General features: G+C 45.1%; 31 protein-coding genes and 1 pseudogene. 23 read left to right on the top strand and 9 right to left on the bottom strand.

What is annotated here, in order from left to right:
• The first annotated feature begins 148 nt into the window (after positions 1-148).
• Positions 149-409, top strand: a complete 261-nt coding sequence (locus AC4II3_RS07435) for a hypothetical protein (RefSeq protein WP_488006648.1) — start codon at positions 149-151, stop codon at positions 407-409.
• Between the two features lie 638 nt (positions 410-1,047).
• Here the strand turns inward: AC4II3_RS07435 and AC4II3_RS07430 are convergent.
• Positions 1,048-1,635, bottom strand: coding sequence for a single-stranded DNA-binding protein (locus AC4II3_RS07430; protein ID WP_488006644.1), 588 nt, complete (start codon positions 1,633-1,635; stop codon positions 1,048-1,050).
• A 309-nt stretch (positions 1,636-1,944) separates the two neighbouring features.
• Positions 1,945-4,479 carry a sugar phosphate nucleotidyltransferase gene (locus AC4II3_RS07425; RefSeq protein ID WP_488006641.1) on the bottom strand — a complete coding sequence of 845 codons (2,535 nt, stop codon included), beginning with the start codon at positions 4,477-4,479 and terminating at the stop codon, positions 1,945-1,947.
• Between the two features lie 669 nt (positions 4,480-5,148).
• Here AC4II3_RS07425 and AC4II3_RS07420 point away from each other — a divergent pair.
• Both AC4II3_RS07420 and AC4II3_RS07415 read left to right on the top strand, forming a co-directional pair.
• Positions 5,149-5,343: a hypothetical protein gene (locus AC4II3_RS07420; protein ID WP_008178699.1), complete on the top strand. Its 195-nt coding sequence runs from the start codon at positions 5,149-5,151 to the stop codon at positions 5,341-5,343.
• Positions 5,344-5,345: 2 nt separating this feature from the next.
• Positions 5,346-6,137, top strand: a complete 792-nt coding sequence (locus tag AC4II3_RS07415) for a cobalt-precorrin-6A reductase (RefSeq protein ID WP_488006639.1) — start codon at positions 5,346-5,348, stop codon at positions 6,135-6,137.
• A 125-nt stretch (positions 6,138-6,262) separates the two neighbouring features.
• Here AC4II3_RS07415 and AC4II3_RS07410 read toward each other — a convergent pair whose 3' ends face one another.
• The 3 genes from AC4II3_RS07410 to AC4II3_RS07400 form a co-directional block, all read right to left on the bottom strand.
• Positions 6,263-6,913, bottom strand: coding sequence for a DUF3386 domain-containing protein (locus AC4II3_RS07410; protein ID WP_488006637.1), 651 nt, complete (start codon positions 6,911-6,913; stop codon positions 6,263-6,265).
• 337 nt (positions 6,914-7,250) lie between these two features.
• Positions 7,251-8,972, bottom strand: a complete 1,722-nt coding sequence (locus AC4II3_RS07405) for an ATP-binding protein (RefSeq protein WP_488006635.1) — start codon at positions 8,970-8,972, stop codon at positions 7,251-7,253.
• Between the two features lie 132 nt (positions 8,973-9,104).
• Positions 9,105-9,389, bottom strand: coding sequence for a hypothetical protein (locus AC4II3_RS07400; RefSeq protein ID WP_488006633.1), 285 nt, complete (start codon positions 9,387-9,389; stop codon positions 9,105-9,107).
• A 175-nt stretch (positions 9,390-9,564) separates the two neighbouring features.
• Between AC4II3_RS07400 and lepA the strand changes: the two genes are divergently transcribed.
• The 9 genes from lepA (at position 9,565) to AC4II3_RS07355 (ending at position 30,057) form a co-directional block, all read left to right on the top strand.
• Positions 9,565-11,376, top strand: a complete 1,812-nt coding sequence (lepA, locus tag AC4II3_RS07395) for a translation elongation factor 4 (RefSeq protein ID WP_488006631.1) — start codon at positions 9,565-9,567, stop codon at positions 11,374-11,376.
• A 276-nt stretch (positions 11,377-11,652) separates the two neighbouring features.
• The gene (locus AC4II3_RS07390; protein ID WP_488006629.1) at positions 11,653-12,588 is read left to right on the top strand and encodes a UDP-glucuronic acid decarboxylase family protein; all 936 of its coding nucleotides are present in this window, start codon (positions 11,653-11,655) and stop codon (positions 12,586-12,588) included.
• A gap of 137 nt (positions 12,589-12,725) precedes the next feature.
• Complete coding sequence (locus tag AC4II3_RS07385; RefSeq protein WP_488006627.1) at positions 12,726-14,117, top strand: UDP-glucose dehydrogenase family protein; 1,392 nt, start codon at positions 12,726-12,728, stop codon at positions 14,115-14,117.
• Positions 14,118-15,072: 955 nt separating this feature from the next.
• Positions 15,073-18,615: an atrophin-1 family protein gene (locus tag AC4II3_RS07380; RefSeq protein ID WP_488006625.1), complete on the top strand. Its 3,543-nt coding sequence runs from the start codon at positions 15,073-15,075 to the stop codon at positions 18,613-18,615.
• Between the two features lie 273 nt (positions 18,616-18,888).
• Positions 18,889-20,160 carry an RNA-guided endonuclease IscB gene (gene iscB, locus AC4II3_RS07375; protein ID WP_488006623.1) on the top strand — a complete coding sequence of 424 codons (1,272 nt, stop codon included), beginning with the start codon at positions 18,889-18,891 and terminating at the stop codon, positions 20,158-20,160.
• 69 nt (positions 20,161-20,229) lie between these two features.
• Positions 20,230-22,665 carry a tetratricopeptide repeat protein gene (locus tag AC4II3_RS07370; RefSeq protein WP_488006621.1) on the top strand — a complete coding sequence of 812 codons (2,436 nt, stop codon included), beginning with the start codon at positions 20,230-20,232 and terminating at the stop codon, positions 22,663-22,665.
• 357 nt (positions 22,666-23,022) lie between these two features.
• Positions 23,023-24,324 carry a family 8 glycosyl hydrolase gene (locus AC4II3_RS07365; RefSeq protein ID WP_488006619.1) on the top strand — a complete coding sequence of 434 codons (1,302 nt, stop codon included), beginning with the start codon at positions 23,023-23,025 and terminating at the stop codon, positions 24,322-24,324.
• A gap of 215 nt (positions 24,325-24,539) precedes the next feature.
• A complete protein-coding gene (locus AC4II3_RS07360; RefSeq protein ID WP_488006617.1) occupies positions 24,540-27,152 on the top strand; it encodes a cellulose biosynthesis cyclic di-GMP-binding regulatory protein BcsB in 2,613 nt (870 codons plus the stop codon).
• A 310-nt stretch (positions 27,153-27,462) separates the two neighbouring features.
• A complete protein-coding gene (locus AC4II3_RS07355) occupies positions 27,463-30,057 on the top strand; it encodes a glycosyltransferase family 2 protein (protein ID WP_488006615.1) in 2,595 nt (864 codons plus the stop codon).
• Positions 30,058-30,277: 220 nt separating this feature from the next.
• Here AC4II3_RS07355 and AC4II3_RS07350 read toward each other — a convergent pair whose 3' ends face one another.
• Entirely contained in the window at positions 30,278-32,476 is a 2,199-nt protein-coding gene (locus tag AC4II3_RS07350) for a cellulase family glycosylhydrolase (RefSeq protein ID WP_488006613.1), read from the bottom strand.
• A gap of 1,138 nt (positions 32,477-33,614) precedes the next feature.
• On the opposite strand from AC4II3_RS07350, the gene AC4II3_RS07345 reads away from it, so the two are divergent.
• Positions 33,615-34,394, top strand: coding sequence for a hypothetical protein (locus tag AC4II3_RS07345; RefSeq protein ID WP_488006611.1), 780 nt, complete (start codon positions 33,615-33,617; stop codon positions 34,392-34,394).
• Positions 34,395-34,712: 318 nt separating this feature from the next.
• On the opposite strand, the gene AC4II3_RS07340 is transcribed toward AC4II3_RS07345, so the two are convergent.
• Positions 34,713-35,084, bottom strand: a complete 372-nt coding sequence (locus tag AC4II3_RS07340; protein WP_488006609.1) for a hypothetical protein — start codon at positions 35,082-35,084, stop codon at positions 34,713-34,715.
• A gap of 1,246 nt (positions 35,085-36,330) precedes the next feature.
• Between AC4II3_RS07340 and AC4II3_RS07335 the strand changes: the two genes are divergently transcribed.
• From AC4II3_RS07335 to AC4II3_RS07320, 4 genes are all read left to right on the top strand, one after another.
• Entirely contained in the window at positions 36,331-37,647 is a 1,317-nt protein-coding gene (locus AC4II3_RS07335; RefSeq protein WP_488006607.1) for a nuclease/transposase family protein, read from the top strand.
• Between the two features lie 466 nt (positions 37,648-38,113).
• Positions 38,114-38,896, top strand: a complete 783-nt coding sequence (locus AC4II3_RS07330; protein WP_488006605.1) for an HAD family hydrolase — start codon at positions 38,114-38,116, stop codon at positions 38,894-38,896.
• Between the two features lie 262 nt (positions 38,897-39,158).
• Positions 39,159-40,922, top strand: coding sequence for an adenylate/guanylate cyclase domain-containing protein (locus AC4II3_RS07325; RefSeq protein WP_488006603.1), 1,764 nt, complete (start codon positions 39,159-39,161; stop codon positions 40,920-40,922).
• A 192-nt stretch (positions 40,923-41,114) separates the two neighbouring features.
• Complete coding sequence (locus tag AC4II3_RS07320) at positions 41,115-42,506, top strand: hypothetical protein (protein ID WP_488006601.1); 1,392 nt, start codon at positions 41,115-41,117, stop codon at positions 42,504-42,506.
• 97 nt (positions 42,507-42,603) lie between these two features.
• Here AC4II3_RS07320 and AC4II3_RS07315 read toward each other — a convergent pair whose 3' ends face one another.
• A complete protein-coding gene (locus tag AC4II3_RS07315) occupies positions 42,604-44,085 on the bottom strand; it encodes a nuclease/transposase family protein (RefSeq protein WP_488006599.1) in 1,482 nt (493 codons plus the stop codon).
• A gap of 74 nt (positions 44,086-44,159) precedes the next feature.
• Between AC4II3_RS07315 and AC4II3_RS07310 the strand changes: the two genes are divergently transcribed.
• The 5 genes from AC4II3_RS07310 (at position 44,160) to AC4II3_RS07290 (ending at position 50,683) form a co-directional block, all read left to right on the top strand.
• The gene (locus AC4II3_RS07310; RefSeq protein ID WP_488006597.1) at positions 44,160-44,369 is read left to right on the top strand and encodes a hypothetical protein; all 210 of its coding nucleotides are present in this window, start codon (positions 44,160-44,162) and stop codon (positions 44,367-44,369) included.
• Between the two features lie 1,157 nt (positions 44,370-45,526).
• Positions 45,527-46,120, top strand: coding sequence for a helix-turn-helix domain-containing protein (locus AC4II3_RS07305; protein ID WP_488006596.1), 594 nt, complete (start codon positions 45,527-45,529; stop codon positions 46,118-46,120).
• Between the two features lie 4 nt (positions 46,121-46,124).
• The gene (locus AC4II3_RS07300; RefSeq protein ID WP_488006650.1) at positions 46,125-48,875 is read left to right on the top strand and encodes a peptidase domain-containing ABC transporter; all 2,751 of its coding nucleotides are present in this window, start codon (positions 46,125-46,127) and stop codon (positions 48,873-48,875) included.
• Between the two features lie 57 nt (positions 48,876-48,932).
• Positions 48,933-49,094 carry a hypothetical protein gene (locus AC4II3_RS07295; RefSeq protein WP_488029176.1) on the top strand — a complete coding sequence of 54 codons (162 nt, stop codon included), beginning with the start codon at positions 48,933-48,935 and terminating at the stop codon, positions 49,092-49,094.
• A gap of 35 nt (positions 49,095-49,129) precedes the next feature.
• Positions 49,130-50,683, top strand: coding sequence for a beta-barrel domain-containing protein (locus AC4II3_RS07290; RefSeq protein ID WP_488029175.1), 1,554 nt, complete (start codon positions 49,130-49,132; stop codon positions 50,681-50,683).
• Between the two features lie 2 nt (positions 50,684-50,685).
• Here the strand turns inward: AC4II3_RS07290 and AC4II3_RS07285 are convergent, their stop codons facing one another.
• A complete protein-coding gene (locus AC4II3_RS07285) occupies positions 50,686-50,826 on the bottom strand; it encodes a hypothetical protein (protein ID WP_488029174.1) in 141 nt (46 codons plus the stop codon).
• 53 nt (positions 50,827-50,879) lie between these two features.
• Between AC4II3_RS07285 and AC4II3_RS07280 the strand changes: the two are divergent.
• Positions 50,880-51,071: pseudogene (locus AC4II3_RS07280) on the top strand (hypothetical protein); the annotation flags it as partial.

The raw sequence follows: 51,071 nt of genomic DNA, 5'->3' as shown, positions 1-51,071 counted from the left end.
GAGAGAATAGCTATAACTAGTAATTTTCACGATAGCGCTGGGAGCAGTAGCTCCTAAAATAGAAAAGGTTTAATGAGCGCGGAGATTGTCACGATAAAATAGAAATTATTGATTTGCTATAATAACCTAAGCTATTAGCTATTAGCTTATGTGCAGGATTGAGAAACAAAAAGAAGCTAACCCTAATATTCGCCAACTTTTGACTGACGGTCTAGGTCAAGCAGATATCATTTCATTGGAAGTTGAATCTGCCAATAATCAACATCCTTGGATGGAATTTGCTGGTATGTATGCCAACAATCCTCTGTTTGATGAGGTGCTAGGAGATATAGCAGCCTATCGTCACGAAATTGATGCAGAAATGGAAGACTATTATCGCCAAGTTGATGCCAAGGAGATAGTGATCTAAGCATATGCGCTACGCGCACATGCTTACGGGCTTCCTCCCCACTAGCAAGGATGAAGCCAATGCCCTTACTGTCGAGTCTTTTAAACCTCAGGGGGTGACAAGCGCTCTTTAAAATCTTACAGGGGTTAGGTTTTAGGGGTTAGGTGTTAGGGAAGAATGTCCGTGCGGGATGGATTGATTAAAACTATCATTGACGAAGTCTTGTAAAAATTGCTTCAATAGAGAGCAATACAAATGACTCCGATGCGCTCATTTTACCCAAAACCTAAAACCTAAAACCTAACACCTATCTAGCTTTGAGCTTTGTTGTCACCCCGTGAGCTTTTAAACTCTTGTCATGTAATTATTTTTTGAACAAAAGTCCATACAATTAATTGCTGCCTCAGAATTAGCAACTGAGGGATGCACGGTACATTTAAGACGATAATCACCAGTAAAAAACTGACAGTTAGAACAGGGAATTTGATGCAGTCGTTTGGCAACAGCAAAACTTTCTCGGACTGCTGACAAAACGCTCCAAGCTAGAATCATCGTTATCCCCCAAGCCAAACAAAAGCAAATCAGGTTTAGATAAGGCTGGAGGGCATAGATCAGTACGTAAAGGAGTTGAAACACAATTTAATCTTTGCTCCTAATAACTAAAAGGGAATATCATCTAAATCGTGTTGATGACTAGGGCTACCAGAGGTTGGGTTTTGAGGAGATGAAGACCCAAAAGAAGACTCAAAACTTTGCTCAGTATTTTGTTCAGTGCTGGTATAAGCAAAATCTTGTTCGGTATTGTTGGGATAAGAAACTGATGACGACATCCGATGTTGATCCATCGATACAACCTTATCATAGGTTTGGGGAGAGGATGGTTCTGGGGTACGCTGGAAAGTTCTATCCGAGGCCATAACTTGTGGCTCGAAGTGATCATCTGTTCCCAATTTGTGAATCCGGGAAACATTCAATTCTGCCCGTTTTTCCTTGAATCCTTCTGGTCGCTCAATCACATTCATCCTTAAGCTACCTTCAATCACCACGCGATCGCCTGTGGAATAGTTTGTTTTAATTTCATTAGCCAAATATTCCCCCCAACCTACCACTTTTAAGGTGGATGGGGATTCCTCAGCCTTGACACCAGCGAATTGTACTAGCATCTGAGTCAGGGGTGTCTGATTCTCTGAGGTGTAACGGAGTTCTGGATCCTGAATAATTTGTGCCATTAAAATGCAGCTGTTCATCTCCTATCTCCCTTGTCCTTTTAATGTTGACTCTTTATTATAGAACAAGCGTACCAATACTCTTGGCTTTTCTTTGAGTGAACTTAACCTACCAACAATTAACTACCAACAAGGGCATAGCGGTGACTTTCCTGAGGTCTACAAAAACTCTTAGAAAAGGCACCGCTATGCCTGTTAACGTAAGCATTCAGCCGTCAGCTAAAGGCCTGTGGCCACGCTACGGGAATGGCTGATAGCTGATAGCTGATAGCTGATAGCTGATAGCTTACCTGTTAACAGCCGATCAATCGGATTTATGACACGGATTTATCACACGGCTGAAGGTTGTGCTTCTACACCTTGTTCTTTTTCAACGAATTCCTGAACATGGTTGCGATAATGCTTGAGATTTTCCTCGACCCAATCCCGGTCATCGCTGTTGGCAAAAATATGGACTAAGGGTTCGCCAGCATCGGGTAAAATCAACACCCAGTTATCATTTTGGGGGTTGATAATTTTAACGCCATCAACAAGTTCGAGCTGCTCACTGGGATGGGTTTCGACCAGATGACGCATCAGGCTACCCTTAACTGTCCAAGGACAGCGCAGAGTAACGTTTTTGTACCATACGCGGGGGAGTTCGGCGCGAATATCAGCAAGCGATCGCTCTTGGACTGTCAGCATTTCGATCAACTTGGCGATTCCAAACATGGCATCAAAGCCTGGATGTAGTTGGGGGAAAATAAAGCCCATATCCCAACTGCCTCCCAAGACCACATTGGGGTTGCTTTGAGAAGCTTCCATCAGTGCTGTGGGGTTAGCTTTGGTGCGGATCACCTTGCCATCATGGCGTCGGGCAATTTGTTCCACCGCACTTGATGTCTGGACTGGAACCACCACAGTTCCCCTGGGATTAGAGGTTAACATAATATTGACCATCAGTGCAGTCAATACCTCACCTCGAATCGACATTCCCGATTCATCCACCAAAATAAACTGTTCCCCATTAGCAGAGACCTGCACGCCAAAATTGGCTTTTAGAGCCTCGACCACCTGACCCAGCTGATTGAGCAAACTCTCTCGTTCTTCTGTGGAGATAGCTGTTTGTTTCAAACTGGCATTGAGGACTACTGCATCAGCGCCAAATTTCGCTAACAGTTGGGGTAAAACCGCACCAGACACGGCATAAGCATAGTCAATAACTACCTTAGCACTACTGTTGCGAATTGCCTCTACATTGAGATGCTTCTCAAAAGCAGTACCGTAGATATCGATTAACTGGATCGGGTAGTTAACATTGCCGATATCATTGATCTGGACTCGTCTTAGGTCTTCTTTAAAGTAAGCCCCCTCAATTTTTTTCTCTTTACCCTTGCTGACATTAATTCCCTTGGCATCAATAACTTCGATCAGAATATGATCTGGTCGGTCAGGATGCACGCGCACATGGATACCTCCCTCAACCCCTAGGGTTGGTACCACGGTGCGAGCTACGGGAATTGCGGTTGCATCTAGGTTCTGGACATCAATACCTACAGACATCAATCCCCCAATCAAAGACCGGGTCACCATGCGACAGATACTACGCTGGTCACGGGAGAGTGATACTTGGGAGCCTAGTTTTAAGGTAGACCCATAAGCGGCTCCCAACTTAACGGCAAATTCGGGAGTAATATCGATGTTGGCTAAGCCTTGGACACCCCGCTGACCAAAAAGATTCCGTTGGGCAGTGTTGCCCCAAATTAAATTGATATTCAATGTTGCACCTGATTCTATAGTTTTATTTGGCCAAACCCTTACAGTGGGACTAATTTGAGCTTCTTCTCCGACTTTAGACAGGGAACCGACAACGGCACCTTCGAAAACTTGAGCACGACGGTCTACCCTGGTTCCCCTGGAAATGGTGCAGGCACTCAGATTAACCTCTTCACCAATCAACGCTCCATTCCAAATAATCGGTCGTTTCAGGTGAGCGTGGGCAGAGACGGTAACATTATCCCCAATTACTGTTCCTGCTTCGATGTGGGCGTTTGGACCAATCCGGCAGTTGCTACCAATTAGTACTGGGGTTTCAATCTTGGCAGTAGGGTCGATATAGGTATTTTGTCCCACCCACATTCCTGAGGATTGTTCTGGGTAAGCAAAGTCTAGTGTGACCTTATTCATTAAGCCGTCATACTGGGCTTCTCGGTAAGCCTCCAGGTGACCGACATCACACCAATATCCCTCAGCTACATAGCCATACATTGGCTCATCGTTCTCGAGCAGTTTTGGAAACAGGTCTTTAGAAAAGTCACATTCCTCATTTGATGGCAGGTACTCTAGAACCGATGGTTCAAGAATGTAAGTGCCAGTGTTAACAGTATCGGAAAAAATTTCTGAGGTCGAAGGTTTTTCCAAAAATCGGCGGATGCGCATTTCCTTATCGGTAATCACCACCCCGAACTCAACGGGATTAGGAACGCGAGTTAGGATTAATGTCGCCTTTGATTTCTTAGCTTTATGAAATTCAATCGCAGCAGTCAAATCAAAGTCGGTGATGCTATCACCACTAATGACTAAAAAGGTTTCATTGAGTAATTCGGAAATATTTTTAACACAACCTGCAGTCCCCAGAGGCTGTTCTTCTTCTACCGCATAGGTCATCTTTACCCCAAAGTCACTGCCGTCTTGGAAGTAGTCCCGCATGACATCTGGGAGATAGTACAGAGTGGCAATGACCTCATTGATATTGTGCCGTTTGAGTAGATTAACGATATGTTCAGCAATGGGTCGATTCAGGATTGGCACCATGGGCTTGGGCAGATCACAGGTCAACGGTCTCAGCCGTGTTCCTGAACCACCAGCCATCAGCACTGCTCGCATAATTCCTCCTCTTTTAACCCGTTAAGGGGTTTGATCATGTTGTCTACGTTCATTTGTCTTGTTATGGGCTTTTTTTAGTGAAGTACTTTCCTCCACAAACAGTGACTTGATCTCAAAACCGTGATTTTGGTATGGCCTAGTCGATAGTGAGTCATAAAAGAGTGCTTTCGACAAAGACTGGTGGAACCATAACTAACGACACTGGTGTCGCCAAGTTTCCTCCGACCTCAGAAGAAAGATCGCGCGTTAACCCGCTGCTTCTTCATTCAGGTAATGATCACTACTGAGTTTGGCTAGTCTGTCACTCCTAAGGGTCACACCACAAATGAAGACTAGAGAAACTGGATCTGGATCAATGCTACTTTGAGCTGTAATCCGAATCAATTCGTAGGTGCGCTTTCAGGTCGCACCGGTTGATTAACCTACACACTTATGGTATTGAGGTCATGGTCTAACACTGGCTTGATAAGGTAAAATTATCATTAATATGAAAATTATCTTATAAAAAGCACCGGAGGTAAAAAAGCATGTAACAATAACCAAATGTCTTCTACCCAGATTCAACAAGGGTAGTTAAAACGTCACCTTGGGCTCGCTTTTCCTCCCTGTCAGGCGAGACGCCTATCTTACTTGAGACGGGGTTTCCAAATATGGCAAGATTTTTGATGAATGGCTAACTTAATTGTCTTCGGGTTACTGGTAGTCTATGGGTATGGCGTGTGGAAATTCTGGAGGGGGTTTGAGCGCACTGACTTCAGCCGCAGCTTAACCAATCGGATAGCGTTGTCACTGTTGTGGCCAGCTTTAATCGTTGCCAATAAGTCCTATCGCAAAAACTTTACTAAAGCCCTTAAGGGCAGATAGGAGTGCTAGATAGCAGTGGCCGTATTTGGCTGATTGGTGGCACCACGGAAAGTGTTACTCTGGCAAATGCGATCGCATCCAGGAGGATTCCCTGTACAGTAACGGTTACCACAACGGCGGCTAAATCCCTCTATCCCCAAACCCCAAATTTAAGGGTTCGAGTCGGACGTTTAGATACAAATGAGCTAGAGCAGTTTTTGGAGAAGCATGGTATTGTAGCGATCCTAGATGCCTCTCACCCCTATGCGGTGGAAATTTCCCAAATAGCGATTTCAGCCGCTTGTGCTCGGCATATACCTTACCTACGTTTTGAACGGCAACAGCTAAATTCTCAGGTAAGTTCTGAACTAGACAATTCACCAATCATTTATCTCAATAGTTTCCAAGAGCTGATTTCTGGTAACTATCTCCATCAGCAGCGGGTATTACTGACCATCGGTTACAAACATTTACCCTTATTCCGTAGCTGGCAAGACCAGTCAACCCTATACGCCAGGATTCTGCCGAGTGTTACTGCCATCGATGTAGCGATCGCGTCTGGATTTAGCCCAAATCGAATTATTGCCCTGCGCCCTCCGATACCAGCTGAGTTGGAAAAGGCACTCTGGCATCATTGGGACATCTCTGTGGTTGTCACCAAGGCCTCTGGGGTTGCTGGGGGAGAAGATATCAAACGAGCCCTAGCTACTGAGTTAGGCATCTCCCTAGTTATCATTACTCGCCCAGTTGTTGATTATCCCCAGCAAACTAGCCATGTATCTGTGGGATTGGAGTTTTGCGATCGTTATGTTTGAACTCTCTCCCCGTAAATAACAGATAAGCATATGCGCTACGCGCACGCTACAGGAACAGGCGTGAGCCTTGGCCAAAGGCCATGCGGGGCGCGTTTGGCTCACGGCTGAATACTTAAAAGCAAAGCTTAAACCATAGCTGGTTCGAGTAATTTGATATTAGAAAAGTTGAATTCAGTAGCTGTGCGCCCTTTTTCCTCGATGGCATAAACCACTTGACGAGTCATAATATAATAATCATCAACTTTTTCAAAGCTGTCTTCAAACTCTCGTTTAGCCATCAAATCACCAGTTTTGGCATTGCGAAAAATGGCATTGTAGCCTGAAGAAATATACCCTTCTCCTGTATCTAGGCTATCGTTGGTATTAATTGTAAAAGCCATCGGACCCATCACCCGACTGACATGACAAATTTCCTGCCCTCGGACTTTATAGTTAGACCCCATAGCATCACCCTTGACAAAAATTTCTACTGCACCAGTAGAATCATTGTCACCAAAGCTAAATTGGTTTTTACCATGGGCTTTTTCAAAGGATGACCGCTTACGGTGGGTCACAATATCCCGCATCTGGTTATAGACACTTTCTTTGACCTTGTCATCATCAAACCCACTGACGTCAACACTGTGATCACCATTAATGCGAACTTGACCAGTGTATACTTCATCACCTTGCTTAATTTCCAAGTCAGCTTTGTAACCAGGAAAATCGTCGTCCCAGGTGTAGCGGTTGTCGTAAGCCGCCTGGAATACTTCACGAGCTGTTGCGTTTTCGATCATAGTCTTGCTAAGTCAACCGATAGTTTATCCAAAGACTACTCATTCACTAATCTCTGACGCTGGTTATTATAGCATTACTACTTTACCTAGAATCTTTAAATTGGGTGAAATACTTTAAGCTAACTTTAATCTAAAAATAATACTAACATTTTTAACCATTACTCCCAAATTTATCATGCTTTGGAAGAAGTATAGGTAAGTTTAGTTGAAATTTTCCACAAAAAGCGTGCCAATCCTACCGTTATATTTTATAAATAATGAACTGTTAACTATTAACAGGTCAGCTGACTTTCTTTTAATTCCATAGTATGGTAATAGTAAGCTAAACAGTGGATGGTTAATCCATATCAGTTGCTTGATTGGAAATCATCACAGGAACTTGATAAAGAGGTACTGTAAAGGTAACTGTTGACCCTAAATTTTCCCCCATACTGAAAAAATTGACCACACCCCCCATAGTTTCAATCAGCTTTTGGGATATGACTAGACCTAAACCCGTGCCGCCATATTGGCGAGTCCGGGAACCATCGACTTGGGTAAATGTTTGAAACAGCCGGTCTTGCTGGTCGAGGGAAACACCGATGCCAGTATCAGCAACTCGAACTTTAACCAATCCTGGGAATTCTGTACCTTTGAAAGTTATCTTCTTTCGGATCACCTCAGCACTAACAGTCACCCCACCTTCATCAGTAAACTTAATGGCATTACCGACTAGGTTTAACATGACCTGTAGCAGCCTTTGATAGTTACCATACATAACAATGCCATCATAGACATCAGGCATTTCAATTCTGAGGCTGAGGTTTTTTAGCTCGGCTTGATTGATCGTAAAGTCCTCAACTTTTCTAAACAGAGACTCTAATTCTACTGGAGCGAGTTCTAGCTCCATTTTACCCGCTTCAATCTTGGCAATATCCAGGATATCATTAATAATATTGAGCAGATGCAATGCAGAATTGTAGGCTTCTTGGATAAAATCCCGTTGCTCCTGTGGATCGTCTGCCATGCCATCAAGAACCAACTTGAGAAACCCAATCATGCCATTGAGAGGGGTGCGTAACTCATGGGAAGTATTAGCCAGAAAATCACTTTTGTGGCGAGACGCTTCTTCAGCCCTTTCGCTAGCTATTTCTAACTCCTTGTAAAGGGTGCCATGAGCGATCGCTGTGCCGACTTGCTCAGCCAATTCTCCCACTAACTTTATTTCTGCAGCACTCCATTGACGGCGATGGTCACACTGCTGTAGGCAAATCAAACCATTAGGTTCATCTTTATAGGAGGTTGAAACCACCAACACAGACAACTGTTCCCATTCACCAGGAACAATGTGTTCTACCAGCAGTGGCTCCTGACTAGTGAGGGCTTGTTCCAGGTAAGGCTCAGAATCTAAGGGTAGCAGTTGTTTGGCCATTGACCGTAAGGGCTGTTGGCAATATTCTGCCTGCACCTTGGTTACCCGTGCGTCTGGTTTGTAATAGCACACGAGGCAACGGCTGACCTGGAGTGCCTCCCCTAGACTTTGGGCAGTTTGTTGCCAAATGGTATCTAGATCGAGGGTACGACGAATCTGCCGGGAAATTTTGGTGAGTAATTGTTGATGGGGGTCTACACTGAGGTTTGTAGGAGATTCCTGCCATTCCAATGTTGATGATTCCGGCAACAAGTGACCCATAACTAGAACGGTTGTTGCAACGCCCTCCGGTGGCAAAATGGGGCTAATGACCAACTCAAAGGCAAAGGATTTGTCCTGGTAACAAAACGATTGAAGACAACGTTCAGGGGAACGCTTGCTCAAAATTCTCTGAAGCCTCTCTTGGTAGGCTTCGGCTTCAGTCGGGCAGAATGCATCTTCTAGGGGAAGTCCCACCACTTGTGTCAAACTCAGACCATATTGCTCAGCAGCTTGCCAGTAAAAAGAAAGGCATTTGCCCGATGCCTCTTGAGTATAAACCAGCTCACACCCTAAACCCTGCAAAAAGTTAGAATCACCTTGTGCACTAGCGGATTGCCTATTTATATATCCAGTTTGAAAACATTGAAAATTCACAGGTGCAGCCATTAAAAGAAACCTGGAAACTACAAGCAACACCGGGAGCCTCAGTTCCCGTTTCAACACGTAAATGCAACCAACCAACCCTAACCCACGAGCCAATGGCAACCTCTCAAAGTAGATGCCTTTACCTCTTGTATATCAATCGTTCCACTCACCTCGGGGTGGCAGGGGCGGATTTCGGTCAAAGGTACGGGCTAATTCCTGATCTGTTGCCCTTTCACCCCTGAGCCATTGACGAATTGCCGTTTCTATTACTTTACTCGGATCATTAGTCAAGTGTTTGATTTGATCCAAGAGTTCCGTATCCAAATGAATAGAAATTTCTTCTTTGTCAGCTGAACGTGATAGATCTACGTTAGTAGCTTTGGTAGACTCAAGGTGGTTTTCAAGCAAACCCTCTTGATGCAAGGCATGATCATTCATAATCAATGGGCTAATAACACTACTAATATAACTTTACGATAACTGACAATTAGCCTGGCTCACTTATAACCATTCCAGGGATAGTACCCTTACCTCTGACGGAAAACATTAAAATACATTAAGTTGATCATGAACTCAATAGACCAGTTATTGACTGGGTTTATACCAATAGCTTATGACTGATGCCCCTGTCTCTCATATTCGTAATTTTTCGATTATCGCCCACATTGATCATGGGAAATCGACCTTAGCTGATCGCCTACTGCAAGCTACTGGTACCGTAAGCGACCGCCAGATGAAAGAACAGTTCCTGGACAATATGGATTTGGAACGGGAGCGGGGAATTACGATTAAGCTGCAAGCGGCTCGGATGAACTATACTGCTAGCGATGGTCACGAGTACGTTCTCAATTTAATTGACACTCCCGGTCATGTGGATTTCTCCTATGAAGTGTCGCGCTCACTAGTGGCTTGTGAAGGAGCACTGTTGGTAGTCGATGCATCCCAGGGTGTAGAGGCTCAAACTCTAGCAAATGTTTACCTAGCCCTTGAACACGATCTAGAGATTATTCCCGTTCTAAATAAAATAGACTTGCCTGGAGCTGAACCGGAAAGGGTAAGTACCGAAATCGAAGATATCATTGGTCTTGATTGTAGCCAAGCAATTCGAGCATCAGCCAAGGAAGGTATCGGTATCGACGAAATCCTGGAATCTATTGTACATCTAATTCCAGCTCCAACCAATACCGTAGAGCAACCCCTAAGGGCGTTGATTTTTGACAGTTACTATGATGCTTATCGTGGCGTAATCGTTTATTTTAGAGTGGTCGATGGCACTCTAAAAAAAGGCGATCGCATTCGCTTGATGGCATCTCGCAAGGAGTACGAAATTGATGAGCTAGGGGTGCTTTCCCCTAACCAAGTCCAAGTGGATGAACTCCATGCGGGTGAAGTTGGTTACCTAGCTGCTGCCATTAAGGCGGTAGCGGATGCCCGTGTGGGTGACACCATTACTTTAGCAAAAGCAGCAGCTATTGACCCTTTACCGGGATACACGGAAGCCAAACCCATGGTTTTTTGTGGCTTGTTTCCCACTGATGCTGACCAGTATAAGGATTTAAAGGAAGCATTAGATAAGCTCAAGCTCAATGATGCTGCCCTGAACTACGAACCAGAAACTTCCTCTGCCATGGGCTTTGGATTCCGCTGTGGCTTCTTAGGCTTGCTGCACATGGAAATTGTCCAAGAGCGCCTGGAAAGGGAATATGATTTGGAGCTAATCACCACTGCCCCTTCAGTGGTGTATCAAGTGACCACCAATCAGGGAGAAGTCCTTGAAATTGATAATCCGAGTACTCTGCCATCCCCCCAAGAACGGGAAAAAATTGCCGAACCCTATGTCCGGGTAGAAATGATTACTCCAGAAACCTATGTTGGGACTCTGATGGAACTCTGTCAAAGCCGCCGTGGGGATTTTAAGGATATGACTTATCTTGCCCAAGGACGGACTACTTTAATTTATGAATTACCCCTAGCAGAAGTGGTTACTGACTTTTTTGATCAAATGAAGTCTCGCTCTCGGGGTTATGCCAGTATGGAGTACCAACTCATTGGTTACCGAGATAATCCCTTAGTCAAGCTGGATCTACTGATTAATGCGGAACCTGTGGACTCCCTGGCCGTAATTGTTCACCGAGACAAAGCTTACTATGTGGGTCGGACCTTGGTGGAGAAACTTAAGGAACTTATTCCCCGCCACCAATTTAAAATTCCTCTTCAAGCGGCTATTGGTAGTCGAGTAATTGCTAGTGAACATATTCCCGCTTTGAGAAAAGATGTATTGGCTAAATGCTACGGTGGTGACATTTCCCGGAAGAAAAAACTTCTCCAAAAGCAGGCAAAAGGGAAAAAGCGGATGAAGGCTGTAGGCACTGTTGATGTTCCCCAGGAAGCGTTTATGGCAGTATTACGTCTTGACCAAGGCTAGAGGGGGGATTCAGTCATTAAACGTCTAGACCTGAAAGCCGAGTACTAATTTCGTAATGCTTACTACCAACTAGGGTAATTCTCAACTAGTCAGCCAATAAAATTTGATCATAACCTTCGGTAATTACTGAATCGGTTTTCAAGGTAGGTGAACAACTATATGGGGAGATATATATCCGGAATTTTTGCCATAAATTAAAAAAAAATTGTCTAACTGGACACTGTTAAACTCAGAGGTTAGTTTAGGATTGATTTCACATCACCAAAGTTCAGTTGCATGAGAATCCTAGTTACTGGTGGGGCTGGTTTTATCGGCTCCCATCTAATTGATCGTTTGATGGCAGAAGGTCATGAAGTTATTTGTCTGGATAACTTCTATACTGGCCACAAACGGAATATCCTCAAATGGCTGGCACACCCCTACTTTGAGTTGGTCCGCCATGACATCACTGAACCGATTCGGTTAGAAGTTGATCAAATATACCACCTTGCTTGTCCAGCATCCCCAGTTCACTACCAGTACAATCCCGTCAAGACTATCAAAACCAATGTCCTGGGTACCCTATACATGCTAGGGTTAGCCAAACGGGTGAAGGCGAGATTCTTATTAGCGTCCACGTCTGAGGTATATGGGGATCCGGATGTTCATCCCCAGTCAGAAGATTATCGGGGTAATGTTAATCCCATTGGGATCCGCAGTTGTTACGATGAAGGGAAGCGAGTGGCAGAAACCCTCGCATTTGACTACCATCGACAAAATGGTGTAGACATTCGTGTAGCCCGCATTTTTAACACCTACGGTCCTCGAATGCTGGAAAACGATGGGCGAGTCGTTAGCAATTTTGTGGTGCAAGCTCTGAAGGGGGAACCCTTAACCGTTTATGGGGATGGTTCACAGACCCGCAGTTTCTGCTATGTCTCCGACTTAGTAGAAGGACTAATTCGACTTATGAATAATGACCATACCGGACCGATTAATCTCGGGAATCCTGGAGAATACACTATATTAGAACTCGCTCAGGCAATTCAGAAAATGGTGAATCCTGATACAGAAATTATCTTTAAGCCTCTACCTCAGGATGACCCCCGACGTCGCCAACCAGACATTAGTAAAGCTAAAACTTTACTAGGTTGGGAACCTACTATTCCTTTATCAGAAGGGTTAGATTTGACAGTATCCGATTTCCGTAAGCGTTTAACTCCTCAAGAGTAAAACCAGAGTCAAACAATCAGATTTAATTAAATCAATGAACCTCAGGTCAGGGTGCCAATACTATCTTTGGCTCCAACCGTGAGACTTCCCTAACCTTTACTAACCATTGAAGTTTATATTAATTGAGGCATAGGTCCATGCGCGTTTGTGTGATTGGTACAGGATATGTGGGCTTAGTAACTGGCGCTTGCTTAGCCCATATCGGTCATCATGTAATCTGTGTAGACAACAACGAAGAAAAAGTTAAGCTGATGAAATCTGGACAGTCCCCCATCTATGAACCGGGACTGTCGGAAATAATGCAGGAGTCAGCTAATGCAGGTAGACTTGAGTTTACCACAGATTTGGCGGCTGGGGTAGACCATGGGGAAATTTTATTTATTGCAGTGGGAACTCCCCCCCTACCTACCGGAGAAAGTGACACTCGTTATGTGGAAGCTGTTGCCAGAGGGATTGGATCCCATCTCAAGGATGGTTACAAAGTAATTGTCAACAAATCAACGGTACCCATTGGTTCTGGAGATTGGGTACGGATGATTGTCCTAGATGGGGTAGCTGAACGCCAGAAATCTTTGGTAACTGCAGGAGGGCAAGCTGAAACTGAACCAGCCGAAGACATTACGGCGGATTTTGATGTGGTCAGTAATCCAGAGTTTCTCCGAGAAGGGTCAGCAGTTTACGATACCTTTAATCCAGACCGTATTGTCCTAGGAGGCAATAGCGAACAAGCGATCGCAATGATGAAGGAACTGTATCAACCAATTGTCGAACGTCAGTTTGCTGAAGACAAATCCCTTCCCCCAGTTTCTGTGCTAGCTACAGACCTCAGCTCAGCTGAGATGATTAAATATGCGGCTAATGCCTTTTTGGCTACTAAAATTAGCTTTATTAATGAAATTGCCAATATTTGCGATCGCGTCGGTGCTGATGTTACCCAAGTTGCCCAAGGAATTGGTTTAGATTCCCGGATTGGCAACAAGTTTTTACAAGCAGGAATTGGCTGGGGTGGTTCTTGCTTCCCCAAAGATGTGTTAGCACTACTCCATACCGCTGAAGATTACGGTTATGAAGCAGATTTGCTCAAAGCCACTGTCAGTGTCAACAAACGCCAACGTCTACTTGCGGTTGAAAAACTCCAGAAAGAGCTGAAAATCCTCAAAGGTAAAACAGTGGGCCTGTTGGGCTTGACCTTTAAGCCCAATACTGATGATATGCGGGATGCTCCTGCTCTAAATCTGGTGGAGGAACTAAACCGACTCGGAGCCAAGGTCAAAGCCTATGACCCAATTATTTCCCAAACTGGCATGCGTCATGGTCTATCTAACGTGATTGTCGAAACCGATCCAGAACGGTTGGCTGATAGCTGTGATGCTTTAGTCTTAGTTACAGATTGGGATCAGTTCCAGAAGCTGGACTATGGTAAGATGGCTCAGCTAATGAATAATCCGGTGATCATTGATGGTCGTAACTGCCTAGATCGGAACCAGCTAGAACGTGCTGGTTTCTCCTATTTGGGAATTGGTCGTTGAACTATATCCCCTCATCATAGAGCGAGGATTGATTGTCAAGGTAAAGTTGTCAGACCAGCTGATTAACTGTATCTGACAACTTTACCTTTTAAACTTCCCGACTTACTTTTGAGTGGGTAAAATCAAGTTGTATTGTTACTTCCTGCTCCAGGGTTCAGGACTTTCTTGGAGCCCTTTGATCACGAAATTAGCGGCATCTTTTAGGTGCGACAATCACGCGAATTAAAATCTTAATGGTAAGAGCGCACCTTTAGAATGTTTGTGATAGCCAGCTTGCAGAGCGTGATCTCTAAATTGCCATAAGTGAAATCTTGTACTAGAATAACTGAGGGGTCTGACCCCTCAGTTATTTTGTTAATACTAGCTAAATACACACACCACTACCCCAAAGGTAAAAATCCTAGTTGTTGGGATTTGCAAACAACTTTGTGTTAAGACTATTGTTGGTGTTGATCAACAACAAAACCCCAATCAGCACCCAGCACGGTTGGTAAGGGGGCATCAAGCATCTAAATTGAGTTAACTGACCAGTAATTGCCATTAACATTGGCTAGGTGATCGGCAAGTGTTAAAGTCCTACCAAAAAATCGGTACTACCCCAACAGGGTAGGTCAGGTAACTTATTTGGTTGTTAACTATGGGGGGGATTATATATGTGTGTTGATGGTTTAATGGCTTCATGGATGCCAACAACCATTGACTATCAGCCAACTAGATCACTAACCCAAGGGTGATCTAGTTGGCGACAAATGGAGCTAAGCACTAAACTCTAGTAATGGTAATTTTGGTGATAGTTTTGGCTTAGATCACTAACAGTCCAAGTAAATCCTAGGGATCTGAGCTATGGTTGGTTCAGTTTTCAACAAATCTGAGCCAAAATAATCTAGAACTGGGTGTGCCCTAAAATTGTGACCATAACTGGTCGTCAGGCAAGATCAATGAGAGTGGAGGTAGTATGAGTCGCCCAAAACCAAGCCCTTTCCTAGAGCGGCGACAGGGTTTACAGAAAGGATTGATTAGGCAAAAAACCCAGACAATCCATCAAACAACTAGTCAATGTCTGAGATGGATAGTCAAGAATGTCCTTCTATGGATGCAACTGCTTAGTACTGGGTCATTCGTCGTAGTCTGGATGCTGTCCTTCAGTGCCATTGAACCAGCCCAGGCAACTACCCTATCTAAACATACTAAGTTCTTAGAGCAGCTCCGGACAAATCAGAGCAAGGATTCAGAGCAATCCATTAGTGAAGAAAGTGAACAAGTAACCCAAACCAAAATTGTAGCACTAGGAAAGCTTGAAAGTCAACAGGAGACAATCCCTGAGCCAATTAAGACCCAAAGGTCTTCTGCCCCAAGGACTAACTCCACCAGGAAACTGACTTCAGCTGTGCCGCCGCACGTCTTACCCCAGACTGAACAATCAGCTAAACCAGCAGCTAAGCGTAAGTTAGGCTCACGCCAGTCAAGGAAAAGCTCAGCTACCCCAAGGACTGCCTCCCAAAAAACCGTCCAAAAAACCGTAGCTGCTCCAATCCAGCCGACGGCTAAGCCCCAGCCAGGGGAGATAGCCAAAGTTATGCCAGCACGGCCCAAAGGCAAAAAGTCTGCTTTACTAAGCAGTAACGGTAGAGAAAACAGAACTACCCTAGCCCAGCCTAGAGGTAACCGCCAGGAAGGACAACGGACTAAACCCAAGTTCAGGTCACCCTATGCCAGGTCTAGAGCTAGGTCAATCCCACCCTTTGGAAAAGCCCAAACGTCGGCTTCCCCAAACATCACCACTAGCAAAAAGGTTGGTTTGAGAATCCCTGAGTTATCTCAACAGGCTCAAAAACCAGGGAAACTGGAGCTAAAACCGGGACACAGGGATGGGTTACCAAAGTCATCTCTGGCCAATAAAACTAAAGTTTCTCATCGACATAACCCTGAGGCTAACTCGAAACTAAGCTCACCAGTCCTAGAGTCGTCGGAACTAAAACAGACCAAAGCAGCTAACTCTAAGCTAGCTACCCAGAAGCAATCTGCTGACAGTAAAGCTGACAGCAAAATAGACCAGTTAGCCTTAACGCCATCACCTCAAAAGCCTCTAGTGTCATCATCGACGCTAAACCTAGAGCAAATAGACATAAAGTTCACAAAGTTGCTAACCCAACTGTTGCCCTATGGCAGCAGTTCGAGTGTAGATTTGCAAGGAGTAGTCCCAGCTAACTGGAGCAACTGCCAAACAAACACAGCCTGTAATCAGCTGCTGCCATCCCTCATTCCGAAGTTAGTTCCAAATAGTCCCAACTCTAGCTCTAACCAGCAGACAACCTCCCAAGCAAAAACCGAACCTTTGCCAGTACCAACAGGGCCAATTCCCTCCAATGCTGGTAAACTTCCCAAAAAATTCAAGCAACTGCCTCCTTCCCCACCAAACCTGCCGGAACAGTTAGGGCAAGGAACCGCCACACCCCTATTTCTGAATAACTACCAAAACCAAGCGGTAGGACAACTGCCTGTTTTCCCACAAAGCAAGACACCAGCGTCATTGCCAGCACTTCCTAACTCAATGCCGTTGGGAAGCAATACTCCTAACCCGAATTGGGGCTATTTCCCTTACGTGCCACAAACCGTACTCTTGATGCCGATGATGCCAGGAGTAACTGGAACGATGCCCTTGGGTACGAGTATGGGTACGAATAATGTTAATCCTGGTCAATTGCCCTACGTACCACAAACGGTACTCTTGATGCCGACGGCAGGGTTCGGCATGTCTACCCCCCAGGGGATAAATAGTTATAGCCAGGGCTATAGCCCTAGCTATAACCCTGGCTTGGGTCAGCTACCTTATTTGAGAACTACACCCGCTCCCCTGCCAGCCCGAGTCAATCCCATTCCCATGGGAGGTACTACCTATAACCCTGGCTTCGGTCAGTTGCCCTACCCGAGACCCATGCCCGCTCCTCTGCCAGCCCCAGTGAATCCCATGCCCATGAGGGGTAGTCCTTACAATTCAGGTTTAGGTCAGTTGCCCTATCTGAGAAGTTCCCCAGCCCCCCGGCCAGTAGTGCCGATCAATCCCATTCCGATCGGGGGCAGTAGTTATGGCTTGGGCTTAGGTCAGCTACAGTATTTGAACAATATTCCAGGTCAGGTACCAGGGCAAGTCATGGCGATACCAGTGGTGCCAAATCCCAACATCCCTGGCTTGAGCCAGTCTCCTTTCCCGGCAACCCCCCCAGGGCAGGTACCAGGCCAATTCATGCCCATCCCAGTGGTGCCAAATCCCAACACCCCTGGCTTTGGCCAGTCTCCTTTCCCAGCCACACCCCAACCACCGCTACCAGGGCAAGTCACTCCCATCCCAGTGGTGCCAAATCCCAACACCCCTGGCTTTGGTCAAGTACCCTTGTTCCAACCAGCACTACAACCCTGGCCACCGGCTCCTAACTCAAACCTGAATCGACCAACCTCTCCCCCAACTGCCCAATCCCCCGGTCGCCCGTTGCTGCCTACCACCGCTCTCACCCCAGGATCCTTGCGTTTCCAAGGCAGCTTCGTGAATCAAGGGGAAAATTCAGTAGCCAGAGCTCGCTTGGACGGAAACTATGTGCTAACGCCCCAATTCCTGTTTGGAGCTACCCTAGATCTGACTAGCGAAAATGACCAATTGGTAGACTCACCTAACGAAGGGGCAACTATCAATCAGTTGTTCTTTACCGCTGCTCCTGCTAGCACCTTACCCACTCTGCGCTTTTCTGTCGGTCAGTTGGATTTAACCTCCTACTTTGATCGGAATAGTTTTGCCAAGGATGGGGTAAGCCATTTCTTTAATCCAGTTTTTCAAACTAATCCAGCCTTGAGTGCTACTGCGATCGCATCTCGTCCAGGTTTATTGGTTAACTGGGCAGTGACAGACAATATAGAAGGCAAAGTTGCTCTGTTTTCATCAGCTGAAAGTCTGGAGCGATTTGACCTCAATGGCTTGGCTGGAGAAATTGGTCTGCGCTACGATAATGTGATCGTGCGAGGAACCTATGCCTCAGGCAGAGATGGTGGTGCCAATAGTGGCTTCCGGGAAATTTTCTCCATCGAACGGGGAAGGGATGACTTTGGCATCAACAAGAATGATGATGAAGAAGCATTTGGTGTCAATGGCGAAGTGTTTATTCCTGAACTGAATATGGGCATATTTGGTCGCTATGGGGTTTACCGCAACCGGGATTTGGATGAAGAGGGAAACACCTTCAGTTTCGGAATCACCTTCTTGGATTTGTTTTCTAAGAATGACCGGGTAGGATTAGCCTATGGTCGGGACCTCTCCAATGAGGAATTGCGCCAGGAAAATGGGGATGATGTACCAGATGTGTTAGAGCTATACTACGATTTCCAATTTTTACCGAATGTGCGGCTTGGTTTTAGCCTTCAGCAACGCAATAGTTTAAAGGAAACGTTTGCCGGATTTCGATTGAAAACCGATTTTGATGTAACTCCTAGAGGTAGGTTGACTCAGTAAACAACTCACCGCTAAGTCTTTCGGCGTAGCCGACGCTGCGCGAACAGACTATAGCGGGAGCTTTCAAGCTCATAGTTTACCAGTCTAGGTTCTTACAGAACTACGTTATTTCTGAGAGTTAGTGTTCATACCTGGAGATGCGTAGCTAGTCCCCAGCTCTAGAACCCGGTCGTTAAACAGACCTAGTTGAGTTAAGTCAGTGCGATCTCGAAAGTACCGAGAAATAACTTTGACTAAGCTAACTTTACCCTAGTAATAGGAGAAAACACAATTATGCGTGTATTTGTACTTAACTCAAATCGACAACCTTTAGATCCATGCAAACCGGCGAGAGCTAGAATTCTACTTTCGACAGGAAAAGCTAAAGTCTATCGTCGTTACCCATTTACTATAATTTTAACGGAGGAAATACAAGAACCAATAACCCACGGGTCACAATTGAAAATAGACCCCGGAGCCAAAACAAGTGGCTTAGCAATTGTTCAAGGTAACCGAATAGTTTGGGGCGGTGAACTTACTCACAGAGGTTTTCAAATTCGAGATGCCTTAACTTCTCGTAGGCAACTAAGGTGTGCTCGCCGTAACCGCAAAACTCGGTATCGCAAGCCTAGATTTCTTAACCGGTCTAGACCAGAAGGCTGGTTAGCTCCTAGCCTAATGTCTAGAGTTCATAACATCTTGACTTGGGTTAAAAAACTAACTCGTTTATGTCCCATTGCAGGAATCTCTCAAGAGTTGGTTAGATTTGACACTCAGAAGTTGCAAAATCCCGAAATATCTGGCATTGAGTATCAGCAAGGTACGCTCTACGGTTACGAGCTTCGAGAATATCTACTCGAAAAATGGAATCGAACATGTGCCTATTGTGGGACAACGGGTACTCAGTTAGAGATTGAGCATATTAAGCCATTATCTAAAGGTGGTTCTAATAGAGTCTCTAATTTAGCTATTGCGTGTCATTCATGCAATCAGTCTAAGTCTGCTCAAGAAATCGAACAGTTCTTATCTGGAAAACCTGACGTGTTGAAACGGGTTTTGTCTCAAGCCAAAAGACCTTTAACTGATGCGGCTGCCGTTAACACAACTCGTTGGAAGTTGTACCATGAACTGAAATCAATCGGATTACCTGTTGAAGTCGGGAGTGGTGGTTTGACTAAATTCAACCGATGTCGTCAAAACCTACCTAAAACTCATTGGCTGGATGCCGCAAATGTTGGCAAAGTTGATACTTTAATTATTGAGGGTTATCAACCTTTACTTATTGCCGCTAAAGGTCACGGGACTCGTCAAATTTGTCGAACAAACAAGTATGGGTTTCCTATCCGTTACTGTTCAAGAACTAAGATTCATAAAGGTTTTCAAACAGGAGATATTGTTCGCGCCGTTGTAACTAAAGGCAAAAAAATCGGTACTTATGTGGGAAGAGTTGCGACCCGGAAATCAGGCTCTTTTAATATTTCAACTAAATCAGGACTGGTGCAGGGTATCAGTCATAAATATTGTCAATGTATTCACAGGAAAGATGGTTATGCTTATAGGCATTAAACTCTGTCCTCCCTTTCCTCTCACCGCTAAATCAAAGATTATAGGGGGAGACGACCGGGAGGCGGAAAGATGATTCTAGAGGAAGGCAAAAGGAACAAGGGAAAAGGCTTACCCCCCATAAAGAGCGGAGAATCCTCGGGTCAGAGGCAAAAGGCAAAGGGACTGGATTCACCTTGCCATCCGTGCCGCCGTGTGGTAAAGTCCTTACCCATTTACCTCTTACCCTTGACCGTTTACCTCTTACCCTTAACTGTTTCCCTTTTCCCTCTAGCCTTTTGCCTTGAGGCAGCTCAAGCTCAAACTATTCCGGTGCCGATTATCAGAGCCTTTAATCTGCTCAGGGAAGGACGAGTGGAGGAGGCAATTAAAGGGTTTGAGCAAGCTGTCCAGCGTTATCCCCAATCCATTGATGCCAAGATTGGCCTCGCCATCGCCTACCGCCGACAGGGATTGATTGACCAAGCCTGGGATGCCTATCAACAGGTGCTGGCTCAAGACCCTACCAATGAGTTAGCCCTAAGTGCAGTAGGTCTGTTGGGGACTTATAAACAAGAATGGCAGGCTCAGGGAATTGAAGCCCTTACGGTCTTGCTCGATATTAATCCCAATGATACAGAAGCTCGTGGCAGGCGAGCTCTGCTGTATGGTTATCAGCAGCGATTTGGTGAGGCGATCGCAGACTATGAAATTGTGCTGCAAACGGATCCTAGTCCAGATGTCCTAGTAGGGGCAGCAGAAGTTTACACCTACAACGGTAACCCTCAAAGGGGTCTGGAACTCTTTAACCAATACCTCGCGACGGGTAATGTGATTAGTGGCTATGCTGTCCTGGCTTATGCCCAATCCTTAAGGCAAACTGGCAATGCGGCTCAGGCGGTGCAGGTTCTGGAAAACGAGTTAGTGGGGTTTGCCATCATCGATCAGCTTGATGACCTAGGCATCCAAACCCGAGCCGCCCTCGCCCAAGCCTATGCCGAAAATGGACAACTCTCTGAAGCCTTGACAGTATTAGAGCCTTTACAAGGTCTACCCCAAGCCACATTGCCCTTAGCGCGATCGCTAAATGAAATTCGCAATAAAAATAAAGATCCAGCCCTGGAACCCCAAGTCTCGATGCTCTACCGTCAAGCATTGGCAGAGAATCCTAATGACCCTAACTTAATTCGGGAGACAGCGGATGTGTTTACAGGCATACCCAGTGAACAAGCAAGCGCATTGCAGCTTTACCAACAACTGCTTGCCTTCCAACCGGATAACCGTAGTCTCATGATTAAGATCGTGGGTCTGGAACGTCAGACCGGGTTAATTTCTCAAGCGGAATTGAGCAACCGTCTCGCGACCATACTGATTCCCCTACCTACTGAACCCAGCGAATTGCAAGCGGTGGCAGACGCCTTGATCCCGATCGAGCCGCCGGGGCCACAATTTCTATCTATTTACCAAACTATCCTGGCATCTGGGGTTAACGCGCCGTTTTTGTACTTTCGGATCGCTCAACTTTACATTGAAGCCAATGACTTAATCTCAGCCAGAAATGCTTTGGCTACTTATACCGCGACACCCCAGGGAGCTAACGATCTAGCAGTACAGTTGCTAGCAGCAGATATTGAACGTCGTGAAGGGAATTGGATTGCTAGCCGCCAGCGTTACCAAGCCTTAATTGCCAGCAACCCACCAGAACGGGATATTCTCAATGGTGCATTGCAAGGATTGTCATTTGTACTTATCCTACAGGATAGACCAGCGGAAGCTGTGGCAATTTATGACCAACTAGTCGCGCTAAATCCTAGTGATGTTAACCTACAGCTAGCACGAGCTACAATTGCCTATGACGCGAATCTGATTCCAGAATCCCAAGCTGAGGCATTTGTATACTATTGGTTGCAGACACAACGCAATGTGCTTCCGCCCCCAGAACTCTTTGCTCTAGTTGGTGCTCTACCTGCGAATCCCACACGGGAACCCCTATACATTTCGCTGCTGCAATCTGAACCAGACAACATACCAGTAAACCGCCGTTTAATTCAGGTTATTGCTCAGCGCAGTCCAGAATTAGCTAGAGCTCAGGTGATTGAATTAGTCAATCGGGCTCCCTACTCCGTTCAGACATACTTGTTGCAAGGACGATTGGCAGAAGCGATCGATCAGTTAGACATAGCAGAACGCGCCTATCAGGTGATTTTGACCGCAGAACCCAGTAACACTGAGATTATTGCCGCTTTAGGTGGTGTTCGGTTCCAACAACGACGCTTTGACTCGGCCAAGCAACTCTATTATCGAGGTCTTGCGATCCAACCCCTGGATTTTGGGGTACGTCGTGCCTTAGTTGGACTAAATCAGACTGAAGACTTCAAAGTCAAAGCCCTAGAACAGTTGGAACAGCTAAGACTGGAGGAATTCAGTCGAGGGTCTAGTACTGCTACCCTGTCCCGTCAGAGACAGCAAATCCAAGAAGGATTTCTGTTCCGCAGGGGTTTCCAACCGCCTTGGGAACGTTTTGATTAAGGATAAAAGATGAAGTCTAGATGAAGTGTGAAGTCTAAAGGATGAAGTATAGATTAAGTATAAAGGGTGAAGTGTCTTGGATGAAGAATGAACTGTCAAGGATGAAGTATAAAGGATTAAGGTATCGCAAGGGAAAATCCCAAATGGCAATTAACACTTAAAAATTGGCAGTTTTATATTCACAAATGAATAATCCAGACTTTTAAACCAAATATCAGAATTCAACAATTCTGAACTCTGAGGTTTTTAGGCTAGGCTTAGGTTCAGACTTCTTCCCTTAAAAGACTACGTTGGATAAATCTAGAGGCTTGTATCCAACTATGTTTGAGGAGTAAATGTAAGAGCCGCAAATTCACGATGTCATACAACAGCCGTCAACATTTATTTATGGGTCGCACCAAGAGCGTTTCTATCGTTACTGTCACCATTATGTTGAGTCAATTGGGTTGTGCTCCCCATCAATTGTCAAGACGATCTCGAACTCCTTCACCACCCCAGTCATCACCAAGTAAAACGTCTTCAGTCTACCGTGAGTATCCTGAACCAGAGGCTCCCCAGACTTCTTTTTCTATAGACGAAAGTACCATCATAGCACAAAGTTGGAGTGTATACAAAGAGAAATTTATTCAAAAAGACGGGCGAGTCATCGACTACGAAGCTAGCGATCGCTCAACCTCGGAAGGGCAAGCCTATGGGATGCTGCGAGCGGTCATTGCCGATGACCCCACCACCTTTGCCCTGACCTTAGAATGGTCTCAAAACAATCTCAAGCGCTCAGGAAGCAATGGTACTCTCGAAGATCAACTCTGGGTTTGGAAGTGGGGTCGTGATCAGAGCGGTAACTGGGGTGCGATTGACAGAAATTTTGCCAGCGATGCCGATATTGATGCAGCAACAGCATTAATTCTGGCTTACCGTCGCTGGAATCGTCCGGAATACCTGGATTTAGCGTTGACTAAGCTCGAAGATCTCTGGAACTTGTCCACCAAAGAGGTAAGGGGAAAGCGCTATCTTCTGCCAGGACCTGTAGCAGCCTTTGTGCCTTCTCCATCAACTGTATATCTCAACCCCTCATATCTTGCTCCTTTCTCCTTTCGTCTCTTTGCCCAAGTTGACCCCAACCATGACTGGTTAAGTTTGGTGGATAGTAGCTACCAGGTGTTAAAAGAGTCTTCCCAGGTTTCTGCTGTAGGCTTACCCAGCGATTGGGTCGCCCTTGACACCGAAACTGGTCAATTTCAGCCATTGCCACCAGACAGTCCACTCAAAACCTCTTACAGCTTTGATGCCTACCGAGTGTGGTGGAGGGTTGCTTGGGATGCAGCTTGGTTCAATACCCCAGAAGCATTTTCCTATCTCGGTACTGCCACCCAGCATTTGCAATCCCTGTGGCGCTCTTCCTCAAGGCTGCCCGCCAGGATTGACATCCAAGGTAAACCAACGGTGACTTACGAAGCCACTTCCCAATACGCCATGCTTTATTCTGCCCTACGTTTAATTGAGCCAGCCATGGCTAGGGAATTGATAGAGCAGAAACTAATACCACAATATCAGGAAGGGATTTGGGATGATCAATCGGCCTATTATACCCAAAACTTAGCTTGGTTAGGGTTATTGCCTACCACAGCCATCGACGGCAACCTGTTAAATCCCAGTTAGAGACGGGAATAGTTTAAACATACCAGTAACTATACCGATAACTATACCGATCAATCTATACCGATAACTATACCGATCAATCTATACCTATCAATCAGGTGATACAGGTGACAAAAATGGTCTCAATCGTTAAAGTTAAGCCTAAGCAATACAACTTATCTTGATAAATTAATGGTTCTCTTAGTATTCTCCTAGTATTATTTATTATTACAATTATGAAATTCTTGTTTCGCCGCTCCCAAACCCAAAATCCTACGACTAATCATCAACGACGTGCTCTCTATGGTCCTAGATTATCCTTGTTGCTGCTATGTGCAAGCATGGTCTTAACCCTAGGCATAGGTACTACCCTCACCAGAGCTCAAGGGGAGGGTAATCTCAGAAGACAGGAAGACCAGTTCATCCAGAAGTACACCTTACCCAAAACCCCCACTAAGGCTCCAGTCTACAAACCTAAACCTCGTCCTCGTCCTCGGCCAGCTGCCCGACCCAGACCAAAAGCTGCTCCAGCAGCGGCACCACGAAGACGCTCTAATCCAGCCCCAGCAAGGGTTGCTCCTGCCCGACCTCGGCCAGCTGCCCGATCTCAGCCACGGCGGACCCAATCCCGCTCCCAGTCCCGACCTCGTTCACAGCCCCAATCTACTCCAAATCCAATTGCTTCTACACCGAATATCCCATTAAGTGAGTACATCTTGCAATTTAACCGCTCTCCGATTGTAGGCAATCGCCTCCGGATGCGGGGGGTTTATTCGGAAGCAAGACTGGGCTTTACCCGTCCTCGGGGTTGGAATGTAAAAACCGCCAAAGCCTTAATCCGCTTCCAGCATTCACCAGCCCTGATGGCAAATCGCTCTAACCTGACCTTGCGGATTAATGGCACCAGTGTGGCCAGTGTCCCTCTCAATCGCAAGCAGTCTCAGGTGGCTAACGTCATGTTTGCTATCCCAACCACCCTGATCCAGGACTACAATGAACTTTCCCTAGTAGCCCAGCAACATAACACCACTGGTTGTACGGATGGAGGGGATGCTACGTTGTGGACTGAGGTTTTGCCAGATTCCAAATTAATCTTCCAATACCAAGTTGAACCTATTCCCCTAAACTTCAGTCGCTATCCTTATCCTTTCTTTGATCAACTCAGCTTAGATGCCAATCGCATGGCTTATATGCTGCCGAAGGGGAATGCCCAGACCCGATCCGTGGATTCCTTAGAATCTTGGTTGACTGCTGCCCCTCGTTTACAGGCTTCCCTAGGCAGGTTGGCTGACTTCCGTCCCATTACTACCCGTTTGGTAGAGACTATCGACGAATTAGAGTGGGGCGATAGTTTAGTTGTGATTGGGACTCCTGGGGATCAACCGATGTTGAAGTCTTTAGCACTGCCCTTTACCTTCTCCGGAAATCAGATTTTAGATGGGAATCAGATTCCCTTACCCGATGATGTCGGTGTGCTAGCACTTACCACAGTCAATGATGGCGGTAACCCGGTCTTGGTGGTGACTGGCAATGGCCCAGATGGCGTGAAAAAGGCTGCCCAGTTTTTAGTACAGCCAGATACCAGTAAACTTGGCACAGGTCAATTAATTTTCGTGGATCAGGTTCGGGATGTACCAATACCATCCTCCCGAAATTGGCCTGGTTATTTGCCAGAAGAAAATTCCTTTACTCTCCAAGACATCGCTACTCAGCCCAATGGTAAACCCTTTAAGGATGTGACGGTGCGAGGCAGTGGAGCACCACCGGTAGAGTTTGATTTTCGTGCCTTACCGGATGATCGGTTTAAACGGGGCAGTTCCATGAATTTAGTTTACAGCTATGGTCCCCAGGTCAATCCTCGAACCTCTGCTGTAGAAGTCTTACTAGATGATGTACTTATTGGTGGTAAACGCTTGACTAAGAGGGATGGCTCACAGCGAGAAACCCTCAAAGTGGATCTTCCTGCCAATCTGATTAAACCAACCTCTAAAATCAAAGTCGCTTTCCGGCTGAACCCCAGGGAACCAGAGGAGTGTGGTAAAATCACCGATCAACAACTAACCGGTACGGTTCATGCTGAGACCAGCTTCAAAGTTAATCGCGAGCCCTCAGTTCAACTACCTAATCTAGAACTGTTGCAAGCAGGTTACCCATTTGCAGCTCCTCAAGATTTGTCTAATACAGCGATGGTGTTGTCAGAGAGACCATCTGATACCGATCTGCTCACCCTTCTTGCTATGAGTGAACGTTTAGGACGTCTGAGTAAGGCAGATTCAGTACAGCTGGATGTTTACACCATTGAACAATTGCCTGATCAGATCAGGAAGAAGCGCAATCTAATCGGAATTGGCACCAGGGAGGAATTTCCCTTTCCAGAGGTATTTGAGTCAAGTGGTTTGCGTTTGAGTAATGCTCTAGGACGTCAGTGGGGTGAAGCTAGTGTCCAGACTCTACCCGATAGTGAAGGGGTAATTAAAGAAATCATGTCTCCCTATAACGATCAGCGGGTACTTTTGGCTTTGAGTGGTCAAACGGAAAATGGCTTAGACCGGGTGCGGCAGATTCTTAATAAAGATTCTTGGTTCTACCAGTTGCAGAAGGATACGGCTTTAGTTAGTAGTTATCAACAAGACCCTGCTGGTTATGACCCCGATGCCTATAAGCTAGAGTTTTTTGAACTAGCCCGTTCTAAGAAGCGCATAGAAAAAACCTCCGCCCTCAGTAAAGCAGCATTCTTCCTCCAACGAAACTGGTGGTTCCTAGCTTTAGGTATTCTGGGCGTCACCTTCCTGTTTTATGGCATTAGCCAGTTGTACCTCAAGCGTGTGACAGATCAAAAAAGTCATTAGTCATTAGGAATTAGTGATTAGTCTTTACTCTTGATTAGTCTTTACTATTGTCTGTCTATTAAATGGGATTAGATAAAAAGTCCACTGACTGAATAATGAGTAATCACTAATCACTAATTAGTAGATAAAGTATCTAGCATTTAAAAATAGATCATAAAACTAAATGCTGATTTATAAATAACACAAAAAAATACTTCTTTACTGTTCCCTGTTCCCTGTTCCCTGTTCCCTGTTCCCTGTTCCCTGCTCCCTGTTCCCTTTGTTAATCAATATTAGTTTCACATCTCAAATCAAAATGCTATAAATTGCTATGTCTTTTTCCTTATTTAAACGATCGAGAAATAGGCAAAATCGCCCTCGTCGATCCCCTGTAATTACATTACTCGTTGATCGCCTACCTCGGTTTTTTGACCGAGTCCTAGCACGGCTAGGGTCGAATCACTTGTGGTGGCTGATTTTGCTGCTGGTGTTGCTATCCATACCCCTGATTACTACACCCCTAACAGTCAGGCAACAGGGGGTTGTAGCGATCGCACTCATCTTGGTTGGTCAAGTGGTAGTGCGCACTGAAGCCAAACAATCTGACAAAACAGTTAATGAGTATTTTCATCTGTTTTTAGTATGGCTGAGCCTGGTGACAACCATGCGCTACCTATACTATCGCTTTGCCTACACCCTGAATTTTGATACTTGGATCAACGGGTTTTTCTGTGTGCTGTTGTTGGGGGCGGAATTGTATGCAGTTCTAACCCTAGTGCTAGCTTATTTTCAAACCCTAAAAATCAAAGACCGAGAAACTGTTGATCTGGCTAACTATCCTCAAGAGCAATGGTTCAGTGTTGATGTTTACATTCCGACCTACAACGAACCTGTAGACATTGTCCGCAAGACAGCACTAGCGGCTCTGGCTATGGATTATCCGGAGGATAAAAAACAAGTCTATGTCTTAGATGATGGCAGAAAGTATCCAGAGCGTCGCAAAAAGTTAAAGCGGATGTGCGAAGAAATCGGCTGTACAATGCTGATTCGACCTAACAACGATCATGCCAAGGCGGGTAATATCAACACAGCGTTTAAGACTACCAAGGGCGATCTGGTATTGATTCTGGACTGCGATCACATCCCAGCGCGAGAATTTCTGATGCGTACGGTGGGTTTTTTCTACAACCCAAATGTATCCTTTGTGCAAACCCCCCACTGGTTCTATAACCCGGACCCCTTTGAGCGAAATCTGCAGACTAAGGGTGAGATTCCAGTGATGAATGAACTCTTTTATAAAGTACTACAAAAGGGCAATGACTTCTGGAATGCTTGCTTTTTCTGTGGCTCAGCAGCCGTAATTCGCAAAACCCATGCGCTGGAGATTGGGGGAATTGCGGTTGAAACCGTTACAGAAGATTGTCACACGGCCTTCCGGCTTCATTCACTAGGTTATGAGTCAGTGTACTATGACCAGATTATGATTGCTGGCTTAGCCCCTGAAACATTTGCCTCTTATGTCGGTCAGCAAGTGCGTTGGGCAAGGGGAATGGCTCAGATTCTACGGCTAGAATTCCCCTTGTTGAACTGGAAGGCAAAACATCTCACCTTAGGCCAACGAATTTGCTATTTTTCAGCCACCTCCCACTTCTTCTATGGCTTTCCCCGGCTGATTTATGCTGTAACTCCCACTCTGTTCCTATTGTTTGGCATAAATCCCATTCAGGGTTTGGGGATAGAAACCTTATTTTATGCCCTCCCCCATCTACTGATTGGTCTCAATGCTAACTATGTCACCTACAAACAGGTTCGGTTTTCCTTCTGGAACGAGGTGTTTGAATTTGTGATGTCATTCCAGACAGGGTATGTGACTCTGATGGCGGTGATTAACCCCAAGCTAGGTTCGTTTAATGTAACTGACAAGGGGGTATCGGTTAGTAAACGGAGTTTTGATTGGCAGTCAGTACAGGGCCTTTTGGTAGTCACAGCTCTAGTGATTGCTGCCTTACTAGCTGTTCCCTTTTGGCTGCTGCTCCGCCCAGAAGATTCAGAGGCGGTCTTGGTTAACGCCATGTGGTGCGTCTTTAACTCCGTTCTGCTGATAGCAGGTTTGTTGGTTGCCTTTGAACAACCCCAACAACGCCCCAAACACCGCCTGCCACGACGCCTTGCGGTGACAGTTCACACCCCTGACCAGAGTTGGCCAGCGGAAACGGTTAATATCTCAGAAAGCGGAGTTTTAATTGCCTTAGATAGCTGGCCTAACCTACCTGATCAAGTAGACGTTGAAATTGTCGGAGATTACGGCAGACGAGCCCTTGTTCCTGGACAAATTATCCGGAAGACACCCATTAGTGACCATCAAGTTCACCTTGCGATTAATTTTATCAACCCCACTCAAGCTCAGCTAGATGATTTAACCCTAGTAATTTATTCCGATGTTCGGGAGTGGTATTCCCAGAAGCGTGCGATCGCAGACCGACCCATGGGATCATTAGGCTTCCTAGCCACTGGTCTATTCCGTTCCTTCCGAGAATTGAACACCCAAAGTAGTACTAAGGTGCGTAAACAGATTAGGGCTACGGCTCAGCTTTATTGGGAAGGTAAGTTTTACAGTGGCAGGGCAACTGAAATGGGAGTGATGAGTTTACGGGTTGAATTAGACCGCAGCACTGCATATTCTGACACCACGGAGCAAACTAGTCCATTGCTCACACCAGAAGATTTACGGAGAATGGAGCACGACGAACCTTTCGTTGGCTTGCTATTGAGTCAGGAATCAACTAACCAGTTACCACAGCGATTGTTGGCTCAAATTGTGGATGTCGAAGATTTATCCGATCAAGTTGCCATTGAGTTGAAGTTCCCAGATCAGTTAAAGCAAAAACAGGAGACCAAAATTAAACAGCTTTTGAAAGTACTCTAGAAGGTACTCTAGTTGAAGGTTGAAGGTTGAAGGTACTCTAGTTGAAGGTTGAAGGTTGAAGGTTGAAAGCTCACGGGGTAACAACAACCCTAAAGCTCTCTGGGTGATTCAGGAAGTAGTGCCAGGGCGATGCGTTCGCGTAGCGTGACCTAAGGTCAATCCCGTAGCGTGACCTAAGGTCAATCCCGTAGCGTGGCCGTAGGCCAATCCCATTCAACCTTCATTGCCCTGATGCCAACATTTGCTTGGGTTTGTAGTCAGACCCCAGTTTGTTGGCACAGAATCCCAAATGACGGCTTTGACCAGGTTCGATCAATCGTCCCCAATCCAGCGGGGTGACCACATAGTCTTTAGAGGATTGAGAGTTTTCCCTGTTACGGGGTTGGAAATTACCATTCCAACTATTGTTAATCGCAGCTTGATTCATTTGGAATGTTAATTCCCAGTCTTCAACCTGAGTACTGCCCTCATTGATAACCTGTATGCCGATGCAAAATCCTTCTTGCCAATCTGAATGCAGGTTAGGTACCACTTTTAAAGAGACACGGTTTCGAGTTTGTGACCTTGTAGAGAGATTAGGGTTAGGGAGATTAGGGCTAGTTTCAGGTGTTGGTCTTGGCTCCCTTAAAGCTTGGTTGGTATCAGATGGTGGTGAAGGTAAAGGTGCCCTGTCCCTAGGTTTGGCACTGGGGGATGGTAAAGGTAGTGGCTCCTTTACACCTGGATTAGCAAGGGGTGACGGTAGGGGAATGGGTGTCACTTGAGTTGGTGTGACAGTTGGTGATGGTGCAGGGAACGGTGGAATTACACCTGGGTTGCTACTCGGTAAAGGTGCAGGTAAAGGTGGAATTACACCTGGGTTGGTACGCAGGTTAGGCGGGGGTAGTGGTGCCACGCTCCTGGGTGTGGGATTAGATAGAGGGGGAGGTAGTGGTGCCACTGTTCTGGATGGCTGCCTACTTGGCGTTGGAGGTATTTGCCCGATTGAGCTGGGTTGGGAATTCGGCAATGGCGTGGGCATTGGTTTGGTTCTGCCTGGTGGGAAATTGGGTCGTGGTATCGAAATTGAGGGGATAATCGGAGCAACTCCCACATTCGGGGCGAAATTGTTGGCAATTAGCAGTCCCTGAAGCAGTTGTTGCTTAGGAGCCTGCACACTCTGCCAATCATCTTGCAGGATTCCGCCAGTATCACGACTATTGGGATTCCAACTCCAGTAAGCAAAACTGAGGTTGTTTCGATTAATGTAATCTACCAGCCGCCGCTTCCACACTCCCTCTGTTGAGTTAGGGTCCACCTCCTTACCACCGAATTCTCCGATCAAAATCGGCGCAATGCCTTGTCTAGCGATATAGTTCCAAGCAATTTCCCAGCGGTATTCCAAATTGTTAGGGAAACTCGGTTCTGAAAACCAAGAGTGATTGAACACTCCAGGGCCGTATTCATGGGGGGAATAGACCAGCTTCTTGGGATTAGACAAACGTACTGGATATTCCCTAACCCCTTCCAGATTACCCCCATGCCAATGGGTCGCTAGTCGTTGACCTGGAACATTCTTTTCCACACCTTCAACAACTATCAGCCATTTGGGGTTGACCGCAAGAATGGCATTACCAGCCCTCTGTGCTGCCAGTCGCCAGTCAGTAGCGAGATCGTTTGTCCCCCAGCTGGCTTGACCATGGGGTTCATTTTTCAGGTCTGCGCCAATCACATTGGGCTGATTACGGTAACGATTTGCCAGCATTTTCCAGGTTTCTATCCAATCAGTTTCCGTAAACCCATCCCCGTACCATAATGGAGGAATAACTTGGTCATTGAGTTGGTGACAGTCCAACAAAATTAATATCCCTTGCTGCTGGGCTTCCTTGATAATGGCATCCATGACCTCCAAGGGCGATTTACCATAAAGCTCCCGATTGTTACCGATGTTGAAATCAATCCCACTGACCTCTGAAGCCCTTAGGGATTGGATAGAAAACGGCAGCCGAATCATGTTGTAGCCCAAGCTTTTGATCTGCGCCAACATATCCTTGTAGTCTCGTTTCCACAACCCATGAGGAGCATGCAAGTCTGTCTCAATCCCAAACCAGTTCACCCCTCTGAGTAATATCGGGCGACCTAAGGAATCAAGTAGTTGTGATCCTTGAGTATAAAGAGGTAGCTGCATGGTTCTTGCGGTATTGGCTGCATCAACAGGATGGTGAGAAGGCAAGGTTAATTCCATCAGGGATAAAAAGACTAACCCTAAGCCAAGACCAATGATTCGCCAAGGGAGTCTAAATTTGGTTCGCCGGTACTTAGAAAGCCTACTATGCCCAGGCTTGCGCCGTCGAAACTGCCCGAAATGGCTGATGATTGTCAGCAGAATAGTTGATAGGATGCGGGCAACTCGGGATATGTGCCGGAAAAATCTAGACATTGGTTACTACAAGAGAAGAGGTAGAGTTGGTTACAACAGGTGCGACCCAAGGCCGCGAGGGATTGCTCGCGGCCTAGGAGGCGCGCACCTATAGAGGTGCGACCCGTGGCGAATTTAATAATTAGATGCGGAAAGCGCACCTAAGAACTTGAGATTGAGCTTCCTTCACCCTGAGGTGCGACCCAAGGCCGCGAGGGATTGCTCGCGGCCTTGGAGGCGCGCACCTTGACTAACTCGAAAAACTAAATTAAGCAACTATATATAGGGCAATGGGTAGGTGACCATAGACAATCCCTTAATATCAATACCCAAAACTAGCGCTAATGTCAGTGTATCTTCTCAAAACTGAAACCATACAATTCCCCTGATTAAAAATCTTGTAATGCTTGATGGGTAAAGGCTAGAGGCGCGCACCTATAGGTGCGACCCAAGGGCGATTTACTCGCCCATTGGAAAGCGCACCTAAGGAATTTCTGGGGGGCACACAACCTTCACAAAGTATTTTGAGGTGCGACCCAAGGCCGCGAGCAATCCCTCGCGGCCTTGGAGGCGCGCACCTAACAGATTCCAAAGACTAAGCCAGGGTAGGTATGTAAAAAACTCAACAAATTTTTGGGGTGCATACAGTCAAACCCTTATTGAACATGGGTTTTAGCTCTATAACCCTTTTTAGTTTTCACCAGGTCTACTTTGAAAACCGTCCCTTTCTCAGGAAGTCTTCTGACCTACATAACCTTTGAATTGTAAAGTTCTCTTGAATTGTAAAGTTCTCAGGTGATCACTAGGAACTGCAAGTTTCAATCTAGAAGGGGTTTATATACCTTAACTACTTATTCCTACAAATATACCTTCACTACTTATTCCTACAAATATACCTTCACTACTTATTCATGTAAAATTCATAAACGTAGTGAAGGGTTTCATAAAACTTTTATCAAACATGGGATAACTACGGATTAATTTAAAGAAAAGCCAAAGTATTAAAGGGTGCAGCTACAAAAAACTACTTCTGCCGCTGACCACCAATAAGAAGTTAGCGAAAGACTAAACACTTCACAACTTCATCAAAACTTGGCAAAGTCTTACGTGGCTCAGATTAAATGGCTGATGCGGCAACTATCCAAGGAAACTACTGATTATGACATCTCCGATTAAACAATTTGTCCTGAAACCGATCGTATTTTCAGCTGCACTGTTTGCAGTCCTAACCATACCACTCGCTTGGTTTGGCTCTAGACCTTTAAATATTGAAGTGCAAGAGGAGCCAGTGTTTGACGGTAAACTCATAGACGTAGCTACACCTTACTTGGGCTTAGCAGCGCTACTAAGTCTGACTCTAGGAACTGCTACAGTGGCCATGACCGGATGGCGCTCCGCTGACCGCAACCGGTCTGATATAGAGGCACAGTTATCGGGTCTTGAGGAAAATCTCAAGAAAAAGGAGGAATTGTTAGAGACACTTCAGCTCTCAGACTCTAGATTAGATGCTTCTGGACTCAGGGAGTTTACCTCAGAGAAAGACACTTCACTATCTTTGAACGACAACTACCAGCCAATTACCAATCTTGAGCAAGTCACTTCTGAATCCTTGCCCAAAAACTACCATCCGATTGCCGAAACTGGGTCAGTAACTGAACCTGTAATAATTACCCATCAAACAGTGGATCATGAACCATCCACTCAATCCCCCACTAAACCGGAATTGGACGTGCGAGCAGCTACGGCTAGGTTTCCATCGGTTCAATCATTTCTAGCCTATGCTCCACCCAATGCTGCTCAGGAGCCACAGATGAAACCAACTCCCCTTAATAGTGATGAGTTTGACCAACTCTACACTAAAATTCAGCATCTTATGTCTCAGATGGTCGCTGTAAAAAAGGCTATGGAAAGACGGTCACCGAAAACCTCACTCGAATAGTCGGTCTGGAGATAGCTACCAAAAAAACTTGGTAATGGCTAATTCCTAGATATTGATAGTTAAATCATATCAATGGTTAGTCATTATCTTTTCTTACCAGTCAAACCGGAATCTTACCACGTAATGTTTTATTAAAAGCCCTAATCACCTCAGCTGGATTCTGTCTAGTATGTTAATAATGTTCATGTGGATTGCTTCAATAATTCAAGGTCTGACTCCTAAAGAATCCTCGTGACAAACCATGCAAGCACTGTCAAGATCAGTGCTAAATGCCTTGAATGCACCCTTACTATGCACTTACATCATAATGCACTGACATCAATTCAGTTCAGAATCCGTAGAAAGCATCGCTACAATGCGGTCGAACCTTTTCCTATTTTGCCAACCTAGCCACAGGGGGAGAACTTGGGCTTCTGCTAATTCTAGTACCAAGGATTGAATTTCTTGGTCAGATGCCTGTCCATAAAGCAGTAGTACTAAGAACCCATCGAGTTGCCGTGCCATTGTTTTAGCTTGAGGTAAGGCATCTATAGCTTCAGTCCAATGAACAGGGAACATCAAATGAAGTGGCTTATCGTCTCCCATGTGGATTAGAGTGGGTTTGAGGAGATTGCAAGTGCCATGAGGTCCCTCGTACCAAGGGCGATGATTTTCTAGGTACGCAGCTTCTGACTTTACCCAAGTATTCATTTTGTACCTCTAAGTTTATTATAGCTCTTATTTTCTTTATGGTAATTGATGAAAAATGGATTCGCTAAAATTATTTGTAGTCTACAACGAATAAATGCTCTTAGGGTTTGCTCTTGAGAATTTATCCAATGGTTGATTCGTTAAAAAAAAACATGGATTGGTAGTATTTACTCAGTTATGCAATTTTATAATACTTAAATTAATTTAAAAAAAATCCATAGTTTGCCATTGTTTTTTAGTTATCTATAAGTTATACTTTAGTTAACGACTAATTGAATTTATGGCCAATTTATATTCATTTATATTCCCACACCTGTGAGGCTGGAATAACTTACTAGGAAGCGTGTTTTTTAAGTTATTTCTCTGACCAATAGTCAAGATTTAGAGTTACAGTAACCTGGGATGAACCAGAAAAATTTCCCTTTACCTTTATCCTTTCTTGATGCAAAGCACTCATGGGGGTAACCACGGCAGTTGCTCATGGGGGGAAACCCCCGCAGGTCGGCGCTGCCTCCCCAAGACCACTTAGGTGCGCTTGATCCGTAATTAAATTCGCCACGGGTCGCACCTCTGCATCGCTTTTACAATTAGGAAAAAATTCGCGGGAAAATTGGCACATTTGCCGCGCCCGGGCCCCACACTTCCCACACTTCCCTTCTTTATTTACAAATATGAGATGCACCTGATAAGCATTGGACAAGGGCTCATCGAAAAACTTGATCTCAAAAACCCTGGGTTAGGTGGTAACTTCTATTAGTTTTTATGGTTCCTTGAGGAGGAATAGTGGTTTGGCTTAACAAGTATAGCATTTTCAGGTGAAATGAAAACGCTATATACGTTGAGAGCTGCTAATTTATATATAGCGCTATATTTAGTCAGTAATTTAGTGAGTAATGGGATGCTCTTAAGGCCAAAGGCCACGCTACGCTCGGGAAGCGTTCGCTTTTAGCGTGGCCTTTGGCCTCAGCTTCCGCGCTTACGCGAACGGCGAAGCCGTTCGCATTCAACGGTTGAAGAAGCCCAGTCTAGCAATTAGGTGGCATTAAATCGTAGTAAAGTGGGGTAAAACGTAGTAAATCCCCCCGAAATGTATTTGACCCCAAATCAAGCTTACAAAAAATATGGTTATCATCCAAAATCACTAGCCAAATGGGCGGACGATGGCTTGATTGTGTATACACGCTCACCAGGTGGGAATCGAAGATACAAGTAGTATAATTGAGAAGACAATTCTAACTGTATTTTTGTGCTGAAAAGAAAAAAAGGATTTAACATTGTTACCAAATCCAAGCGTTGCAAGTTATTGCGCAACGGATTTGACTTGCTTGAAACCAAGAAAGTTTACAACGATGTCGTTCTTTGGTTCTTTTTAGTTATCAACGAAGATCCTCAAGGTGTTGTCATTCCAGTATCAAAAGATGGGGGATGGAGATATTACGAACGTAAAATTTTAGGTGACGAACCAGAATACGAATTCCCCTGGGATAGGTTTCCGTCTCCATTAAGACGTTCTGCTATTCGTAAAGCTATCGGAGCTTGGACTTCTTGGCACTCTAGCTTTGTGAAATGGAAGAATAGACCGAAAAGACAAAAACACCATCGACCACCCAAGCACCCATCATCATTTAACTTTTCACCTAGCTTTGATGTAGGCACAAGGAAGAATGATGATGGGTATTCTATTTGTTTGAAGATACTGGTTAAAGGGCAGTGGAAATGGATTAAATTCTCCTATCAAGCTCCACCAGTATCTGATGAATGGGTAAAAGGATCGCCATCGGTTATATGCTTTGGAAAGGGCGCTTACATCACTTTCCCCTTAGAAAAATACATACCAGCAACAGGAGGAGCAAAAAAATTAATGGCTGCGGATTCTTATAGAGTCTGCGGCGTAGATATGGATTTGAACCGTCATATCGCTATACTTTCAATCTTAGAAATCGACGCTAAAGGTCAAGTTTGTGAAATAGCAAGACACTTCATCAATCAAACAGACCATATAAAGCGTAGGAAGAGAGATCTAGGATTGATAGCAACCCGGATGAGATCTACCGGAATTGTTCACAAAGGATTTTGCTCTACTAGATGGCAAAAAATTAGTAGAAGAGAGGTATCAGTAGCAAGATATTTTGCTCGTCGATTGGTTAATTTTGCCCATCATTATGGCGCGTGTTTAATCGCTTTTGAGCATTTGGGCAACTTAAAACCAATCAAGGGTAAATATTCTCGCCTCTCCAACCAAAAAAGAGCTTACTGGCTTAAATCTAAGTTGTTCGAGCAAGTTAGGAATATTGCTTACAACGACTATGGGCTCTTGACTTTAAGAGTCAATCCCAAAGATACTTCTAGGCAAGACCCATGGGGGAACCTTCTATGGAGGGGGAATGATTTCCCCACTTCATTGTTGGAATATCTAGATTATCAGCAAGGTGCTAATTATGTGGCGACCACTGGTGGATACAAAGCTCATTCTGGTTTAAATGCTGCTAGAAACATAGGCTTAAAAGCGATACGACGACACAGAACTAACCCTACGTTATTAAGACGCAGGGGAAAGCCATAAGCAGTAATGCTTGTGGTGTGTAATCGGTCTAGAAATCAGTTGCTATTCCTGACATCGATTATACCGGGCTTGGGTAGACTGCCCAAAGGTTCCTACTCCATTACGCCAACGGTGGTGAAGACAACGTCTTCTGTGCTGCCAAAAGCGCCTACAGAGGAGCCGAATAAGTGAACGTTTTGCGGGGTTTTACTACGATTTACTCCAATTTAACGGCTACTCTCTAGTTCGTTGGCATTACCAATGGATTGTACTACACAAGTTTCTGCCCCTGATCGTGGGTCAAGAAGCAATTAAGACCGTCCTCAAGGAGGGTGCTATAAAATTATACCAATTCACTAAAACCTGGCTATCTCTTATTGCATAAAGGTAAAGATTAAGGTAAAAAAGTAAAGCTAAACTCTTTGACTTTTTTACCTTAATTTTGAGTATAGTAAGTTGTAGTATTCATAAGTATTAATCAAGTGAAATGGTACCCACAATTCTGGCTCTCGACTTTGACGGTGTTCTGTGTAACGGACTATTAGAGTATTTTCAGACGGCGTGGCGTACATACTGTCAAATTTGGAAACCCGCCAGTGAAACACCACCCGAGAATTTAGCACCTAGCTTCTACCGCTTACGACCTGTGATCGAAACTGGCTGGGAAATGCCAATATTGATTCACGCGCTGATTCTTGGTATTCCAGAAGACGAGATTTTGCAGAATTGGTCTACGGTTGCCCAGTCTATTGTTAATTCCGAGACCAAAGACCGAACCGATACAGCCAAGCAGTTAGACACTATTCGGGATAAATGGATTACTACCGATTTAGATGGTTGGTTGAGTCTACACCAATTTTATCCCGGTGTGATTGAGCGATTGGAGCAAATACTTTCCACAAATACGACACAGGTATATATTGTTTCTACTAAAGAAGGACGCTTTATCAACCAGCTATTGCTGCAACAAGGTATAAAATTACCACAAGACAGAATTATTGGCAAGGAGTCCAAACGACCCAAACATCAAACCCTACGACAATTAATTGAAACTTTTCCAGGGGAAGCCGTAACACTATGGTTTGTGGAAGATCGGCTCAAAACCCTTCAATCTGTGCAACAACAGCCAGACCTCAAACCGGTGAAACTCTATCTAGCTGATTGGGGCTACAATACAAAAACTGAGCAAGAATCTGCTTGTAATGACCCGAAAATTCAGTTGTTGTCTCTTGAGAAATTTTCCCAGGATTTTTCAAATTGGCTCGAGTGAACTATTAGGTATTAGTCCTTCCGGAAGCGAAATTTAGGTTTTGCCAGCATTTCAGGGAACTCTATAACTATCACCTCTGAGATTGTCTTCTCAACCAGGGGTGAAAGTAATTTTGAATAACACGCTTTTCGGTTGGGGTTTCTATGGGATGCGACACCTAATTTTTAAATTCTGGAACTGGTTACTAAAGCTAATTTTTCAGAGAATAATCCTGGTTCTAACGATCATGTTTTGCCTGGGAGTGGGAATTGCCCTCTCAAGCATGTCTCGTCTCTCTATGGATCTAATTAAATCCCATGCACTAGAGTATTCAGCCTTATCCGCTCAAGTTATTAATGAGGCACGTAACCTCTACAGTACTGACGTGGTTAGTCGTGCTCAAACTGTTCATGGGATTACCGTTACCCATGACTACACCACCAAAAAAGGGGCAATTCCTAATCCAGCTACCTATGTGATAGAACTGGGTTCGCGCATCAGTGCCAATGATAGGGGAGCTTTAATCAGGCTTTACAGTGATTATCCATTTCCCCATCGACAAGCCGAAGGGGGTCCGAAAGATGATTTTGAATGGGATGCACTCAAGTTCTTGAGGAAATATCCCACTCAGTCATTTTTTCGCCAAGAGCAGATCCAAGGTCGTTCTTCATTTCGATATGCAGAAGCCATCATTATGGAGCCTAGCTGCATTGCTTGTCATAACAGCCATCCGGATAGTCCCAGGATGGACTGGAAAGTAGGAGAGGTCAGAGGTGTTTTGGAAATCATTCAGCCTCTAGATAAATTTGTGGTGTATACACAAATGAGTTTGAGGAGTACATTTATCACCTTAGGAGGACTATCCGTGTTGGCACTCTCAGGGCTAATGTTGGTTATCGGTAGATTGCGTCAAACAGCAAAGGAATTAACAAGGCGGGTTAGGGAACGCACGGCTGCTTTGGCTGAAGCTAACCAAGATTTAGAAAAAAGGAATCAAATAATTAGTCAGATTTTTGGGCGTTACCTGAGTAAAGAAGTAGTAGATAAATTACTGGAAAAACCCGAAGAATTGAAACTGGGAGGCCAGCGCAAAACTCTCACCATACTAACCTCTGATTTAAGAGGATTTACAGCCCTATCAGAACGATTGCTTCCCGAAGAAGTGGTTCAAATCCTCAACCTCTATCTGAAACATATGTCAGAGGTAATTACTAAATACCAAGGAACCATTGATAAGTTCATGGGTGATGGAATTTTGGTTTTATTTGGTGCTCCCACGGCCAGAGAAGACGATACAAAACGGGCAGTTGCTTGTGCTGTGGCGATGCAATTGGCAATGGTTCCTGTCAACGAAACGATGAATGCCTGGGGCTATCCACCTCTAGAAATGGGTATTGGTATCAACACAGGTGATGTTGTGGTGGGCAATATTGGCTCGGAAAAACGTACCGATTACAGTGTAGTTGGTAGCCAAGTAAACTTAACCTATCGCATTGAATCCTATACCATAGGTGGTCAAATTCTGATTTCACAATCTACCTTTGAACAGGTTAAGTCCATCGTGATGACTCACGGGCACAAACAGGTACAACCAAAAGGGGTTAAACAGCCAATTACTATCTATCAAATTGTGGGTATTGGTGATGAATACAATTTATTTCTACCTAAAGAAGATGAAGAATTTTTTACCCTTACTAAAACTATACCACTCACCTACAAAATTTTGGAAGGAAAGCATATCGGTAAAAATCTTTTTCTCGGAAGTTTAATTCAGCTTTCAGCTAAGGGAGGCAAAGTGCGTTCCTACGAGAGACGAACAGAGGATTTACCGCTAGAACTAAGTAATATAAGCTTGAATTTATTAAATCAACACCAAGCCGAATATAGTGATGATATCTATGCTAAAGTGACATCACTTGAAACAGAAAATCTAGGGTTTTATATCCGTTTTACATCCCAACCCCCAGAGGTAAAGAAAAGGCTTGATGATCTCTACAAGTCGATAAATGATAGAAGTGAATATAAGGCGTCAGGTATTAACAGTTAGCCGTGGGAAAAGGGAACAGGGAACAGGGAACAGGGAACAGGGAACAAAAATTATCACAATTACTACAGGCATTCCTATTAGGTATATGGCTATCGATTAGTTGATAGTCGGTAGGGTTTTTGCCAGAAACTCCTGATCAGAGTTAACCGTCTTTGTACTAGAAGATTACAATGATTGTCACACCAACTGGTTATGTTTAACAGTCCCCGAGGTATCCCAAACTTACCTGATCTCACCCATCCTAATGAGTTAATCGAGTTTGGCAGCAAATTACTCACTGTATTGGGAGTGCTGGCGCTATTTATACTTGCTTTAGGAATTGTGATTGCGCTGCTGAGCATTGCCTTGCGCCGTGCCGAGCCAGAGCAAGCAATTTTTGTGGGAGAGTGGGTGGTGCGCTATTCTGCACTATTGCGGGGATGCCAACACGGGGTGGTGATTTTGGCAATCTTAGTATCAGGTTTCTTTCTATGTTCAACCTTGGCCAATCGCTACCATCATTGGGAACAGGATCGGGTAGTTCAAGTGGCACACACCGTAGCTGGATTACGACTGGAACAAGCGGCACCCCAGGTTCGCTATGTGATCGAGGAACCTTATACTTACACCACTACAGTTAAAGGGAAACCTGTCGAGATCGAGGATACTCGCCAAGTGAACCGCTGGCTAGCCCTCACTAGCTCTGATATTCAGGTCAAGATTGACCAAATTCCTAATCTCCAAGACCGTCGTAATAACTACCGCATTGACTTTGCTGCTGACTACAAAGTCACCAACTCCCTTGCAGAAGCAGAGGAGCTATTTTTTGAGGTGAGAGAACCTTACAGCTACTCCCTGTTGCAAGATTTCCGGGTAGAACGGGAGGGTGAGCGATTAAACCCCACCAATCCGGGTAACTACAGTTTTCCATTGCGTCTAGAACCAGGTCAATCCACCAGTTTCCGTGTCACGTACCAAGCTCAAGGGGGACCACGGTGGATTTACACAGCTGGTAAAGAATTGGTGTCTAACTTCCGCCTGACGGTACAGGCAAATTTTCCTAAAGCTGACTTTGCTAGTGGAATTGCTCCGACTGAGACTAGTGTCAAGGGGAAAACTACAGTGTTTACTTGGAGATTTGAGGATAATGTTTCAGTGCTAAACCCCTTTGGAGTATTCACAGCTACTGATCCAGTCAGGAATACAGGGGTGATTCCTCGTCTGCTGTTGTTAGCGCCTGGGTTGTTTCTGTGGTGGTTGCTTCTGCTGTATTTATCTGTACCACTGCACTTACGGAATGTGATGATTGCTGGGGGAATTTTCTTTGCTTGTCTGCTCACGCTGACTTATCTGAGCCGAGTGATGAATCCTCAGTTGGCTTGGACTGGTATTTCTTTGGTGTTGCTGGTACTTGTTTGGGGGTTAGGGAAAACCCGTTATACTTCTTGGGCAGCAGTGGTGTGTACCATTGCTGGAGCGATACTACCTGTGTTTGGGTTACTGGTTCCTTACAGTGGTCTGACCTTGAGCCTGGCGGGATTGCTCTCTACAGTATGGTTGGCAGTTAGGAATTGGTATGGTTTGTGGGATACTCTTAAACCGTGATTAATCGGGGTAAACCCGGATAAATCGGTCAAGGTCAATTTATTGTTGCTTGAGTGAGGAGTTGTCAAGCAGTAACTGGAGTCGAACCTTCCACTCACTATCTAAGCGTTCCTTGCATCCCGACAAGGAGATCCCTAAAAGCTTGAGTTCTGCTATGCTTAGAATCAACCCATCCTAGCTTAACCGCATCAGCTAAACTCAAGTCCATACCTTCCAGGAAACGCGCGGTACGACGCAACAATACTGCTTGGACTTCTTCCCTTTTCGTATACCGGGAGATCTCGTGATCTGTACCACGACCAAGAATATTCCGTGCAGCATTGTGATCAGCCTGCAACACGACCCCATTAAATATGGGTTCGGTGTCCCCTTTCCTGACCCCTAACAGGGTGCCAGAAAAGGAGTCAACTTGCGACGTGTAGCTTGGCTGAATTTCTAAAACTACTGAACCAGTCCAGTTAGCCCATTTTTGTAAAGAGTCTCGAATAGCTCCTTTCATCCAGCTATTCAATTTTCGAGACATTGCTAATGATTGACGTTTCCCTTTGATTGGTTCGGTTAAATCTTCTGCGAAGACTTTCAATGATTCCCCATTAAAAAGTGACCTACTTGCAGCGCCTATAATGGCTATAATTCCTGCCTGGTCTTTTCTGTAGCGACGATTTTCCGTTTTTCTGCTCAGATTATTTTCTAGTATGCGAGCTGATTTGGCCGGGTCGATTTTTTTTAACTTTCGATGCAGTGCCCACAATTTTCCACGATGGCGGTTTTTCTGAGTAATTCTATCAGACTTATTACTTGCCAATTTGCCTAAGCCCAGACCATGGGCACGGCCATCTGAATCGTAAAACGCTTCTGTGTAACCCTTATCTACGCCCAGAAAACGACTTTCCTTGGCAATATTGACAATTCCATGATCAACCAAAAAATGGATTTCAAAACGCTGGAAATCTTGATTGTGAATTAGTCTAATCTGTCCAGTTATTTTTCGATTAGACCTTACGAGAATTCGATTCCGTTTCCCTCTACGTAATCCCGCCATTTCTAACTGATAAGTGTGTCTAGATATTCGCTTACAGGAGTAACCATTTTGTTGGTAGACTATTTGATTATTTACCCAAGAATGGCCACGCTGAAAAGTTTTCCTGACAATTCGATGTAGAAATGGATCCTCTAGAAAACTAGAACTCGATAATTGCTTGTAGCACTGAGAACGTCGTTTTTCGTTCTCTTTGCCTGGAAATTGTTGATGCAGAATTTTTCCTAATGCTTCAATACAAGCGGCTTGTTGGGCACTAATGGCTTTAGCGACATCACTAACCGTCCATTCCATTAGCTTGGATGGCAACCCTAAAGACTCTGGAGTCCTAAAAGCTCTGACTTCTGGATAAGCTTTCCTCCAATCAAGTCCCCAATGACTGACGCTGCCCAGCTTGTTATAGGACTCAGAGCGAACTACGCCTAAACGATCCATCATGGCAAAAAGCTCAGCTTCAACCGTCATTGACATCCCAATTACTGGGACTACCTGGGTTGAAAGCTTCTTAATTGTACCTGATTTTTTCTTGCGATTAGGCATCGCTCACGCTAGTTGGCATCTGTGTCCATTATACCCTAAAAAATCCGTTTTTATCCCGCTTTTTGGCTACTTAATTGCAAGGCAAATTAATTGAGCAGATTGAGACTCCTGTGGGGCACAAAGGTTATGCGATCGCTCGAAGAGCCCGCCAAAGGCGATTGACCTACGGTCACGCTACGGGATTGACCTACGGTCACGCTACGCGATCGCAAAAGCAAAATTTCCTCAACCAGTTCTCCCCAAGCCTGCTCCAGATGTTGAATTTAATCCTAATCGTGGTTTAGTTTAGCAATCATAGGTTGAATTGCCTGGATCATGACCCTAATATTCGTTACAAAACTTTACATAAAATTGTATAAAAATTGAATTTTTGGAGAGATTAATTAGAGTGAGGAGAACCATAAAGCTTGATGCTCTTGGTTTTCCTAAACCAGTAAGGATGAGTTGTAGTCATGAATCAAATACCAGATAACGGGACTTTGACAAAATCTTGCAATCCCATGACTGATCAACCTAGATGGGGAGGGCGATTCACCTTGGAGGCGTATATCATTAAGTATTCACTTTCAGGCAATTGACCTTTTTCCCTTACCCAGAGAGGTTTTCATACCAATTCTGGCCGATTACGCCTACACATCAATAGTGGCTCGGACTTAAATTTAAATGGATATTATACATATTGCCTTAACACAGAAAGTGCAGTGAAACAGTACCCTTTTGGGTACTGTCAGCATTAGCTATAATTAAGGAATAATAGGCAAAGAAGCCGTGACTACCAACTCAACATTGCTTATACATGTAGCAGCTTGTAGCCATCGTAATGGTTCGCGGACCAAAACACTCAGCTCATGTGGCAAATGGTGAAGTATGACACTCACCTTTAAATTACTACCCAGGGAAATGCATTAACTCAGGCTTCCACTCCACTAAAAACCTAGCTATTGCAATGGGTCTAATGGTGTTTCCAAATTCAAGGGAATAATAATTGCTCAAACCAATCTCAAAGCGCGTTGTTGCTCATGGGGAGGGGCTGCGTGGGTCACCTGCGTCCGCACCTGTCTTGATGCAAAGCGCGAGTGGGGGTTTCCACGGGGCTGGAGAGCGATGCAGCGCCTTCATGCGGGGGTTTCCCCCATGAGCGACTGCATCAAGACAGGTGCGTTCACGTAGTGTCTCCAAAGGAGAATCGCGGTGTTCCGCACACAGCCCCTCCCCAAGACCGCGCTGCATTGCTGTTTCCTGCTGTTTCCTGATCCGAAGTGCCCTGATCCGAAGTGCCCTGATCCCAAGCGCGCAGCGTTATAGCTTTTCAGGGTTTAAACTACATCTACTTTTTGGCAACCCATAGTTTTTCCGACAGAAAAAACTCCCAGAAAAAACTCCCGTTGTTAATCTCGACGGAGCACAGGATCTACTGTGTTTTACCTTACTTCAATTTGATATGGACAACAATCAAGGTAAAGAGGCCAAAATTTCTCAAAGTCATTATTTAACAGCCTTCCAACGCAAACTACTCCAAAAAAGCCTCGAAGAGGATTTACATGAGTCCTACCGTCAGCGGATTCAAATTATGTTATTGGCAGATCAGGGCAAATCTCAAACGGAAATTTGTCAAACCTTGGGGTGTTGTGCCGCAACAGTAAGACATTGGATGCATATCGCTCGTAGTGGGATGGCTCACCAATGGCAGGATTGTCCCATTGGTCGCCCCAAGGCAGTTAATGAGGAGTATTTAGACCGTTTGAAGGAACTGATTAACCAGAGTCCCCGGGATTATGGGTATTCCTTTCGCCGTTGGACAGTGAATTGGTTAAACAAACATCTGGCGAAAGAATTGGGGATTGAACTGAGCAATCGCCACCTGCAACGATTGCTCAAGCAGATGGGATTATCGACTATACCAACACGGAGAAAGGTTAACTCCCCTAGCAGACAGGAAAACGATGGTCACAGCATCTTAATTTCTGACCTAAAATCCGCTAATGGCTCCGAGTCCAATAGTTTTTGGCTATTCAATCCCAGCAACATGGCATAAGATGATGGTTCGACATACATCTAGATCTAATCCTACATCTAATTCACTGATTTCTCCTGAGCAACTCGCCCATACTCTAGGCCATTCTCTTTCAGAATTAGAGGTATCACGCTGTCTCAAACAAATAAAATATCGCGAGCCAACGGTCGGTCAATTTTGGCAGTCAACAGATGCTGAGGCTGGCATTTATATTGTGATTTCCGGAAAGGTCAGACTGATTAATAGCGCGGGGGAGTTAATTACCAATCTAGAAGCCGGAGCTTCCTTTGGGGAGTGTACTTTCTTTCCAGAGGAGTCTTTTGAGTCCTACTCAGCCAGAGCTTCCCTTAAAACCAAGCTCTGTTATCTAACTCCGGAACTGTTATTTCCCCTGATTAGCAAACATCCCCAAATCCGCGAGCATTTTTATCGTCAGGCTCAAGGGCAAAATTCCCTGCTGATGCCTTCGGAGAGTGCTTTGGGAGAGTCGCAGAAAGAGAGAGTGGGAGAAGTAAAAAGAGTGGGGGAGAAGAAAGATATCCCCACCTCCGGAGACGAAAAACCCAAGCAAACCATCAGCAAAGCTTACTTTCCTAGCCCTACTCAAAAGGTTGGTCATTTGTGGCAGCGAGTGACTCGGCGCTATCCGTTTTTTGCCCAACAGAGTGGTTCTGACTGCGGTGCTGCCTGTCTGGTGATGATCGGTCGCTATTGGGGGAAACGATTCAGTGTTAATCGCTTGCGAGATATCTCCAATGCTGACCGTAATGGTGCTTCATTGCGGGGACTATCAGCAGCAGCGGAAAGTATTGGCTTTTCCACTCGACCGGTGAAAGCTAGTCTGGATCGACTGGCAAAACAACAGCTACCTGCCATTGTCCACTGGGAAGGAAAACACTTTATTGTTGTTTATGAAATTACCAACAAGCATGTGGTAATTGGTGACCCTGCTCTTGGTCAGAAAACTCTCAGTCATCAGGAATTCAAAGCAGATTGGACTGGTTATACACTGCTACTGGAACCCACAGCAATCCTGAAGGATACCAAAGAAAGTAAGACCTCCTTCTGGCAATTTTTTGAGTTGGTAAAGCCTCACAGTGTTGTGTTGCTGGAGGTGTTTTTTGCTTCCATGATGATCCAGATATTCGGTCTGGTTACCCCCATATTTACCCAGATAATTTTAGACCGAGTGGTGGTGCAACGGAGCACCCTCACCCTAACTGCTGTGGGGTTAGGATTGCTGATGTTTACTATGTTTCGGGTTGCGATTACCGGGTTGCGGCAATATTTGCTTGACCACACGGCGAATAAGGTAGACCTAGCACTGATTGTGGGGTTTATCAGCCATACCTTGCGATTACCTTTGGGTTTCTTTGAGTCTCGTTTTGTGGGTGATATTACCTCCCGCATTCAGGAAAATCGTAAAATTGAGCGGTTTCTAACCGGTGAAGCGTTATCTATCCTGCTAGATTTACTAACAGTTTTTATCTATGTGGGATTGATGTTTTGGTACAGTTGGAAGATGGCGCTGCTAATTTTGGTGATTGTACCACCCTTTTTCCTGCTGGCGTTGATTTCTACACCGTTTTTAAAACGAATTTCTCGGGAAGTATTTAATGCGATCGCAAAAGAAAGCAGTTATCTGATTGAAGTGCTTTCTGGTGTTCGCACTGTCAAGTCTACAGCAGTTGAGCAAACCGTACGCTGGCATTGGGAAGAGTTATTAAATAAAGAAGTTAAAACTAACTTTTCTGGGCAAGTGATTAGCAATCGACTCCAGATTTTCAGCAATACCATCGAAGGGTTAGCCACTACGGCACTGCTCTGGTTTGGGGCATGGTTGGTGATTCAAAATCAGCTCACCATTGGGCAATTGGTGGCTTTTAATATGTTACTGGGTCAGGTGATCAGGCCTTTCCAGCGGATCACCGTACTGTGGAATGAATTTCAGGAAGTCGTGATTGCTATGGAGCGCATCAATGATGTGCTGGATTACCAACCAGAAGAAGATTTGCACCATCAAGCACGGCAATCATTACCTGAATTGCGCGGTCATATTCGTTTTGATCAGGTCACCTTCCGCTATCACCCAGAAAGTGAGAGCAATGTTCTGGAAAATCTTAGTTTTGAGGTAAAACCAGGGCAAATGGTCGCCCTAGTGGGGCGCAGTGGTTCCGGGAAAAGCACGATTTCCAAGTTGATGTTGGGGCTGTATCTTCCGTCAGATGGGAAGGTGTTGATTGATGGGCAAGATATCACCAGTCTTTCTTTAGGCTCCTTGCGCCAGCAAATTGGTGTGGTGGATCAAGATACCTTTTTGTTTGGAGGAACAATTCGAGAAAACATCGGTCTGGCTTATCCCTCAGCCACCTTAGAAGAAATTATCGCAGCAGCGAAACTGGCCGGTGCCGATGAATTTATCCAAAAACTGCCCATGGGCTATGAAACCGAGATTGGCGAGGGAGGAGGCATGTTGTCTGGAGGACAGCGACAGCGTTTAGCCATTGCTCGCGCCCTCTTGGGAAATCCCCGCTTATTAATTTTCGATGAAGCCACCTCCCACCTGGATGCGGAATCGGAGCGGATTATTCAGACCAATCTCAATACTATTCTCAAAAACCGCACCACCCTAGTGATTGCTCACCGTCTTTCTACCGTACGGAAAGCTGACCTGATTTTAGTGCTCGATAGAGGGGTATTGATTGAAAGCGGTACTCACGAAGACTTAATGGCAAAGCGAGGACATTATTTTTATCTGAATCAGCAGCAGTTATAGCGCAGGGAATAGGGTGTGGGGTGTGGGGTGTGGGGTGTGGGGAGTAGGGAGTAGGGTGTGGGGTGTGGGGTGTGGGGTGTGGGAAAAAATCCGTTGATTACTCTTGCCTATTGCCTATTGCCTATTGCCTCTTTCTTGCCTATTGCCTATTGCCTATTGCCTATTGCCTATTGCCTATTGCCTTTTGCCTATTGCCTTTTGCCTCTTGCCTTTCCTTAAAAGATTCTGTTCACAACTCAAATGGAAATACTGCTATGCCTGAAAATCATACATTGAATGGACATAGTCCTACTCAAACTATTCCAGACCAGCGTCGCTATGAGGAGTTACTCACCCAAGAAACGACTCCTCAACTTAGGAATGATCAACCACTCCAGGGTCATGACTGGTCTTATGCTACTAAGGAACTGCTTGATACATTACCCCAGGTTTGGACAAGGGGATTACTGTATTTTTTGATGGTATTTATCGGTATTGCGTTACCTTGGGCGATATTCGCTCAGGTGGATGAGACCGGGAAAGCCAGAGGAAGATTGGAACCTACGGGGGAAACTATCAAACTTGATGCTCCAGTGGCAGGAACCGTAGCAGCAATTAAGGTCAAAGAAGGGGAATTGGTAACGGCTGGTCAAACCTTACTAGAACTGGAATCAGAGTTAGTTAGCACTGAACTTCAGCAGGAACAAAAAAAATTAGAAGGGCAACAGAATCGCCTGAATCAATTAGAAGTGCTGAAAAACCAATTGATACTAGCTCTGCGTACCCAGGAGCAACAAAACCAAGCTCAAGAGTTAGAAAAACAGGCGCAAGTCGAGCAAGCACGGCAGAATCTGGAAGCCTTCAAGTTCGCCTACAGTTTACAAAAAGAAGAACTATTGGCACAAATAGAGCAGGCACGAGGGGCGATAGACTCTAGCAAGGTTGCCTATGAATTAGAAACCATTCGTTTAGAAAGTGCTGAGGAAAAAATTCCCCGTTACAAAAACGCTTATGAAGAAGGGGTTTTGTCCAAAGAACGCTTTTTAGATGTGCAACAGTCAGCCAAAGAAGCCCAGAAAACTATCATCAGAACTGAATTAGAAATAAAACAAGCTCAGTCTCGCCTGAAAGAGCAACAAGGTAGTTATGAAAAGACCATTCATCAAGCCTCCGCTGATATTAAACAAGCTCGCCTGCGCTTGCAAGAGCAAGAACGAAGTTATAAAACCTTGGTTCATTCTGGTAAACTAGCGTTACTAAAAAGTGAGGAACAACTCAATAATATAGAAACCCAAATTACTACCCTCCAAGCCGAACTATCTCAGACTAAAAGTCAGATTAAATCCTTGGAATTTCAGTTAAATCAAAGGATGTTAGCCGCCCCGATCGAGGGAATCGTGTTTCAGTCCCCGATCAAAAGTGCTGGGGCTGTGGTGCAACCTGGAGACACTATCGTCGAGATTGCCCCAAAAGAGTCCTTCCTTTCCCTGCGAGCCCAGATCGCTATTTCAGAAAGTGGCTCCTTACGGGAAGGAATGGCAGTAAAAATGAAGTTTGATGCTTATCCTTTTCAAGACTATGGAGTAGTAGAGGGAACGGTAATCAAGATTTCTCCAACCTCCAAGGTTACAGAAACGGAGCAGGGTAAAGTGCCTACTTATGACCTAGAAATTAAACTCAATAAAACCTGTATGCCCACACCAAAGGAATGTATTGCTCTCCGCCCAGGGGACACCGCAACAGCAGAGGTAATTGTCCGGCAGCGTCGGATTATGGATTTAGTTCTGGATCCCTTTAAGAAGTTGCAGCAGGGGGGTTTGGAATTGTAGCGCTATTGGAAGGGAATCGGGAATCGGGAATCGGGAATCGGGAAAGAGAGGGAGGTGTGGGGAGTGTGGGAGGTGTAGGAGGTGTAGGAGGTGTGGGGAGATGGGAGTTGAACATAATCAGCAACTGTCGTGGAAACCTCCAAGACCTCGCTGCTTCCAATTCCCTACTCCCTACTCGGCGTTGCTTAATAATGGAATGATTTCAAAAGTTTTGTGGAATGGGCATCTTGCGGTGGAACTGGCATCTTGCCAGTTTCAATATATTTTCGGGCGGGCAGGATGCCCACTCTACTCCTATTCATTTCTTGATTCAGCAACGCCCCCGACTCCCGACTCCCGACTCCCGACTCCCGACTCCCGATTCCCGATTCCCGATTCCCGATTCCCG

This window comes from Moorena sp. (assembly GCF_982860115.1).
The sequence above is the reverse complement of the archived record's forward strand: the minus strand, read 5'-3'. Positions and strand labels throughout refer to the sequence as shown.

Excerpts from the sequence above, each read along its gene's own strand:
- AC4II3_RS07435 (WP_488006648.1), top strand. The coding sequence starts at position 149 with ATGTGCAGGATTGAGAAACAAAAAGAAGCTAACCCTAATATTCGCCAA.
- AC4II3_RS07430 (WP_488006644.1), bottom strand. The coding sequence starts at position 1,635 with ATGAACAGCTGCATTTTAATGGCACAAATTATTCAGGATCCAGAACTC.
- AC4II3_RS07425 (WP_488006641.1), bottom strand. The coding sequence starts at position 4,479 with ATGCGAGCAGTGCTGATGGCTGGTGGTTCAGGAACACGGCTGAGACCG.
- AC4II3_RS07420 (WP_008178699.1), top strand. The coding sequence starts at position 5,149 with ATGGCTAACTTAATTGTCTTCGGGTTACTGGTAGTCTATGGGTATGGC.
- AC4II3_RS07410 (WP_488006637.1), bottom strand. The coding sequence starts at position 6,913 with ATGATCGAAAACGCAACAGCTCGTGAAGTATTCCAGGCGGCTTACGAC.
- AC4II3_RS07405 (WP_488006635.1), bottom strand. The coding sequence starts at position 8,972 with ATGGCTGCACCTGTGAATTTTCAATGTTTTCAAACTGGATATATAAAT.
- AC4II3_RS07400 (WP_488006633.1), bottom strand. The coding sequence starts at position 9,389 with ATGAATGATCATGCCTTGCATCAAGAGGGTTTGCTTGAAAACCACCTT.
- lepA (WP_488006631.1), top strand. The coding sequence starts at position 9,565 with ATGACTGATGCCCCTGTCTCTCATATTCGTAATTTTTCGATTATCGCC.
- AC4II3_RS07390 (WP_488006629.1), top strand. The coding sequence starts at position 11,653 with ATGAGAATCCTAGTTACTGGTGGGGCTGGTTTTATCGGCTCCCATCTA.
- AC4II3_RS07385 (WP_488006627.1), top strand. The coding sequence starts at position 12,726 with ATGCGCGTTTGTGTGATTGGTACAGGATATGTGGGCTTAGTAACTGGC.
- AC4II3_RS07380 (WP_488006625.1), top strand. The coding sequence starts at position 15,073 with ATGAGTCGCCCAAAACCAAGCCCTTTCCTAGAGCGGCGACAGGGTTTA.
- iscB (WP_488006623.1), top strand. The coding sequence starts at position 18,889 with ATGCGTGTATTTGTACTTAACTCAAATCGACAACCTTTAGATCCATGC.
- AC4II3_RS07370 (WP_488006621.1), top strand. The coding sequence starts at position 20,230 with ATGATTCTAGAGGAAGGCAAAAGGAACAAGGGAAAAGGCTTACCCCCC.
- AC4II3_RS07365 (WP_488006619.1), top strand. The coding sequence starts at position 23,023 with ATGTCATACAACAGCCGTCAACATTTATTTATGGGTCGCACCAAGAGC.
- AC4II3_RS07360 (WP_488006617.1), top strand. The coding sequence starts at position 24,540 with ATGAAATTCTTGTTTCGCCGCTCCCAAACCCAAAATCCTACGACTAAT.
- AC4II3_RS07355 (WP_488006615.1), top strand. The coding sequence starts at position 27,463 with ATGTCTTTTTCCTTATTTAAACGATCGAGAAATAGGCAAAATCGCCCT.
- AC4II3_RS07350 (WP_488006613.1), bottom strand. The coding sequence starts at position 32,476 with ATGTCTAGATTTTTCCGGCACATATCCCGAGTTGCCCGCATCCTATCA.
- AC4II3_RS07345 (WP_488006611.1), top strand. The coding sequence starts at position 33,615 with ATGACATCTCCGATTAAACAATTTGTCCTGAAACCGATCGTATTTTCA.
- AC4II3_RS07340 (WP_488006609.1), bottom strand. The coding sequence starts at position 35,084 with ATGAATACTTGGGTAAAGTCAGAAGCTGCGTACCTAGAAAATCATCGC.
- AC4II3_RS07330 (WP_488006605.1), top strand. The coding sequence starts at position 38,114 with ATGGTACCCACAATTCTGGCTCTCGACTTTGACGGTGTTCTGTGTAAC.
- AC4II3_RS07325 (WP_488006603.1), top strand. The coding sequence starts at position 39,159 with ATGTCTCGTCTCTCTATGGATCTAATTAAATCCCATGCACTAGAGTAT.
- AC4II3_RS07320 (WP_488006601.1), top strand. The coding sequence starts at position 41,115 with ATGTTTAACAGTCCCCGAGGTATCCCAAACTTACCTGATCTCACCCAT.
- AC4II3_RS07315 (WP_488006599.1), bottom strand. The coding sequence starts at position 44,085 with ATGCCTAATCGCAAGAAAAAATCAGGTACAATTAAGAAGCTTTCAACC.
- AC4II3_RS07305 (WP_488006596.1), top strand. The coding sequence starts at position 45,527 with ATGGACAACAATCAAGGTAAAGAGGCCAAAATTTCTCAAAGTCATTAT.
- AC4II3_RS07300 (WP_488006650.1), top strand. The coding sequence starts at position 46,125 with ATGGTTCGACATACATCTAGATCTAATCCTACATCTAATTCACTGATT.
- AC4II3_RS07290 (WP_488029175.1), top strand. The coding sequence starts at position 49,130 with ATGCCTGAAAATCATACATTGAATGGACATAGTCCTACTCAAACTATT.